Annotated in this window: 52 protein-coding genes and 2 pseudogenes (1 of these 54 running past the window's edge); 36 read left to right on the top strand and 18 right to left on the bottom strand. The window is 54.0% G+C overall.

The genetic code is table 11. The features are described from left to right. From TQ39_RS13865 to TQ39_RS13830, 8 genes are all read right to left on the bottom strand, one after another. Positions 1-1,058, bottom strand: the 5' portion of a protein-coding gene (locus tag TQ39_RS13865; protein ID WP_050005957.1) for an NAD(P)/FAD-dependent oxidoreductase. The gene continues 529 nt to the left of window position 1, outside the view; the window shows 1,058 of its 1,587 coding nt (coding positions 1-1,058); its start codon is at positions 1,056-1,058; the stop codon falls past the left edge of the window. A 2-nt stretch (positions 1,059-1,060) separates the two neighbouring features. Next, complete coding sequence (locus TQ39_RS13860) at positions 1,061-2,386, bottom strand: CdaR family protein (protein WP_050005956.1); 1,326 nt, start codon at positions 2,384-2,386, stop codon at positions 1,061-1,063. Then, positions 2,367-3,248 carry a diadenylate cyclase CdaA gene (cdaA, locus tag TQ39_RS13855; RefSeq protein ID WP_058724043.1) on the bottom strand — a complete coding sequence of 294 codons (882 nt, stop codon included), beginning with the start codon at positions 3,246-3,248 and terminating at the stop codon, positions 2,367-2,369. The genes TQ39_RS13860 and cdaA overlap by 20 nt, the downstream gene beginning before the upstream one ends. Positions 3,249-3,904: 656 nt before the next feature. After that, on the bottom strand, positions 3,905-5,041 hold the full coding sequence (gene ispF, locus TQ39_RS13850) for a 2-C-methyl-D-erythritol 2,4-cyclodiphosphate synthase (RefSeq protein ID WP_050005954.1): 1,137 nt from the start codon (positions 5,039-5,041) through the stop codon (positions 3,905-3,907). A 218-nt stretch (positions 5,042-5,259) separates the two neighbouring features. Continuing rightward, a complete protein-coding gene (locus TQ39_RS13845) occupies positions 5,260-5,640 on the bottom strand; it encodes a hypothetical protein (protein WP_050005953.1) in 381 nt (126 codons plus the stop codon). Between the two features lie 105 nt (positions 5,641-5,745). Next, positions 5,746-7,005: a tRNA nucleotidyltransferase/poly(A) polymerase-related protein gene (locus TQ39_RS13840; protein ID WP_050005952.1), complete on the bottom strand. Its 1,260-nt coding sequence runs from the start codon at positions 7,003-7,005 to the stop codon at positions 5,746-5,748. Between the two features lie 228 nt (positions 7,006-7,233). Continuing rightward, on the bottom strand, positions 7,234-7,695 hold the full coding sequence (locus TQ39_RS13835; protein ID WP_050005951.1) for a zinc-ribbon domain-containing protein: 462 nt from the start codon (positions 7,693-7,695) through the stop codon (positions 7,234-7,236). 85 nt (positions 7,696-7,780) lie between these two features. Then, the gene (locus tag TQ39_RS13830; RefSeq protein ID WP_156146327.1) at positions 7,781-8,635 is read right to left on the bottom strand and encodes a hypothetical protein; all 855 of its coding nucleotides are present in this window, start codon (positions 8,633-8,635) and stop codon (positions 7,781-7,783) included. Positions 8,636-8,745: 110 nt separating this feature from the next. On the opposite strand from TQ39_RS13830, the gene TQ39_RS13825 reads away from it, so the two are divergent. Then, positions 8,746-9,075 carry a helix-turn-helix domain-containing protein gene (locus TQ39_RS13825; protein WP_050005949.1) on the top strand — a complete coding sequence of 110 codons (330 nt, stop codon included), beginning with the start codon at positions 8,746-8,748 and terminating at the stop codon, positions 9,073-9,075. A 238-nt stretch (positions 9,076-9,313) separates the two neighbouring features. Here the strand turns inward: TQ39_RS13825 and spo0A are convergent, their stop codons facing one another. The 8 genes from spo0A to TQ39_RS13785 form a co-directional block, all read right to left on the bottom strand. Then, positions 9,314-10,066: a sporulation transcription factor Spo0A gene (gene spo0A, locus TQ39_RS13820; protein ID WP_009323556.1), complete on the bottom strand. Its 753-nt coding sequence runs from the start codon at positions 10,064-10,066 to the stop codon at positions 9,314-9,316. Between the two features lie 233 nt (positions 10,067-10,299). Then, positions 10,300-11,520 (bottom strand): SpoIVB peptidase, encoded by a 1,221-nt coding sequence (gene spoIVB / locus TQ39_RS13810; protein WP_050005948.1) that lies wholly within the window; start codon positions 11,518-11,520, stop codon positions 10,300-10,302. 175 nt (positions 11,521-11,695) lie between these two features. After that, the gene (locus TQ39_RS13805; protein WP_050005947.1) at positions 11,696-12,472 is read right to left on the bottom strand and encodes an HAD-IC family P-type ATPase; all 777 of its coding nucleotides are present in this window, start codon (positions 12,470-12,472) and stop codon (positions 11,696-11,698) included. A gap of 63 nt (positions 12,473-12,535) precedes the next feature. Next, positions 12,536-14,122: a recombinase family protein gene (locus TQ39_RS13800; RefSeq protein ID WP_050005946.1), complete on the bottom strand. Its 1,587-nt coding sequence runs from the start codon at positions 14,120-14,122 to the stop codon at positions 12,536-12,538. Positions 14,123-14,160: 38 nt separating this feature from the next. Further along, entirely contained in the window at positions 14,161-14,286 is a 126-nt protein-coding gene (locus TQ39_RS21845; RefSeq protein WP_009323552.1) for a hypothetical protein, read from the bottom strand. A 339-nt stretch (positions 14,287-14,625) separates the two neighbouring features. Beyond that, on the bottom strand, positions 14,626-15,966 hold the full coding sequence (locus TQ39_RS13795) for a replication-associated recombination protein A (protein ID WP_050005945.1): 1,341 nt from the start codon (positions 15,964-15,966) through the stop codon (positions 14,626-14,628). A 77-nt stretch (positions 15,967-16,043) separates the two neighbouring features. Continuing rightward, the gene (locus TQ39_RS13790; RefSeq protein ID WP_156146326.1) at positions 16,044-16,514 is read right to left on the bottom strand and encodes a S24 family peptidase; all 471 of its coding nucleotides are present in this window, start codon (positions 16,512-16,514) and stop codon (positions 16,044-16,046) included. Then, a complete protein-coding gene (locus TQ39_RS13785; protein ID WP_050005943.1) occupies positions 16,471-16,821 on the bottom strand; it encodes a helix-turn-helix domain-containing protein in 351 nt (116 codons plus the stop codon). Before TQ39_RS13785 ends, TQ39_RS13790 begins: the two co-directional genes overlap by 44 nt. A gap of 151 nt (positions 16,822-16,972) precedes the next feature. Between TQ39_RS13785 and TQ39_RS13780 the strand changes: the two genes are divergently transcribed. After that, the gene (locus tag TQ39_RS13780) at positions 16,973-17,227 is read left to right on the top strand and encodes a hypothetical protein (protein ID WP_133304131.1); all 255 of its coding nucleotides are present in this window, start codon (positions 16,973-16,975) and stop codon (positions 17,225-17,227) included. A gap of 331 nt (positions 17,228-17,558) precedes the next feature. Here TQ39_RS13780 and TQ39_RS13775 read toward each other — a convergent pair whose 3' ends face one another. Further along, positions 17,559-18,821, bottom strand: a complete 1,263-nt coding sequence (locus TQ39_RS13775) for a glycosyltransferase family 2 protein (RefSeq protein WP_050005942.1) — start codon at positions 18,819-18,821, stop codon at positions 17,559-17,561. Positions 18,822-19,029: 208 nt separating this feature from the next. Here TQ39_RS13775 and TQ39_RS13770 point away from each other — a divergent pair, with 208 nt between their 5' ends. The 24 genes from TQ39_RS13770 (at position 19,030) to TQ39_RS13660 (ending at position 42,428) form a co-directional block, all read left to right on the top strand. After that, a complete protein-coding gene (locus TQ39_RS13770; protein WP_050005941.1) occupies positions 19,030-20,994 on the top strand; it encodes a cation-translocating P-type ATPase in 1,965 nt (654 codons plus the stop codon). 365 nt (positions 20,995-21,359) lie between these two features. Beyond that, the gene (locus TQ39_RS13765; protein ID WP_002569249.1) at positions 21,360-22,181 is read left to right on the top strand and encodes a ParA family protein; all 822 of its coding nucleotides are present in this window, start codon (positions 21,360-21,362) and stop codon (positions 22,179-22,181) included. Then, positions 22,138-23,067, top strand: coding sequence for a ParB/RepB/Spo0J family partition protein (locus TQ39_RS13760; protein ID WP_006059569.1), 930 nt, complete (start codon positions 22,138-22,140; stop codon positions 23,065-23,067). Before TQ39_RS13765 ends, TQ39_RS13760 begins: the two co-directional genes overlap by 44 nt. A gap of 11 nt (positions 23,068-23,078) precedes the next feature. After that, positions 23,079-23,351: a DUF5720 family protein gene (locus tag TQ39_RS13755; RefSeq protein ID WP_007862445.1), complete on the top strand. Its 273-nt coding sequence runs from the start codon at positions 23,079-23,081 to the stop codon at positions 23,349-23,351. Between the two features lie 28 nt (positions 23,352-23,379). Next, positions 23,380-23,568, top strand: coding sequence for a hypothetical protein (locus TQ39_RS20395; protein WP_006059571.1), 189 nt, complete (start codon positions 23,380-23,382; stop codon positions 23,566-23,568). A 67-nt stretch (positions 23,569-23,635) separates the two neighbouring features. Then, positions 23,636-24,514, top strand: coding sequence for a DUF6017 domain-containing protein (locus TQ39_RS13750; protein WP_006059572.1), 879 nt, complete (start codon positions 23,636-23,638; stop codon positions 24,512-24,514). Between the two features lie 36 nt (positions 24,515-24,550). Continuing rightward, positions 24,551-25,318 (top strand): BRO family protein, encoded by a 768-nt coding sequence (locus TQ39_RS13745; protein WP_002589066.1) that lies wholly within the window; start codon positions 24,551-24,553, stop codon positions 25,316-25,318. Positions 25,319-25,341: 23 nt separating this feature from the next. Further along, on the top strand, positions 25,342-25,653 hold the full coding sequence (locus TQ39_RS13740; RefSeq protein WP_050005940.1) for a DUF5720 family protein: 312 nt from the start codon (positions 25,342-25,344) through the stop codon (positions 25,651-25,653). 100 nt (positions 25,654-25,753) lie between these two features. Continuing rightward, positions 25,754-26,254, top strand: a complete 501-nt coding sequence (locus TQ39_RS13735) for a PcfB family protein (protein ID WP_050005939.1) — start codon at positions 25,754-25,756, stop codon at positions 26,252-26,254. Then, entirely contained in the window at positions 26,251-28,080 is a 1,830-nt protein-coding gene (locus tag TQ39_RS13730; RefSeq protein ID WP_006059575.1) for a VirD4-like conjugal transfer protein, CD1115 family, read from the top strand. The genes TQ39_RS13735 and TQ39_RS13730 overlap by 4 nt, the downstream gene beginning before the upstream one ends. A gap of 219 nt (positions 28,081-28,299) precedes the next feature. After that, positions 28,300-28,518 (top strand): Maff2 family mobile element protein, encoded by a 219-nt coding sequence (locus TQ39_RS13725; protein WP_003525154.1) that lies wholly within the window; start codon positions 28,300-28,302, stop codon positions 28,516-28,518. Positions 28,519-28,587: 69 nt separating this feature from the next. Beyond that, positions 28,588-29,457: a VirB6/TrbL-like conjugal transfer protein, CD1112 family gene (locus TQ39_RS13720; protein WP_050005938.1), complete on the top strand. Its 870-nt coding sequence runs from the start codon at positions 28,588-28,590 to the stop codon at positions 29,455-29,457. A 13-nt stretch (positions 29,458-29,470) separates the two neighbouring features. Then, the gene (locus tag TQ39_RS13715; protein WP_002589060.1) at positions 29,471-30,016 is read left to right on the top strand and encodes an MT-A70 family methyltransferase; all 546 of its coding nucleotides are present in this window, start codon (positions 29,471-29,473) and stop codon (positions 30,014-30,016) included. Positions 30,017-30,030: 14 nt separating this feature from the next. Further along, on the top strand, positions 30,031-30,486 hold the full coding sequence (locus TQ39_RS13710; RefSeq protein WP_002589059.1) for a PrgI family protein: 456 nt from the start codon (positions 30,031-30,033) through the stop codon (positions 30,484-30,486). Beyond that, positions 30,443-32,842 carry a VirB4-like conjugal transfer ATPase, CD1110 family gene (locus TQ39_RS13705; RefSeq protein ID WP_050005959.1) on the top strand — a complete coding sequence of 800 codons (2,400 nt, stop codon included), beginning with the start codon at positions 30,443-30,445 and terminating at the stop codon, positions 32,840-32,842. The genes TQ39_RS13710 and TQ39_RS13705 overlap by 44 nt, the downstream gene beginning before the upstream one ends. Before the next feature lie 2 nt (positions 32,843-32,844). Then, a complete protein-coding gene (locus TQ39_RS13700) occupies positions 32,845-33,219 on the top strand; it encodes a DUF3851 family protein (RefSeq protein ID WP_050005937.1) in 375 nt (124 codons plus the stop codon). Further along, entirely contained in the window at positions 33,212-34,921 is a 1,710-nt protein-coding gene (locus TQ39_RS13695) for a C40 family peptidase (RefSeq protein ID WP_050005936.1), read from the top strand. Before TQ39_RS13700 ends, TQ39_RS13695 begins: the two co-directional genes overlap by 8 nt. Positions 34,922-34,950: 29 nt before the next feature. Continuing rightward, a complete protein-coding gene (locus TQ39_RS13690) occupies positions 34,951-35,202 on the top strand; it encodes a DUF4315 family protein (protein ID WP_050005935.1) in 252 nt (83 codons plus the stop codon). Beyond that, on the top strand, positions 35,192-35,944 hold the full coding sequence (locus TQ39_RS13685) for a DUF4366 domain-containing protein (RefSeq protein ID WP_050005934.1): 753 nt from the start codon (positions 35,192-35,194) through the stop codon (positions 35,942-35,944). Before TQ39_RS13690 ends, TQ39_RS13685 begins: the two co-directional genes overlap by 11 nt. Positions 35,945-36,091: 147 nt before the next feature. After that, on the top strand, positions 36,092-36,799 hold the full coding sequence (locus tag TQ39_RS13680; protein WP_050005933.1) for a hypothetical protein: 708 nt from the start codon (positions 36,092-36,094) through the stop codon (positions 36,797-36,799). Beyond that, on the top strand, positions 36,780-38,879 hold the full coding sequence (locus TQ39_RS13675; protein ID WP_050005932.1) for a type IA DNA topoisomerase: 2,100 nt from the start codon (positions 36,780-36,782) through the stop codon (positions 38,877-38,879). The genes TQ39_RS13680 and TQ39_RS13675 overlap by 20 nt, the downstream gene beginning before the upstream one ends. Then, positions 38,876-39,154: a hypothetical protein gene (locus tag TQ39_RS13670; RefSeq protein ID WP_050005931.1), complete on the top strand. Its 279-nt coding sequence runs from the start codon at positions 38,876-38,878 to the stop codon at positions 39,152-39,154. The genes TQ39_RS13675 and TQ39_RS13670 overlap by 4 nt, the downstream gene beginning before the upstream one ends. A 6-nt stretch (positions 39,155-39,160) precedes the next feature. Beyond that, positions 39,161-42,211 carry an LPD28 domain-containing protein gene (locus TQ39_RS13665; protein ID WP_050005930.1) on the top strand — a complete coding sequence of 1,017 codons (3,051 nt, stop codon included), beginning with the start codon at positions 39,161-39,163 and terminating at the stop codon, positions 42,209-42,211. A gap of 1 nt (position 42,212) precedes the next feature. Further along, a complete protein-coding gene (locus TQ39_RS13660) occupies positions 42,213-42,428 on the top strand; it encodes a transposon-transfer assisting family protein (protein ID WP_002588976.1) in 216 nt (71 codons plus the stop codon). Positions 42,429-42,524: 96 nt separating this feature from the next. Here TQ39_RS13660 and TQ39_RS21710 read toward each other — a convergent pair whose 3' ends face one another. Continuing rightward, positions 42,525-43,292, bottom strand: a complete 768-nt coding sequence (locus TQ39_RS21710) for a hypothetical protein (protein WP_242827539.1) — start codon at positions 43,290-43,292, stop codon at positions 42,525-42,527. Between TQ39_RS21710 and TQ39_RS21705 the strand changes: the two genes are divergently transcribed. The 10 genes and pseudogenes from TQ39_RS21705 (at position 43,279) to TQ39_RS13615 (ending at position 57,628) form a co-directional block, all read left to right on the top strand. Continuing rightward, positions 43,279-43,635 (top strand): TnpV protein, encoded by a 357-nt coding sequence (locus tag TQ39_RS21705; RefSeq protein ID WP_158361358.1) that lies wholly within the window; start codon positions 43,279-43,281, stop codon positions 43,633-43,635. The genes TQ39_RS21710 and TQ39_RS21705 overlap by 14 nt on opposite strands. Before the next feature lie 776 nt (positions 43,636-44,411). Next, positions 44,412-49,268, top strand: a pseudogene (locus tag TQ39_RS22080) (DEAD/DEAH box helicase family protein); the annotation flags it as partial. Between the two features lie 760 nt (positions 49,269-50,028). Beyond that, positions 50,029-51,924 (top strand): group II intron reverse transcriptase/maturase, encoded by a 1,896-nt coding sequence (gene ltrA / locus TQ39_RS13650; protein ID WP_050005929.1) that lies wholly within the window; start codon positions 50,029-50,031, stop codon positions 51,922-51,924. Between the two features lie 179 nt (positions 51,925-52,103). Continuing rightward, positions 52,104-54,128 (top strand): annotated as a pseudogene (locus TQ39_RS13645) (helicase-related protein); the annotation flags it as partial. A gap of 1 nt (position 54,129) precedes the next feature. After that, positions 54,130-54,948, top strand: a complete 819-nt coding sequence (locus TQ39_RS13640) for a DUF3848 domain-containing protein (RefSeq protein WP_050005928.1) — start codon at positions 54,130-54,132, stop codon at positions 54,946-54,948. Beyond that, complete coding sequence (locus TQ39_RS13635; RefSeq protein WP_425516119.1) at positions 54,945-55,289, top strand: plasmid mobilization protein; 345 nt, start codon at positions 54,945-54,947, stop codon at positions 55,287-55,289. Before TQ39_RS13640 ends, TQ39_RS13635 begins: the two co-directional genes overlap by 4 nt. Before the next feature lie 155 nt (positions 55,290-55,444). Beyond that, positions 55,445-55,741 (top strand): CD1845 family protein, encoded by a 297-nt coding sequence (locus TQ39_RS13630; protein WP_050005927.1) that lies wholly within the window; start codon positions 55,445-55,447, stop codon positions 55,739-55,741. Positions 55,742-55,839: 98 nt separating this feature from the next. After that, complete coding sequence (locus tag TQ39_RS13625; RefSeq protein ID WP_050005926.1) at positions 55,840-56,448, top strand: type IV toxin-antitoxin system AbiEi family antitoxin domain-containing protein; 609 nt, start codon at positions 55,840-55,842, stop codon at positions 56,446-56,448. Further along, complete coding sequence (locus TQ39_RS13620; RefSeq protein WP_050005925.1) at positions 56,445-57,299, top strand: nucleotidyl transferase AbiEii/AbiGii toxin family protein; 855 nt, start codon at positions 56,445-56,447, stop codon at positions 57,297-57,299. The genes TQ39_RS13625 and TQ39_RS13620 overlap by 4 nt, the downstream gene beginning before the upstream one ends. Continuing rightward, on the top strand, positions 57,296-57,628 hold the full coding sequence (locus TQ39_RS13615; protein WP_050005924.1) for a hypothetical protein: 333 nt from the start codon (positions 57,296-57,298) through the stop codon (positions 57,626-57,628). The genes TQ39_RS13620 and TQ39_RS13615 overlap by 4 nt, the downstream gene beginning before the upstream one ends. Positions 57,629-57,671 lie beyond the last annotated feature (43 nt).

Genomic DNA, 57,671 nt, shown 5'->3' with positions numbered 1-57,671 from the left:
GCGTGAAGGCTCATGCCGTTGGTCACTGCGCGGCCCGTTTCGCTGGCGGCCGCCACCACGCTGCCGCCCGGACACATACAGAAGGTGTAAACGCACCGTCCGCCCACATGCTGGGAAAGCTGGTACTCACCCCTCGGCAAAGCCGGATGGCCCGCCGCATCGTGGTAAAGGCTTTCTTCAATGCGGCGCTGCAGGTGCTCGGCCCGAAAGCCCACCGAAAAAGGCTTTGCCTGCAGAGTAAAACCCGCGCCGTCCAGCATTTCAAATGTATCCCGGGCCGAGTGCCCCGGCGCGAGCAGCAGCGCACCGCAGGGCAGCTCGCCCTGCGGCGTGCACACCGCCGCAAGCCGCCCGTCCCGCACGCGCAGGCCGGTGAGCGGCGTGTTGAAAAGCACCTTCCCGCCCAGCGCCTCGACCTCCCGCCGGATAGACACAATAACATCCCGCAGCGCATCGGTGCCGATGTGCGGCTTCTGCTTGTAGGCAATATCCCGGGGCGCGCCATGCGCCAGCAGCGTCCGGGTGACAAAAGCACACAGCGGGTCGTTGATGCGTGTGGTGAGCTTGCCGTCTGAAAACGTACCCGCGCCGCCTTCGCCGAACTGGATATTGGCGTTTTCGTCCAGCAGGCCCGCCGCGTTGAAGCGCTCCACCGCCTGTGCGCGCTGCTCCATGGCCGGCCCCCGCTCCAGCACGATGGGCCGGAACCCCTGCCGCGCCAACAGAAGCGCCGCAAACAGTCCCGCCGGGCCAAAGCCGCACACCACCGGCGAATGCGCCAGCGGCCGTGTGCCGTTATGCACAGTAAATGCGGCGGGCGCCGCTATTGAAACATAGGGCGCAAAGCGTTCGAACGAACGCTCCGCACCCTCGTCGGCAAGTTCCAGGGCAACGGTGTACACAAGGCTGGGCCTTCCATGCCGTGCGTCCACCGAAAGCTTCGCAATGCCCGTATTTTTTATGCCGTGACGCGGCAGCCCTGTTTTTTTCAGGGCCGCCGCCACAGCCTCCTGTTCGCCCGCCGCAAGCGGCAGGCGGATATCTCTCACCAGCAGCATCGTCACTTCACCGTGATGTCGCACAGCACGGAGTACGCCCCCGTGGCGAACACCGTCTTTGTGCCCGTAACGATGATCTGCGCGCTGAATTGCTGCTGTCCGCTTCCCTTTACCGTAATATTCTGCGCCGAGGCGTCCACCTGTGCGATGACGTCCGATGGCGAGATGGCCGCCAGCTCCTCGGCCTCGCCCACCAGCGTTACATTGTTGATGCTTTCGGTGATGACCTTCACATCCACACCGGAGGGCGCGTTCACCACGCGGATATCGCTCACCGTGATGGCGCGCGGCTCGCCGTAGCCGCTGGTATCAAAAGTAACTGTGGCCTCCTGCACGTCATCCACATTCACAAGTCCTTCGCTCAGCTGGATCTTCAGTGTCTCGGCCTTGCCCAACTGGACCCGCGCCAGGTTGATGAAGCCCGCGTTCACGCTTTCGATACCGTCCACCGTATCCGCCGCACCGGCGATGCGGATGGTCGCCGGGGAGATGCTGGCGTTCAGCTCGGCGGGGTCGTATCCTGCCGGCACATTGCTGAACTCAAACTTCAGCGGCACCTCCTTCAGCTTCAGTACAGGGATCGTCACCTCCACCTGTTCACCCTCCAGCACCGTGATGCTGCTGTCTGTGATGGCATGGCCGTCCGCGTCCAGAAATTCCAGCGCCGCACTGTCCAGCATCGTGCGGTCGCGCTTTTCATCGCTCTCCACGCGGGCCACCACCCGCGCCACGCGCGCCAGTTCGTCCACAGGCCCGCGCAGCGTCACCTCGGCGGGGGAGGCCTGCTTTTCGCCCAGATAATACCCCTCGGCCGGGTCCACGCTGGCTTCCACTTCCACGGTGAATTTCTGCGTGCCGATCTGCGCAAACGTCACGTCCACATATGCGGGCGAGATGGAGTCGATATCAAATTTTGTCAAAGACGTATCCGCGCGGCGCGCCTGCAGCCGCAGCGTGTATTCGCCGGGCATGCCTGAACGGGAAACCTCGGTATAATCGGGATACACGACGATGTCGGCGGGGTCTACCTCATTGATCGCGCTGCTGTCACCCGAAATCACCACGCTGACCTTAGTATCCTCGCGTTTCACAATGTCCAAAGACGCACCGGTATACAAAGCTGAATTGTAATCATAGGAAACACCGGACACAGTAATGGTGCGTGTCTGCGTCGGCTCCTGCGCTATGACAACAAGCCAAAGCAGCACGGCCAGCATTGCGGAAACCGCCATTGCAAACCACCGGTTGGAAAACAGTTTTTCAAACCGGCCCATGGGTTTTGCCTGGGAGGACGCGTTCGAGGGAGCGTTATTCGTGTTGTTTTTCATGCTTTCTCCTCCAGAACGGGCGTTTTTTCTCTTCGACGGCCGGCGGGACCATGTCACCCTCCAGCAGGTTGAACAGATTCTGCCTGTCCAGCCGGCGGATGAGCACGCCGTTTTTGGCCAGCGAGATGATGCCGGTCTCCTCGCTCACAACCACGACAACCGCGTCGGAATTCTCGCTCATGCCAAGGGCCGCGCGGTGGCGCGTACCCATGTCCTTGCCGATCTCCAGGTTGTTTGAAAGCGGCAAAAAGCAGCCCGCGGCCTCGATACGGCCGTCGCGCACAACAACGGCGCCGTCGTGCAGCGGCGTGCCTTCATAGAATATCGTGCCCAGCATCTCCGGCGTAATATCGGCGTTGAGCACGGTGCCTGTTTTGATGATCTCGGAAAGATTGGTGCGGCGCTCCAGCACCACCAGCGCGCCCGTGCGGGAATCGGCCAGCTGCTCGGCGGAATCGCACACCGCCACGATGGCGCTCTGCCATTTGGCGCGCAGATCCCCCGGGTCCGCCTTGCCTTTGAACAGCTGCATGCCGAACAGGCTTGTGCGTCCCACCTGTTCCAGCGCGCGGCGCAGTTCCGGCTGGAACACCACCACCAACGCAATGATGCCGAAGCTCATGATACTGTTGATGAGCCACGCCAGTGTGCGCATGCCCAGCAGATTTGCCACGGCATACGCCAGCAGCACGGCAATGATGCCCTTTGCAAGCTGCGCGGTGCGCGTCTGGCGCACCAGCGAGATGGCCTCGTAAATTAAAAACGTCACCACGAGGATGTCCAAAAGATCCACGATGGGGTTAAAATTCCCCTTGACGTTCAATATGAAATTATACCAGATGGACTGTAACTGCTCCGTCACCTTCCGGCCTCCGTTCCGCCGCCCCGGCATGCCGGGGAAATTAAAAATTCGCCGCGCTCCTCTGCCGCGCGCGGCTGCGCGGCCCGCCATCTGCACGCTGCGGAGAAACCCAAACAAGCCATTGATCCGTATACCCTGTTTCCAGGCTTCCGCTCCGCTTTCGGTCTGCATCTGCCAAACGGATATATTATACCATATTTCTAAGCTCGCACTTCGCGTACCGCTCGTGTTCACTAAGAAACATGGTATCTATGCCGCTAGGCTCATGCTTCGCCTGCGGCTCGCATTCACCAACCGGACATATTATACCATGACGCTGCAAAGCGGCCTCAACAAAACCGCACCTGCTGCGGTTTTGCATGGTTCAATGTTCTCAAAGCCCTGCGCACCGGCACAGGGGCGCGTGCAACGCACACGCGCAGCCGCGCAAACGGCGGCTTTGAGGTTATGGCTATACCATATTTCCAAGCTCACACTTCGCGCACCGCTCGTGTTCACTAAGAAACATGGTATCTACACCGCTAAGTTCATACTTCGCCTGCGGCTCGCATTCGCTAAACGGACATATTATACCATAAATATGGCCGCCGCAAAAGAGTTTTACCGCAGAAAAGCACGGCGCGCGCATATTTTTACGCTTCGTCCCGCATGCGCCCTCATATCCGGCGCAGCAGGCACACGCTGTGTGCGGCAATGCCCTCGCCGCTGCCTGTGAAGCCCAGCTTTTCCTCCGTGGTAGCCTTGACGGAAACATCCTCTGCGGAAATGCCCAGCGCCGCCGCCAGATTTTCCCGCATTGCGGGGATATGCGGCGCCAGCTTTGGCGCCTGGCACAAAAGCGTAGCGTCGATGTTGCCTGCCGCCCAGCCCGCGCGCGCCAGCACACGGCCAACCTCCTGCAGCAGCGCAATGCTGTCCGCGCCCTTGTAAGCGGGGTCGGTGTCGGGGAACAGCTTTCCGATATCACCCAGCGCGGCCGCGCCCAGCAGCGCGTCCATCACCGCATGCGTCAGCACATCCGCGTCCGAATGGCCAAGCAGCCCCTTTTCATACGGCACCGTCACACCGCCTAAAACCAGCGCGCGGCCTTCCACCAGCCTGTGTACGTCATATCCATGCCCGATGCGCATGCCGTTCCCTCCGTTTTTTTCCGGCGCGGGCAGATCCTCCCGCGTAGTGATCTTGTAGTTTGCGTAATCGCCCTGTGTCAGCCGCACAGGCAGGCCCGCCAGTTCAAAGGCCGAACAGTCGTCCGTCACTGCGTCACAGCACACCTGCGCCAGCACTTGCCGGTACAGCGCGGTGCGAAAACACTGCGGCGTCTGCACGGCGTACAGCTTTTCCCGCGCGGGCGTTTCCACCACGAGGCCGTCCGCCGCCACCTTTACGGTGTCCTTCACCGGGACGGCCGGCGCAGCTGCCCCTGTTTCATACGCGGCCTCCAGCGCATCCCATATCACCTGAGGCGTGACGAACGGGCGCGCCGCGTCGTGGATGGCCACATATTCCGCATTCACCGCATCCAGGCCCGCACGCACGCTCTGCACGCGCGTGGCACCTCCAGCTACGGTCTTTGCGGGCTTGGCACAGGCCGCGGCCAGCAGCGCTGCCTGCGGAGCGTTTTCTCCCGCCACCAATAGGATCTCGTCTATGGCCGGGTGCGTATCGAACGCGCGGACGCTCTTTTCCAAAACTGTGCCGCCGTCCAGCGGATAGGCCAGCTTGTCGAATCCCATCCGGCGGGACGCACCCGCCGCCACGATAACCGCCGCCACTGTATGCCCATGCACCATCGCGCTCATCTCCTTTTTTAATAATGGGAAGGCTGCTGTTTTGACGGCCGCCCTGAATCTCTGTGCCGCCGCCTATACCCAACGCCCATTCCGGACGCCGCAAAGGCCGGTGCCTGGGCGGCGGTCTCGACTCTCTGCGCCGCCTGAACCTCACGCATGTTTTGCCGCTTCAAAAGCCGCCTTCTCAAGCAGCTTCATCCGGCCTTGCTTCGCGGCGGTCAATGCGGTCTTTCATCTTTTTTGTGCTCGCGCCGTTCCTCCCACAGCATCGCCGCCGCAAGGAGCGGCCCCTGTGCAAGCTGCGGCAGAATGGCCCCCAGCGCGCCTTCCATGGAAAATGCCGCTGTCCCCGCAACAGCGGCCAACATCGCCGCCACCCGCAGAAGATACCAGCCCGTTACCGCTGTGCCGTCTGGCGCGGCGGCCCATGCTTTGCAAAAGCAGGCCAGCGCCGCGGCCGAAGCCGCCACACCAATACACCAGCCGGCCGCAAGCCAGCCCCGCGCGCCGGAGCGCGCGTATAATGCCGCCCCTGCCATCAGCGCCGATACAAGCGCGTTCCACAAAAACGCATTTCGGAACACCCGTCTGCGGTCCATCGCGCCGCCGCCTTTCCCCGTTTCTTCTGCTCTTTATTCCACATGGATATAACGCCGAACATGCCAAAACGTCTTCGCTGCATTTTTCAAAAGCAAAGGCTCGCGTCAGAACAGAGACTCCTGCTCACAGCTGTCCGCGCCCGTGCCGCCCATGGATGCAAGCTGCTCCAACAGCACGCCGCGGCTGTTTGGCAGCGTCCCCTCGATGACCTTTTCCAAAAGCTCCTCCAGCGCGGCGCCCACAGCCACGCCCTCGCGAATGCCCGCCGCCAGCGCGTCTGCGCCGTTCACGGCCAGCATCGATCGGTCGTAGCACGCGCCCGTAGCCAGCGTCCGGCCGAGCGCCGCGGCAAAATCCCGCAGGTCATCCTGCCGCACGCCGTCGCCGTGGGCTACGGCCCGGGCCGCCTGCAGCAGCGTCAGGCCCCGCAGCACTTCCGGACCCAGCGTGTGCAGCCACCGCCGAATGACGGGAGGCAGCGCCTGCAGCGGCGCGTCGGCGTACAGCGCAAGCTGCGCCGCAATTTCCGCTGTTTTTGCGTCCGGGCACAATATTGCGGCCTGCTCCGGTTCCACGGCACAGAACAGCAGGCCCATACGCACCGTCAGATCGTCCGGCGCGGCCTGAATAGCGCTTACCGCATTTTCCCACGCCGCGTCCGACACATGAGACAGACAGGGCAGCAGCGGCTCGAACAGCGCGCGGTAATTGCGCAGCACACGCGCCACATGACGGCCGCAGAGCATTTTGCAAAATTCCGCCCTGCTGCGTTCTATGGCGACCTCCGTCAGTGCGCCGCATTTCGCCAGTGCGGCAGCGGCCGTCTGCGGCTCCACAGAAAAGCCCATGGTGGCCGCAAAGCGCGCCATGCGCAGCACGCGCAGCACGTCCTCGGAGAAGCGGCGCGCCGGTTCTCCCACGCAGCGCAGGCGTTTTGCCGCAAGGTCTGCCGCGCCGCCGAAGGGATCGATCAGCCCGGCTGCGGGCGAATAGGCCATGGCGTTGACGGTAAAATCACGCCGGGCCAGGTCGTCGGTGACGCTGCGCACGAACCGCACGCTGTCCGGACGGCGGTGGTCGGAGTACGCGCCGTCGGTGCGGAAAGTCGTTACCTCATAGGGCGTGTGCTCCAGCAGCACTGTTACGGTGCCGTGGCGTATGCCCGGCGCCGAAAGACATTTCCCGGGAAACGCCGCTTTGATCTCCCCGGGGCGGGCGGAGGTGCACACGTCCCAGTCGTGGGGCGCGCGCCCCATCAGGCTGTCCCGCACGCAGCCGCCCACCGCAAAGGCGGAATGCCCCTGCTGCTGCAGCGTGCTTAAAATGCTGCGCACCGGTGCGGGCAGCAAAATATCCACTTCCACGCGCGCGCCTCCTTTCCGTGCCGATTTCTGCGGTAATAGTATAGCATAAAATACGCATAGAAAAAAGGACGCATAAAAGAATATCCATGTAAAAAAGCTTCACCTCTCCCCGCTTTGGGTTAAAGTGAAGCCTTATATTTTAAAGCTATTTTCCCTTTGCTAAAAATTTTTCACAAGTGCGGCCAAAAGTCAAAGGGTCGATTTGTGTCAAGTTTTTGACTTTTACCGCTATCCCTCAATGTTATCTCCATCCGGGTCGCAAGAACTACAATAAAAATCATATGCACTATAAGTCTTGTTCTGGCAAGTGTCCCCTTTCCCCATGCACCAATATTCCCCGCCTGATAATCCATCATCCGGAACATCGTATTCATAGTCTGGAATGTTGTATTCATATGTTGGCGTATAGCTTTTTGGTTTTGTAGAGGCAGAAGATGAATCAATCTCTCCCATAATTCCTATCGCAAAGAAAAGCAGTATTATCGCCGTAAAGCCTATCCAGATACATCCCGCCTTAGTTTTTTCCTCTTCAGCCTCCGATTTAGGCGTTTCTTTTTCTTTGTTTTCAATATTAGATTTCACTTTCTTTTGCACATCTGGATTCTTGCTTATCGGATAGCCACAATGAATACACGCCGTACTTGCATCTGATATTTCTTTTCCGCATTCCGGACATTTAATAAGTGCCATTTCTTTTCCTCCTTGAAATCAATCGTTTGAATTTTCCCACCTATTTTGTTAGAAAACTCTCAAAACACCCTAAACTCTGAAAACATCAATATTCTTCAATCATTATAAGCATATCCTCGAGTATATTTCTTATGTTTTCCGTCATGTCTTTTGCGTCCTCCAGCAATAATATTTGTCCTTGCAGATACTCTTTCACAGCACTTTTCCCCTGTTCCAACAATGCCGAATCACTGTCTTTGAACCCTTGAGCAAAAATCATATAGCTCTCAGCTGACTGCTTGTAAAAATCATACAGTTCTTGCATACGGTATCCTTCTAATCCCATCTCTTCAACTTTCTGTACTGTCTGCATACAGCTATCTGCACACGCATACAAAGCCTCTGCTATATAGCCTGTGTCCGCCAAACCGTTGTTATATAGTTTCACTGCCACTTCAAAATGTTTGTATGATTCAACAGTATCATCATTTTCTAATACTTCTCTGAATGATGCCGAGGGTACAAATTTTTCCAATTCCAGAGCCTTATCAATTAAAGGAGTCAGCTGCTGTACACCAACAGCAGACGCTAAACTTTTCAGTTCGTGTACTTTATCAAATGGAGTGGTCGACTTAACTTCTGATATCAAATCGCTTTGAGCAACAAACCAATTAAAGCCCTCCCGCATTAAGCTTTGTTCCACTTCACTTTGAACAAATTGCCGCGTTTTTTCGTTTAATGAGCAATATATCTCTTCTGCTTCGGCAAACTCTCCTTGTAAGATTTTCGACAAAAGAGTGGTCAACATCTCCTGGCGATGTTGCTCTTGCTGTCGAGTGAATACCACTCCTGCGACCACCCCCAAAACAACTAGAGCAGTTATAATAACCACGCACCCTATTCTCCATTTCCTCTTTGTACCTGCATGTTGTGGAACAATTGTTTTTTCGTTTGTCTCCATGATTATTCCTCCCACAATATTATTAATCATGAATCCTTTTAGGATTCTTATTCGATTATAACATTTCAAAATCGGATTTACAATTAAATAAAGGAAAATGGAGGTGTGAAATGGTCGATTATAAACGTCTTGGAGAGCGGATTGCCCAAACGCGAAAATCGCAAAAGCTATCGCAGGAAAAATTGGCAGAGCTTGCCGACATTACTGCTACCAACCTTTCCCATATTGAACGAGGTAAAATAAAAACCAGTATCGAAACGCTTGTTGCAATAGCAAACGCTCTTAACGTGACCTCTAATGACCTTTTGTGCGACAGCTTGAACCATTCCACCCAAGAGCTAAAAAACCAAATTGCAGCCTGTCTGGACGGTTGCACAATGCAGGAATTGCATCTTATAGCCGATGTTGCCGCCGCTGTAAAAAAGAGAATGAGAGAATAAAAAAGACGTGTCGCATCTGCGGCACGTCCTTTTTTCGCCTCAAATTCTCACCCTTTTGCAACGCAACAAAAAACTCCTCTCATTACAGGGCGGTCCACACCCAATAAATCAAGGAGTTTATAGGTTCTGTCAAAAACAGTTTATCGTTTTGAATGTTGGCTCACGACCGTAAATCTTGTATAACCGCATTTGCCGCCGTTTCTCGCTGTGCTTCAAAAACGGCTGTGTCAAACCGTTTTCACGCCGTGCGGTGGCTCTTTTTGTCCAGCCGCATCTTGTCCGCTATCATGGCGATGAATTCCGAATTCGTCGGCTTGCCCCGCAGGTTGTGGATCGTATAGCCGAAATAGCTGTTCAGCGTGTCCACATCGCCGCGGTCCCACGCCACCTCAATGGCGTGGCGGATGGCCCGCTCCACACGGCTGGCCGTGGTGCCGTTGCGCTTTGCGATCTCCGGATACAGGCGCTTTGTAACGCTGTTGATATAATCCTGGTTTTCCATTGTCATCAGGATGGCGTCCCGCAGGAACTGGTAGCCCTTGATGTGCGCAGGCACGCCGATCTGGTGCAGGATCTCCGTCACGGTGCACTCGTCGTCCACCACAGGCTGTGCAGCCGCATGGCGGCCCGCCGCCGTGCGGGCACGCGCCGCCAGCACCTCGGGGTCAAAGGGTTTTTGGAAGTAGAACGAAAAGCCTTTTTTCATCATTTCGCTTTCCAGCGCATCGTCCGTGAAACTGCCGGTGACGAAAAACACGGTCTTTCCGCCGCCTGCTTCGTCGTACCGCTGTTTTACCGTCAGCGCGTCCAGGCCAGGCATGAACGCATCCAGCAGCACGGCATCCGGCTTTTCCGCCGAAAGGGCCGCCAGCGCCTTCGCACCGTCCTTTTCACACACTGTCACCGCGATGTCCTGCGCCGCCAGCGTCTCGGCGCACAGCCTGGTAAGCTCCGGGGATAATTCCGTCATCAGCAGTTTAACTTGTTCCATTTTTTCGTTCCTCCATATGGTTATTTCTCTCAGGTTCGAGGGTTTCCCGCTCATTTCCTCAACGACCTAAATTCTACCATATATTCCCATATAATGCAACAGTTTCCATGAAAAAATTTCCATATTTGGTAAGAAAAATCTGTTTCGACACAAAATACAGTGGTTTGGCAAAAGCCGCTGTTTCCGGCCCAAAAACGCGCAGCACCGCACATCCCGGGCTTTTTCGCGCTTTTTTACGCCGCCTCGCGCTGGGCCGCCGCATCTGCAGACTGCACCATATTTTCCGCAAAAATGCCGTAGCCCCGGGTGGGGTCGTTTACCAGCACATGCGTCACCGCGCCCACCAACCGGCCGTCCTGCAGGATGGGGCTGCCGCTCATGCCCTGCACGATGCCGCCTGTGGCGGTGAGCAGGCGGGGGTCTGTCACGCGCACCACCATGTTGCGGTTGGGATTGTCAGACGAAAGAGCGATTTTTTCAATGACGGCGGTATAACGCTTCGGCTCCTGGCCTTCAATGGTCGTAATGATTTCCGCATCTCCGGTATTGACCTCCTGCGCCAGAGCGACCTCCGCTTCGATGCCTTTCATATAGCTTTTCACACTGCCGTAAACGCCAGTCTCGCCGTTCACGGTGATGGTCCCCGTCGGCACGCTGGTAAGGAAACGGCCTTTCAGCTCGCCGGGGCTGCCGGCGCTGCCCGCCACCGCGCCCGTGATCTCCACCGGCACGATCTCGCCCTTGAGCAGCGAGATCGTGGTGCCCGTATCCACATCGTGGATGGAATGACCCAGGCCCGCGAAAGTGCCCGTGGTGTTGTCCACAAAAGTGAGCGTGCCGATGCCTGCGGAGGAATCCCGCACCCACATGCCTGTGCGCCAGCTGTCGGTGGTGGAATCCTTCACAGCGGTAAGCAGCACGGATTTCTCCACGCCGTCCCGCACATAGACCACCTCGGCGGGCGCGCCCGCCAGTCCCTGCAGCGCCGCCGCCACATCCTCATTTGTTTTGGTGTCCCTCCCCGCGATGGAGGTAATAACGTCGCCCATGCGCAGGCCGGCCGTTTTGGCCGGATTCTGATACCCCGTGGACGTGTAAATATCGCTGAAGCCCACTACCATCGCGCCGTTGGCGAACATTTTGATGCCGAAGGGCGTACCGCACACCTGTACCACACGCCGCTCCACCACCTGCGCGCGCACGGTCTTTACCGGCACGATTCCCGCGATGGTAAGATCCGCGTTATAGGACGAGCCCCCCGAAAGGCCCGCCACCTCGCCTGTGGATGCGGCCGCGGCCGTGCGCACGAACGGCATGCCCGCAATGGCAATGTCCCCGCCCGCCGTCACAAGAAAGGTGTCGGGCAGAAGCGTGCCGATGTACAATGCGAAGATAAATACGATCACCACGCATCCGGACGTGATAAAGCAGCTCCATTTGATAAATTTTTCCAAAGTGGTTCCCTCCCTTGCGCCCGCGGCCCGGCAAACGCCCTCCCGCCACTGTATGCGCAATGTTCCGTTTTTGTTAGTATTCGCACGGAAACAGGGAAATAAACACGGGAAAAACACTCTGTACACGAAAAAGCGCGCCGGACGAAGAATTCGTCCGGCGCGCTCCGATGCTTTTTTACAGGAACAGCTTTTTGACGCGCCGCAGCACGGCCATGATGACCGGCCCCGCCAGCACCGCAATGGCAACAGGCACAAGGTCCGCGCCCAGCACGGCCGCCGTGCCGAAAAAGCCCTGAACCATGGGCAGATACACGCTGACTACCGTTGCGGCCACGGAGGTAAATGCCGCCGCCAGCAGCGCCGGGTTGCCACGGAAATCCAGCCCCTCTCCCCTGCATTCAAAAATATGCAGCATCTGGGAAAACACAATGGTCAAAAAGCACGCGCTGCGGGCAACGATCAGGTCTCCGCTGGTGGCCAGAACGGCCCAGTATGCCCCGCAGGAGGCCATGCCCAGCATCATGCCGCGTATGACGATGGTGCGCGCCAGCCCGTGGGCGAACAATCCCTCCGTTTTTGGGCGCGGCTTGCGCTTCATAATGTCGCGGGCCGGCGGCTCCATGCCCAGCGCGATGGCGGGCAGGCCGTCGGTGAACAGGTTCACCAACAGGATCTGGATGGGCAGCAGCGTCACGGGCAGATGCAGCAGCATGCCGAACAGCATTCCCAGCACCTCGCCCAAATTGGAAGTGAGCAGGAACCGGATGAACCGGCGGATATTCTGGTAGATGACGCGGCCCTCCTCCACGGCGGCCACAATGGTTGCGAAATTATCGTCCAGGATGACGACGCCCGAAGCCTCCTTCGTCACGTCCGTCCCCGTGATCCCCATGGCGACGCCGATATCCGCCTCTTTTACGGCCGGAGCGTCATTGACGCCGTCTGCCGTCATTGGGGAATGCCACCTGGCGGGACGGCATATGTACTCTCCCCCGCTGCGTCCGCGCTGCGCGGGTCAAAACCTCCAGCGTATCTCCAGCGGAACGGGCCTGCGCTGGCGCTCCGGCCTGCCCACCAGCACGGCCTCCACCATACATTCGGCCATCTCGTCCGTCAGCACATCGGCCCGGGCATATTTTTCCACAAGCTGCTCCGCCGTCACGCACTGCGCCGCCTGCTCCACCGCCGCACCGCGTTCCCGCTCCGCCGCCGCCAGCTCTTTTCCCAACCGGGCGATCTCCGCCTCAAACGCAGCGCTCAGCTCCGCGAACTGTGCAGCCGTGACAGCGCCGTCCACGCGGTCCTCATACAGCGTTTTGCGGCAGGCGCGCTGGCGTACCAGCGCCTGCTCCAGCCGGGCGGCGCGCAGCGCCAGCTGTTCCTGCCTGTGTGCCGCGGCCTCCGGCGGACGCAGATGCCGCGCCAGATATTCCCGGTCCAGATACCGCGCCATGCAGGCCTGCAGCGCCTCCAGCACACACTGCGCGGCCTCGTCCCGCCGGATGCTCACACCCGGGCAGCGCTCCGGGGCCACAGCGTGGGTGCGGCACCGCAGGTATTTTCCCGCACGGCCGTATTTGCTTTGCAGCTTTCCGCCGCACAGCGCGCAGCGGCATTTTCCCGCCAGCGCGTCCCGCCTGCCTTCCCTGCGCTGCTCCGCTCCCCCCTCCGCCAGCTTCCGCTGAACGGCCTCCCATGTTTCCGTGTCGATGACCGCCGCATGGGTTCCCTGCACCACGGCCCGGCGCTCGGGCGGCAGGCGGCGCAGGCGCTTGCTTTTGTAGCTGATTTTCTCGTTGACATGCTGCACGGTGGTTCCTGTGTACACCTGCTTTTTCAGGATGCCCAGCACCGTGGAATCGCTCCAGAGCTCTGCCAGCGCGGTGGAGCGGCCCCGGTTGAAAGCCGGGTTGTTCTGCTTTTTGTATGCGCTTGGATTCGGCACCTGTTCCCGGTTGAGCTGTGCCGCAATGCGTGAAGCGCCCCAGCCGGAAAGGTACAGCGCATAGATGCGCCGCACCACCGCCGCCGCCGGCTCGTCCACAAGCAGGCGGTGTTTGTCCTGCGGGTCCTTCCGGTATCCGTAAGAGGCAAAGCTGCCCACGAACTCCCCCTGCCGCCGCTTTGCGTCCAGCACGGTGCGGATATTCTGGGACATATCCTCCAGATACCATTCGTTCACCAGCCCATTGATCTGCCTGGCCTTTTTGTTGCCACGATTTGCGGTGTCGGCGTTGTCGGCATAGCCCACAAAGCGCACGTTCCATTCCACGAACAGGCCGTGGATGTATTTTTCCACCAGCTCCATCTCGCGGGTGAAGCGGCTCTGGCTTTTGCACAGCACGATGTCGAAGCAGCCCCTGCGCGCATCCTCCAGCAAACGGTTGAACTGGGGGCGTTCCCTGTCGCTGCCCGTATAATCGTCGTCGCTGTAAATATTGTATATCTGCCAGCCTTGCTCTACCGCGTACCGTACCAGCATGGACTTCTGGTTCTGGATGCTGCGGCTGTCCTGCCCGGGGTCTGCCTTGTCCGCGTCCTCCTCCGACAGGCGGCAGTAAATGGCGGCGCGCGGCGCATCGCCCGCGGCCCTGCTCTGCATATCCATCCCCCTCCCTCTGCCGGTGCGGGTCCGTCGCGTCAGGGAGCCTGCGCGGCGCGCTGTTCGGAACGCTCAATGACCTGCAGCCAAAGCTCATTGAAGCGCAGCCTGCGCGCTTCCTCCTCAGGCTCAGTCTCCCGCTTCGCTGTCTCCTGCGGTTCCATGCGGCACGTCCCCTTTTCCGGTGTTTTGTTAAACGGTATGCACCGACGCTGTGGGATATGCCCGGCGGTCCTGTGTGCGGAAAACGCCCCGCGCCGGTATACAAACGGCGCGGGGCGTTACAGCTTGGCGAAAAAGCTGCGTTTTCCGCCAAGCTGCCTACGAACAGGGCCTACGGCCCCGCTCGCCGCGCACGGCGCGGGGTTATTTCAAATGAAAAAGGGGTTCACCACCCCTTTTTCAAGCTTTTTCCCCGGGCGCTTCTTTTCCTTCTTTGCCTTTTTTGACAGCCTGAAACGCCCCGCGCCGGTATACAAACGGCGCGGGGCGTTACATTCTTCTTATTCTTTTTCCCGGGGCTTGCGGTGCGCGGCGCGCCAGGCTTCGATCTGTGCCAGCCGCTCGGCCACACGGGCTTCGCTGCCCTGCTCCGTGGGCACATAGTAGTGCCGGCCCTGCAAAGAATCCGGCAGACACTGCATATCTGTCAGCTTGTCCTGTGCGTCGTGGGCATACTGGTACCCCTCACCGTAGTGCAGCTCTTTCATCAAACGTGTGGGCGCGTTGCGGATGACCAGCGGCACCGGCTCGTCCAGCATTTCCAGAGCGTCCTTTTTTGCGGTCTCGTAAGCTTTGTACAGCGCATTGGATTTGGGTGCGGCGGAAAGGTACACCGCCGCATGCGTCAGATGTACCGTACACTCCGGCATACCCAAAAAGTGGCACGCCTGATATGCCGCCACGCAGATCTCCAGCGCACGGCTGTCGGCCAGGCCCACATCTTCGCTGGCAAAGCGCACCAGGCGGCGCGCCACATACAGCGGGTCCTCCCCCGACTCCAGCATCCGGGCCAACCAGTATACCGCAGCGTCCGGGTCGCTGTTGCGCATGGATTTGTGCAGCGCTGAGATAAGATTGTAGTGCTCCTCGCCGTGCTTATCATACAAAAGAGATTTTTTCGATATACACTGCTCCAGCGTTTCCATGGGCACAACGGTGCTTCCGTCGGGCAGGATGTCACCGTTGAGCACCACCATCTCCAACGTATTCAGCGCCGTGCGCGCGTCCCCGTTGGCAAAATTGGCGATCATCTCCAGCATGCCCTCTGCCAGCTCCACCCGCCTGCCGCCGAAGCCGCGCGGGTCTGTCAGCGCCCGGCGCAGCAGCTCCGTAAGCTCCCCGGCCGAAAGACCGTGCAGCACAAACACCTTGCACCGGGACAAAAGCGCCGAGTTGATCTCGAACGAAGGGTTTTCCGTGGTGGCGCCGATGAGGATGATGCTTCCCTTTTCCACAAAGGGCAGAAACGCATCCTGCTGCGCTTTGTTGAAGCGGTGGATCTCGTCCACGAACAGGATGGTCTGTTCGCCGAAGCGGCGGTTCGCCTCGGCCGTCTGCATCACTTCCTTGATCTCTTTGATACCGCTTGTCACGGCGCTGAAATCAATGAAATTTGCCTTCGTCCTGTTGGCGATGATGCGCGCAAGCGTCGTTTTGCCCACGCCAGGCGGCCCCCAGAACACCATGGAGGGCACACGGTCGCCGTCTATGAGCTGGCGCAGCACCTTGCCCTCGCCCAGAAGATGCCTCTGGCCCGCAAATTCCTCCAGGGTGCGCGGGCGCATCCTGCTGGCCAGCGGCCGCCCCGTGTCTGTTTCCCCAAACAATGTCTGTTGTATCATACGCCGTGCCTCCCCGCTCTTTCCCGTGTTTTGCCGGCCGCGCAGGCGGCCGGTGTGCGTTCATTTTATCATATCCGTCACGGAAGCTCTATGCCCGTATCCGCCTGGAGCACGCCGGTGACAACGCCGATACACCGCAGTACGTCTCCCGCGCGCACCGTAACGTTGGATACGCTGCGGTTGATCGTGTCCAGGCGGCACAGGCCCCGCGCCTGATACAGGCGGCGGACATAGCTCGCTTCTCCCAGCGCAAAAACACCGATCTCACCATGGAGCGCCCGCCCCCGCCGCACCCCCAGCACAGCGCCCTGGGGATACAGGGGTTCCAGCGCCGCGCTCCACATCGCCACGGCAAAATCGGCCTCACGGGCGGCCGGACAATCGCGCACCCGGATGCGCTGCGCCGTCATCGTCCCAATGGACACAGCGCTGTCCATCGGAAAAGACGGCAGATAGCAGAACAGCTCCCGCGTCGGGCCGCCTTCCCTATGCTCCGCGCGCATCTCATACATTGTCTCCAGTGTTTTTGTGAAAAAAATCGCGCTCATAGGTGCTAAGCTCCCGCAGCATCTCCAGCATGTCCCGCTCCCGGGCGCTGATGGCAAACATCCCCTGTTCCTCCACATATGCGCCCACCTCGAATTCAGTGCCCAAAACAGCCGCATCGGTAAAATAGCGCACAGGCACGCCGAACGCCCGCGCCACACGCTCCATCGTCTCCAGGGCGGGACGCCGGGTCGCCCCATTCAGCAGCTTATTCAACGTTCCCGTCGCTACGCCGGAACGCTGGGACAGCATTTCTGTCGTCAGGCCGTCTCGTTTTTTCAGGTAAGCCATGCGTTTGGCCAGGTTCATCTGCTGCACCTCCCCGTTCCACTTTAACCGCAAACGGTTAATTATGCAAGCGGATTCGTCAAATTTCGCCTTAATAATTGACAAAAAAAGGAAACTCCGTATGATGATACCTATATCAGAAGATATCAACACGGAGGAGGAACTCGGAACAATGAACCTGGAAGCCCCTGTATACGAGTGTTATTCTCATGGAGCGGCCTTTGGCGTTCGCCTGCCGTCCGGCGAACAGACGGCGGCGCTGTTTGCGGACATCCGCGCCGCCCAAGCCGTTGCGGACTATTTTACCGCGGTGGAACTTGCGCCGGAGCATTTGTCCTGCGTGATGGAAGACCTGTGCTATGCCGTCCGCACGCTGCCGCGCCCGTTCACCTACGCGGAGCTGTCCGGCCTTCATGCGCCGGACTGAACGCGCTCTGTTCAAAACAAAAAACGCGGGACACAGCCAAAGGCCGTGTCCCGCGTTTCAGCTTGGTGAAAAAGCTTCGCTTTTGCGCCAAGCTGCCTACGAACAGGGCCTGCGGCCCCGTTCGCCGCGCACGGCGCGGGGTTATTTTAAATGAAAAAGGGGTTCTCCACCCCTTTTTCAAACTTTTTCCCCGGACGCTTCTTTTCCTTCTTCGCATTTTTTGACGGTCTGAAACGCGGGACACAGCCAAAGGCCGTGTCCCGCGTTTTTCCATTGCTCCTGCTCCGCAATAAAAGCCCATCCCGATGGCCTGAGACGGCCGCCGCCCGTCTCAGGCGGTGCGCATGTCCTCCAGCCGCTTTGCGCTGGTATGCGCGATGGGTTCCCATTTTTCCTGCTTTTTCACAAAGCTCAGCAGCGTGAGCACCATCTGGCTCATCAGAAACACCCAATAAGCCAGAATGCCCTTGGCCATGCCGGAAAGCGATTCATTCTTCAGCGCCACGGTGAACGCGGCGAATACCGCCGAGCCCACCACGCTTGCCACAAAGCCTCCGGCCGTCATCAGCGCCGCCAGCATCATGCCGTGCAGCATGATGCCGCCGAAGGTGATGCCGCTGCCCAACAGCGTGAGCACCAGCCCCGCGATCCCCAGCACTACGCTGGCAAGCTGCACCATCGGCACGAGAAACGTGAGGTACATGTCCAGGCAGATCAAGCTGCCGTGCAGTACAAAGCTGCTGAACAGGCCGTGGCCGTAGTTCTGCAGCCCCTGCAGGCTGCCGGTCGTCCAGCGGCGGCGCTGCTTCCAGCTCTGGCGGAATGTAAGGGGCTGCTCGTCGTAGATGAGGGCCTCGGGCACAAAGTGCACACGTTCGCCCAGCATGGCGCACTGAGCGCTGAATTCATAATCCTCTGTCATGGTAACCGTGTGCCAGCCGCCCAAACGGCGCAGCAGCGCAGTGGTAACGGCAAAGCCGCTTCCGTTCACCAGCGCGGAGAGGTGCAGCGCGCTGCGCGCACCATTGTAGAAACGGTTCAGCATCCAGTAGCAGATAGAATAACAGCCGGAGATCGCGCTCTGTTCGGGATTCTTGCTGTCGCGGAAACCCTGCGCCACCTGTGCGCCGCTCACCAGCGCATCGTTCATACGCGCCAGGAACTGGCCGTCCACCAGATTGTCCGCATCAAAAACGCACATGGCGTCGAACTCCTCCGCCAGCACGATTTTATCCACCACCTGGGTGAGCACCTCGCCCTTGCTGCGGATGACACCCTCCGGACGGAAAATGCGCGCGCCGCGCCCGGCAGCCACTGCCTCGGTGTCGTCGGTGCAGTTGTTGGGCGCGACGATCACCTCATACAGCTCGCGGGGATAATCCTGCCCATACAGGCTGTCCACCAGATGGCCGATCACCGCCGCCTCGTTGCGTGCCGCCACCACAAGTGCAAAGCGTTTTTCAGGCTTCGCCTGGGGCGCCGCAGGCAGTTTTTTGCGCAGGCCGAACAGTGCGACCACACCGAAATAAACGGCGTACAGGCAAAGCGGGATGCTCAGCACAAAAACGATCCGTGTCAGAATCAAAGTCACCATTTGGGGTTCATCTCCTTTAAAGGGCCGAAGCCCGGTAAATTCCGTGTTTTTTTCATTCCATGCCTATAATACGAGACAGCGGCCGATTTGTCTGCAAAATCGGGAGAAATTTTCAGAAAAAATTTCTCCCGGCATAGCGCGGCGCATTTTTTCATAAGTTTTAGCAATCATGGGCCTCTTTGCCCAAATCAAAAAAGGGGAGAAACGCATGCTGCAAAACACATCTGCGGGCTTGTCCGAAGCCGAGGCAAAAGCCCGCCTTGCGAAAGTGGGCGAAAACCGCCTGCGCGGGAAAAAGGGAGCCAGCGTGGCCGCCATGTTCTTCTCGCAGTTCAAGGACCTGATGATCCTGATCCTGGCGGCGGCCACGCTCATCTCTGTGCTGATGGGCGAGGGCACGGAAGCCATTACCATTATAATCATCGTGCTGATGAACGCCACCATGGGCTTTCTGCAGGAATACCGCACGGAAAAAACGCTGGAAGCACTGAAAGAGCTTTCGGCGCCCACGGCGCGCGTGCGCCGCAGCGGCAGGGAACTGGAGGTCGGCGCGCGCACCGTGGTGCCCGGCGACGTGCTGCTGTTCGAGGCCGGCGATAAGGTAGCGGCGGACTGCACGCTGCAAACCGGTGTGCAGGTATCGTGCAACGAGGCCATGCTCACGGGCGAGAGCCTTCCCGCCGCAAAGCAGCCCGGAGACAGACTGTACATGGGCTGCATCGTGATGACGGGCCGGGGCGAAGGCGTGGTGACGGCCACCGGCATGGAGACCGAGATGGGAAAGATCGCCGGGATGATGGAAACCGCCGGCGAGGAGCCCACCCCCCTGCAGCTCAAGCTCAAACAGCTGGGACGGTTCGTGGCCGTGGCCTGCGTCACCATCTGTCTGGCCGTCGGCTTCCTGGGCTTTTTGCAGGGCAACGATTTTCTGGAGATGCTTCTCACAGGCATCTCCCTCGCCGTAGCCGCCATCCCCGAGGGCCTGCCCGCCATCGTAACCATCACGCTGGCGCTCAGCGTCAACCGCATCCTGCGGCGCGGCGCCGTCATCCGCAAGCTGCACGCTGTGGAAACACTGGGCTGCGCAGGCGTTATCTGCACAGACAAAACCGGCACCATCACGCAGAACAAAATGACGGTACAGCGCATCTGGGTGCCCGGGCGCACACTGAACGTCTCGGGCAGCGGTTACAGGGCGCAGGGCGCCGTGGAGGAAAACGGCCGTCCCGTACAGGCCGCGCGGGACGCGGCACTGGGGAGGCTGTGCGAGGCCGCCTCCCTGTGCACCACCGCGCACATCACCCGCGCCAAAGACGTCTACGACGTGATGGGCGACCCGACCGAGGTTGCCGTGCTGGTGGCCGCCGCCAAGGCCGGCGTAACAAAAGAGGCGCTGCTGCAGCAATATACCGTCATAGGCGAAAACCCATTCGACGCCGCACGCAAACGCATGAGCGTGACCGTGAGCGGTCCCGGCGGTGCACGCCTGCTGTGCAAGGGCGCGCCCGATATGCTGCTGGCCCGCTGTACGCATATCGAAACCCCCGCAGGTCCGCGGCTGCTGGCCCCGCGGGACCGCGCCGATATCAACGCCGCCTGTGCCCGCATGGCGGGCGAAGCGCTGCGCGTGCTGGGCTTCGCGGAAAGCAGCACTCCCGCCGCCGGGGAGGAAAAGCTGTGCTTCTTGGGCCTGATGGGCATGCTGGACCCGCCCCGGCCCGAGGTGCGTCCCGCCGTACAGCGGTGCCGCGAGGCCGGCATCAAGCCTGTGATGATCACCGGAGATTACAAGGAAACAGCGCTGGCCATTGCCCGGGACGTAGGCATCGCCCGCGCGGGGGACGGCGTGCTCTCGGGCACGGAGTTGGACGCGCTGTCCGATTCGGAGCTTGCCGCGCGGTGCATGCGCGTCTCTGTTTACGCCCGCGTTTCCCCCGCCCACAAGCTTCGCATCGTGCGCGCATACAAGGCGGCGGGCCAGGTTGTCGCAATGACAGGAGACGGCGTCATCGGGCAATGCCACCTTGCCCCCCGCCGCCGGGCGATGTACAGGATGCATGCCTCCAAAGGATACAGCAAAGCCGGAGGCCGCATTCAAAGCACCCTCCGGCTTTCCGCACGGACAACCGTATCCGGCATGGTGTCCCCGACTGGAATCGAACCAGCGGCCTAACGCTTAGGAGATGGACCCAGTGCATATATTCCCTATCAACAGGGATAAAGAAAATGCAGTTATATCAAGGCTTTTCTCCATGTTCTCTATAAACCTTGTACAAGCAAAATCAAGCAAAAACAAAGGATTTTAGCCCCCTATTGTTTGCACTCTGTTTGCAAAGGCGCGAAATTTGGCGTTAGCCAAAAGTTCAATTCCCGTCGAGACTTAATTATATTCATGGTATCGTGGACATAGTTTACCATACATAGAGGTTCATTACAAGAGGTATTGAGCCAGTGAAAGTGCCTGTTTTATCTTTCTCAGGAAAGGTAAAGCAGGCACTTTTTTTCATATCTAAACTTAGAAAGAAATGAGGTGAAATCATGAATACACAGATTATTGCCATAGCCAACCAAAAAGGTGGTGTCGGCAAAACAACCACTTGTGCCAATCTTGGAATTGGTCTGGCGCAGTCCGGGAAGAAAGTCCTTCTGATTGACGGAGACCCACAGGGAAGCCTGACCATCAGCTTGGGCAATCCCCAGCCTGATAAGCTGCCCTTTACACTGTCAGACGCTATGGGCCGTATTTTGATGGATGAACCAATTCGTCCCGGCGAGGGTATCCTGCACCACCCTGAGGGCGTAGACCTGATGCCTGCGGACATCCAGCTATCTGGTATGGAGGTATCTCTGGTAAACGCTATGAGCCGAGAAACCATTCTGCGACAATATCTGGACACGCTGAAGGGGCAATACTCCCATATCCTTATTGATTGCCAGCCCTCCCTGGGTATGCTTACGGTCAATGCACTGGCTGCCGCTAATAGGGTTATAATCCCCGTCCAGGCAGAGTATCTTCCAGCTAAAGGTTTGGAGCAGCTTTTGCAAACTATCAATAAGGTTCGCAGACAAATCAATCCCAAGCTGCAAATTGATGGGATTCTGCTGACGATGGTAGACAGCCGAACCAATTTTGCCAAAGAAATCTCCGCTCTTCTGCGCGAAACCTATGGCAGTAAGATCAAGGTGTTTACATCAGAAATTCCTCATTCTGTCAGGGCTAAAGAAATCAGTGCTGAAGGAAAAAGCATTTATGCCCATGATCCTAATGGCAAAGTGGCTGAGGGCTACAAAAATCTGACGAAGGAGGTATTGAAACTTGAAAAGCAGCGCGAAAAAAATAGAGCTGGCCTCAGTAGATGACCTGTTTTCTACAGAAGAAAGTCGGCAAGACGAGCAACTGGAAAAAATTCAGGAAATTCCCCTATCTGAACTGCATCCGTTCAAGGATCACCCCTTCAAGGTCAAGGATGATGATGCAATGATAGAAACCGCAGACAGCATCAAAAAGTATGGTGTGTTGGTTCCTGCGATTGCCAGACCACTGCCTGATGGCGGTTATGAGCTGGTAGCCGGTCACAGACGCCGCAGAGCCAGCGAATTGGCCGGAAAAGAAACCATGCCTGTCATTGTGCGCGACTTGGATGACGATGCTGCCACAATTATTATGGTTGACAGCAATTTGCAGCGAGAAAATCTGCTCCCCAGTGAAAGGGCTTTTGCCTACAAAATGAAGCTGGAAGCCATTAAACATCAAGGAGCAAGAACAGACCTGACTTCTGTTCAAGTTGAACAGAAGTTGAGCGCCAGAGACCAGGTGGCAAAAGAAGCCGGTGAACGAAGCGGTATCCAGGTAATGCGATATGTTCGTTTGACTGAACTGATTCCAGAGCTTTTGGATATGGTGGATGAAAAGAAAATTGCATTTAACCCAGCCTATGAACTCTCTTTTTTGAAACCGGACGAACAGCAAATGCTGGTGGAAACAATGGACTATGAGCAGGCTACCCCTTCTCTCTCTCAGGCTCAGCGAATGAAAAAGTTCAGCCAGGAAGGGAAATTGTCAGAAGATGTGATGCTTGCCATCATGTCAGAGGAAAAAAAGGGTGATCTGGATAAAGTGACCTTGAGCAGCGATACCTTGCGAAAGTATTTCCCCAAAAGCTATACACCGGCCAAAATGCAGGAAACCATTATTAAACTGCTGGAACAATGGCAGAAAAAACGCCAACGAGATCAGGAACGATGAAGGGAGAGCCTATGAAAGATATTGCAGCAAGGGAACTGAAAGGCCACAACATTCTTGCAGTGGAGCGATTTTGGGACAGCACTTTCTGGATGATTGAGTTTACTGTCTTGCGCCCTACTGCTTATGGAGAACCTGGTGACGAAATGAGGCTTTTTCTCACAGAGGACGGGTATCAGTCAGCTCTGCAAAGCCAGCAGCGTCGAGAAATCAAAATTAAGAGATATGCCCATGTTATTGAGGGGCATATCCTCGACTTCAAGCCTAAAAAACACCGTCGTTCATAACCGATACAACGAAAGGAAAGGAATGAATATGTGTACTGTAAGAGAAATCCGAGAAGCTATTCAAGAAGATTGCCGCTCACAGCGTGATATGGAATCCACCGAGATTGACCGTGTTTTTCAAACCTTACCATTTTCTCAGGAAAGGGATCTGTTTGATAAACCACCAATGCCAAAACGCCCCTACCGACGCAAGAAAAAAGATACAGACAGACCCTAACCGCTGCCACAATTCTTTTATGAATTGCGGCTTTTTTCATACCTGAGAAATGAAAGGAGTGAAGTAAATGGCTGTTTTTCGTGTAGAACGCACTGGCGATTACACGGTTATGAGCAATTTTCATCTAAAAGACAAACGACTTTCTTTGAAGGCAAAGGGTCTCTTGTCGCAAATGTTATCTCTGCCTGATGACTGGGATTATACGCTGTCAGGACTCAGCTATATCAATCGAGAAAGCAAAGATGCAATCCGCTCTGCTGTCAATGAGCTTGAAACAGCCGGATACATTCGGCGCAGACAGACAACTGATGCTTCTGGTAAATTCGCAGCCAATGAGTATACCATTTTTGAGCGTCCCATCGAGGGAGAACCGATGTTGGATAAGCCGTTGTCGGAAAACCCGATAACGGTAAACCCGTCAGCGGTAAATCCGTTACCGGAAAATCCAACACAATTAAATACTAAGAAATCAAATACCCAAAAACAAAATACTCATGGATCAAATACCGATTCCATTCCCTTCCGGGAAACAGCGGCGGTAATACCGCCGGAACGGAAAGGAAGGGATGCGATGTCTGTCACAGAGATAGAAAATTATCGGGAATTGATTTTGGAGAATATCGAGTATGATTGTCTGAAGCAGCGTTATCCTCTCTACCTGGATGACCTGAATGAGATCGTAGAGCTGTTGGTAGAAACGGTCTGTGCCAAACGAAAGACCACCCGGATCTCTGGTGCGGACTTTCCTCATGAAATTGTACGCTCCCGCTTTTTGAAGCTGGACAGCTCTCACATCGAGTTTGTCATGGACTGTCTGCAAAAGAACACCACCCAGGTACACAACATCAAGCAGTACCTGCTTGCAGTGCTGTTCAACGCTCCTACCACCATGAATAACCACTACACTTCACTGGTAAATCACGATATGCACGCAGGCGGCTGGTAATCAGCCGCTTTTGTATTACACCAAAGGAGGCACAGCATGAATCAGATTGAAATTTTCAATAGTCCAGAGTTCGGAAGCATTCGCACTTTGGAACAGAATGGCAAAGTATTATTTTGCGGTACAGATGTGGCAACAGCGCTGGGATATACCAATCCACGCAAAGCCGTCCGCGACCATACCAGGGGTGGAACGAAATGTTCCATAGGGGTCCAGACTGGGAAAAAGGCAGATGGAAGCCCCGCGGTACAAATGGTCGAAATGCTCTTTATCCCCGAAGGTGATCTATATCGTCTGATCGCCCATAGTAAACTGCCGTCAGCGGAACGGTTTGAACAATGGGTGTTTGATGAAGTTCTACCTGCCATTCGCAAGCACGGAGCCTATCTCACAAAAGAAAAGTTGTGGGAGATAGCCACTTCTCCGGAAGCTCTGATAAAGCTCTGCTCCGAGCTGCTTGCTGAGCGGGAAGAAAATGCGTCGCTACGAGAGGAAAATGCCCTGCTGGAGAGTAAGGCAGCCTTTTATGATTTGTTCATCGACCTCAATCACAGTACCAACCTCCGCACCACCGCCAAAGAGTTGCTTGTCCCGGAGCGTCGGTTTGTCCGTTTCCTTCTGGAAAAGCGTTTTGTGTACCGCACCGCATCCGGTAATGTACTGCCCTATGCAAAGCCAGCCAATGAAGGACTGTTTTGTGTCAAAGACTACTGCAATCACGGGCATATCGGCTCCTATACGCTGATAACCCCGCAAGGCAAACTCTACTTTGCTCAGCTGAGAGACATGATTTTGATGGTTGTATGAGAGTGGGAAAGGAAGTGAGTTTTATGCCAGAAGGCAAAACAATCGGTCAGCTGATGGAAGAAATGCGCCTCAAAGCCGGGGCGCAGAACTACCACGGCCATGAGTACATGGATTTGGAGCGGTTTGCCGAGGACACCCGGCACATGATTATCTTCGATGTGCTGACCGACGATTCCCCGGTGGGCTGGAAAGGTGAACGAACCCGCCTGTTTCTGACGGAGGCCGGATACCAGAAAAGCCTGGAGAACCAGGAAAAGGGTCACATCAAGATTCTCAGCCATGCCAAAGTGCGCCAGGGCCATCTGTACTATGAACGCTCCGATCAGCTGCGCTGAAAGGAGCCTGCCATGCTGAAATACCTGCTGCGGCGGCTGGTGGTCCCGCCTTAGTATCAAGCGCCACCCCTGCAAAATCCGTGGAAAGAGGCGATGACCTATGCAGGAGGAAGTGGAAAACAGGACTTTGACGCTGGTAGTCAGCGGAACAAAGTTTACCGGGCGGTTGATGAAAGCCGCCATCACCAAGTACCTTGCCCACCGCAAGGAAAAGAAGCTGCAAAAGCAGAGAAGCCGTGACGCGCCTGTGAAGCCCCAGGGCAAGCAGACGGTGAAACAGCTGATTGGTCAGAACCAAGGGGTTTCCAACATCGAGATCACCGACCCCTCCATCAAGGAGTTTGAGAAGATCGCCCGGAAATACGGCGTGGACTATGCGGTGAAGAAGGACCGCAGCAGCTCCCCACCCAAGTACCTGATCTTTTTCAAGGGTCGGGACGCGGATGCCCTGACCGCTGCTTTTACCGAGTACACCGGGAAAAAGGTCAGAAAGGCGGAGAAATCCGAGCGCCCGTCCGTGCTGGCAAAGCTGAGCCAGTTCAAAGAACTGGTAAAACACGCCGTCGTGGACCGGAACAAGCGGAAGGAGCTGGAACGATGAAAAAGCAGCTGAACATCAAAAAGCTCATTTTGCTGAATCTGCCGTATATCCTGATGGGGCTTTTCTCCACCAACTTCGGTGAAGCGTGGCGGATGGCCGTGGGTGCGGACGCTTCGGCAAAAATGCTCTCGTTCTTCTCCACGCTGCCGGTGGCGCTGGCCAGCTGGTGGCCCAGCCTGCACCCGCTGGACCTGCTGGTGGGCCTGTGCTGCTGCGGCGGCCTGCGGCTGGCTGTGTACCTGAAAAGCAAGAACGCCAAGAAGTACAGGCACGGCATGGAATACGGTTCCGCCCGGTGGGGAACCCATGAGGACATTACACCCTACATCGACCCGGTATTCCAGAACAATGTGATTCTGACGAAAACGGAGAGCCTGACAATGAACAGCCGCCCCAAGGACCCAAAGACCGCCAGAAACAAAAATGTGCTGGTGATTGGCGGCTCCGGTTCCGGTAAGACCCGCTTCTGGCTCAAACCGAATCTGATGCAGATGCACAGTTCCTATGTGGTCACAGACCCGAAGGGAACCATTTTGGTGGAGTGCGGAAAAATGCTCCAAAGGGGCGCACCCAAGCTGGGGAAAGACGGAAAGCCTATGAAGGATAAGCACGGCAAGGTCATTTATGAGCCGTACCGAATCAAGGTCCTAAATACCATTAACTTCAAGAAGTCCATGCACTATAACCCTTTCGCCTATATCCATAGCGAAAAGGACATTTTGAAGCTGGTAACAACGCTGATCGCCAATACCAAAGGCGAAGGCAAGGCCGGAGACGATTTCTGGGTAAAAGCAGAAACCTTGTTGTACTGCGCGCTTATTGGCTATATCCATTATGAGGCTCCGGTGGAGGAACAAAACTTCTCCACCCTCATTGAGTTCATCAACGCCATGGAAGTCCGTGAGGATGACGAGGAGTTCAAAAACCCCGTAGACCTGATGTTTGATGCACTGGAAGCCGAGAAGCCAAACCACTTTGCGGTGCGCCAGTATAAGAAATATAAGCTGGCCGCCGGAAAAACAGCCAAGTCGATTTTGATTTCCTGCGGCGCTCGCCTTGCCGTGTTCGACATTGCAGAGTTGCGTGAGGTCACGGCTTATGATGAGCTGGAGCTGGATACTCTGGGAGACAGGAAAACTGCCCTGTTCCTCATCATGAGTGACACTGATGACAGCTTTAATTTCCTTATATCCATGTGTTATACCCAGCTGTTTAACCTGCTCTGCGAAAAGGCCGACGATGTGTACGACGGCAGACTGCCGGTTCATGTGCGCTGTCTGATCGACGAGTGCGCCAACATTGGCCAGATACCCAAGTTGGAAAAGCTGGTGGCCACCATCCGAAGCCGTGAGATCTCCGCCTGTCTGGTGTTGCAGGCGCAGAGTCAGCTCAAGGCGATTTATAAGGATAACGCAGATACCATTATCGGAAACATGGATACTTCCATCTTTCTGGGCGGTAAGGAGCCGACCACTCTCAAGGAGCTGGCCGCCGTGCTGGGTAAGGAAACCATCGACACCTACAACACCGGAGAGAGCCGTGGGAGGGAAACATCCCATTCACTCAACTATCAAAAATTGGGGAAAGAGCTGATGAGCCAGGATGAGCTTGCTGTTATGGATGGCGGCAAGTGTATCCTCCAGCTGCGCGGTGTGCGTCCTTTCCTTTCGGATAAGTACGACATCACCAAGCACCCCAATTTCAAGTACACTGCCGACGCGGATGACAAGAACGCTTTTGATATTGAAGCATTCTTGTCCGCAAGGCTGAAACTCAAGCCCAATGAGGTCTGCGATGTATATGAAGTAGACACAAAGGGCGCTTAATTTCGTTCCGCTTTAGAAGGGAGTGATCTTATCTATTCGCCGCATCTGCCCTCTATGGGCCATTGGCGTACAAAGCGGACAATCGCGAGAAAAAATAATGAAAAAGGAGGACAGCCGGAATCATGCCCCCGGAAACCGGGCGGCAGATTGTTCCGGCTTTTGTATGCCTATGAAACATGACAAACCTATTTTTTAATCAGATTCCGGCTAACAAACTATATGGCATTTTTTGAACAGGCAATCACCGTTCTTCAGACCCTCGTTATCGCGCTCGGTGCCGGTCTCGGTATCTGGGGCGTTATCAACCTGCTGGAAGGTTACGGCAACGACAACCCCGGCGCCAAGTCTCAGGGCATGAAGCAGCTCATGGCCGGTGCTGGTGTAGCCGTGGTAGGCATGGTCCTTGTACCTCTGCTCTCCGGGCTTTTCTCTGTCTAAGCGTCTCCGTATGAAATCCTTGCCGCTCCCGCAGTTTTGCGGGGGCGGCGGAAAGGAGGTTGACACCGTATGGATTTCTTACTTGAAGCCCTGACAAATTGGCTGAAAGAAATGCTGGTGGGCGGCATTATGAGCAACCTTTCGGGGATGTTTGACAGTGTAAACAAGCAGGTCGCGGATATATCCGTACAGGTAGGCCAGACCCCACAGGGATGGAATGGCAGTATTTTCAGCATGATTGAGAATCTGTCCAACTCCATCATGGTGCCGATTGCAGGCGTGATCCTGGCTATCGTGATGACCGTAGACCTGATCCAGATGATCGCAGACAAGAACAACCTGCATGATGTGGACACCTGGATGATTTTCAAGTGGGTGTTCAAATCAGCCGCTGCCATCCTCATTGTCACAAATACATGGAATATCGTGATGGGCGTCTTTGATATGGCGCAGAGCGTAGTGGCGCAGGCGGCAGGGGTTATCAATTCGGATGCGTCCATTGACATTTCCTCAGTTATGACCGATCTGGAACCGAGGCTGATGGAAATGGATCTGGGACCGCTGTTCGGACTGTGGTTCCAATCCCTCTTTATTGGCATTACTATGTGGGCGTTATATATCTGTATCTTTATCGTTATTTATGGCCGTATGATCGAAATCTACCTTGTGACTTCGGTGGCTCCCGTTCCAATGGCTGCAATGATGGGTAAAGAATGGGGCGGTATGGGACAGAATTACCTCCGATCCCTGCTGGCGCTGGGCTTTCAGGCGTTTCTCATTATCGTCTGCGTGGCAATTTATGCTGTGCTGGTGCAGAACATCGCTCTGGAAGATGACATCATCATGGCAATCTGGAGCTGCGTGGGCTACACCGTACTGCTGTGCTTTACGCTGTTCAAAACCGGCAGTCTCGCAAAATCAGTCTTTCAGGCGCACTAAAGGAGGGTTCTGTATGAAAAAATATCAAATCATTTACGCAGACCCGCCATGGAACTACAAAGTATATTCCAAGAAAGGATTGGGACGCAGTGCAGAAAGTCACTATCCGACCATGAGTATCGAGGATATTTGTGCGCTGCCAGTAGGCAACTTGGCGGATAAAGACTGTGCCTTGTTTTTATGGGTCACGATTCCATGTTTACTGGAAGGTCTCTCAGTTCTGAAGGCATGGGGATTTACCTATAAAACCGTCGGCTTTGTTTGGGTAAAGCAAAATCGAAAGGCAGATAGCTTGTTCTGGGGAATGGGATATTGGACGCGCTCCAATGTGGAACTTTGTATCCTCGCAACGAAAGGACATCCCAAGCGTATAAACGCAGCTGTTCATCAGGTCATTGTCTCTCACATTGAAGAACATTCAAAAAAACCGCAGGAAGCCAGAGAACGCATTGTCTCATTGATGGGTGATCTCCCGCGCATAGAACTGTTTGCTCGTCAATCCACACCCGGTTGGGATGTGTGGGGAAATGAAGTGGACAGCTCTATTTCATTCCCATAAAGGAGGTGGATAATATGGCTTATGTACCCGTACCCAAAGATTTAACCAAAGTCAAAACCAAGGTCATGTTCAATCTGACACGAAGGCAGCTGGTCTGCTTTACCGCCGGGGCGCTTGTAGGTGTACCGCTGTTCTTGTGGCTCCGTGAGCCTGCGGGAAACAGCATGGCTGCCATGTGTATGATGCTGGTCATGATGCCCTTCTTCCTGCTGGCAATGTATGAAAAGCATGGACAGCCCCTGGAAAAGATCGTCGGCAACATCCTCAAAGTAGCTGTGATCCGTCCCAAGCAGCGTCCCTACCAGACCAATAACTTTTATGCCGTATTAAAGCGGCAGGAAATGCTCGATAAGGAGGTGTATGACATTGTTCACCGCAATGAAAAGCTGGCTGCGCCGTCTGCTGGGAAAACCGGAAGAAAAGACCGTGCATCCGGTAAAGACAAAGAAAAAGCTGTCCCGCGCCGATAAGAAGCAGATCGAAGCGGCCATTGCCCGCGCCAACCGCACGGACAAAAAAGGAAAATCGGCACAGGACAGTATCCCCTATGAACGAATGTGGCCGGACGGGATCTGCCGCGTATCGGACAGCCACTACACAAAGACCATTCAGTTTCAGGACATCAACTATCAGCTCTCCCAAAATGAAGATAAGACCGCGATCTTTGAGGGCTGGTGTGATTTCCTCAATTATTTCGACAGCTCGATTCACTTCCAGCTGTCTTTTTTGAACCTTGCGGCATCGGAGGAGACCTTTGCCAACTCCATTTCCATTCCGCCCCAGGGGGATGCCTTTGACAGTATCCGTGAGGAATATACCACGATGCTGCAAAATCAGCTGGTCAGAGGCAACAACGGTCTCATCAAGACCAAATACCTGACCTTTGGTATTGACGCTGACAGCATCAAAGCCGCCAAACCCCGTCTGGAGCGTATTGAGACCGATATACTCAACAACTTCAAGCGTCTTGGCGTAGCTGCCAGGACACTGGACGGTAAGGAAAGGCTTTCCCAGCTTCATGCGGTATTCCACATGGATGAACAGCTCCCATTTCAGTTTGAATGGGACTGGCTGGCTCCTTCCGGTCTGTCCACAAAAGATTTTATTGCACCAAGCTCCTTTGAGTTCCGCACCGGCAAGCAGTTCCGTATGGGCAAGAAATACGGGGCTGTTTCTTTTTTGCAGATTTTAGCCCCAGAGCTGAATGACCGTCTGCTGGCTGATTTTCTGGATATGGAAAGCTCGCTCATTGTGAGTATGCACATTCAGTCGGTGGATCAGGTGAAAGCCATCAAAACGGTAAAGCGTAAGATTACCGATCTGGACCGCAGTAAGATTGAGGAACAGAAAAAAGCAGTCCGCGCCGGATACGACATGGACATCATTCCTTCTGACCTTGCCACCTACGGCAGTGAGGCGAAAAAGCTGTTGCAGGATTTGCAGAGCCGAAACGAGAGAATGTTCCTGGTCTCCTTTTTGGTGCTGAACACAGCGGACACCCCCCGTCAGCTTGGCAACAACATCTTTCAGGCAGGCTCTATTGCCCAGAAGTATAACTGCCAGCTGACCAGACTGGACTTCCAGCAGGAAGAAGGGCTGATGAGCTGTCTGCCCCTGGGACTCAATCAGATCGAGATTCAGCGAGGGCTGACCACCAGTTCTACGGCTATCTTTGTACCATTCACCACACAGGAATTATTCCAGAACGGCAAAGAAGCCCTGTACTACGGCATCAATGCCCTGTCCAACAACCTCATCATGGTGGATAGAAAGCTGCTGAAAAACCCCAACGGCTTGATTTTGGGTACGCCGGGTTCCGGTAAGTCTTTCAGCGCCAAGCGTGAGATTGCCAACTGCTTTTTGCTTACCAATGATGATGTCATCATCTGTGACCCGGAAGCGGAGTACGCACCTCTGGTGGAGCGTCTGCATGGGCAGGTCATCAAGATCTCGCCTACCTCAACCAACTACATCAATCCGATGGATCTGAACCTGGACTATTCGGATGATGAAAGCCCGCTGTCCCTCAAGTCTGACTTTATCCTCAGCTTGTGTGAGCTGATCGTGGGCGATAAGGACGGATTGCAGCCGGTGCAGAAAACCATCATCGACCGTTGTGTGCGTCTGGTCTATCAGACCTACCTCAATGACCCGCGCCCGGAGAATATGCCCATACTGGAGGATCTATATAACCTGCTCCGTTCACAGGAGGAAAAGGAAGCCCAGTATATCGCCACGGCCCTTGAAATCTATGTAACCGGCTCCCTCAATGTGTTCAATCACCAGAGCAATGTGGACATCAATAACCGCATTGTCTGCTATGACATTAAGGAGCTGGGCAAGCAACTCAAGAAAATCGGTATGTTGGTGGTCCAGGATCAGGTGTGGAACCGCGTTACCATTAACCGCGCTGCCCACAAGTCCACCCGTTATTACATCGACGAGATGCACCTGCTTTTGAAGGAGGAGCAGACCGCCGCTTATACGGTGGAAATCTGGAAGCGATTCCGCAAATGGGGCGGTATTCCGACAGGTATCACCCAGAATGTCAAAGACCTTTTGAGCAGCCGCGAGGTGGAGAACATCTTTGAAAACTCCGACTTCGTGTATATGCTCAACCAGGCAGGCGGAGACCGTCAGATTCTCGCCAAGCAGCTGGGCATTTCCACGCACCAGCTTAGCTATGTGACCCACTCCGGTGAGGGCGAGGGCCTGCTGTTCTATGGCTCCACCATCCTGCCCTTCGTTGACCACTTCCCGAAGAATACTGAGCTTTACCGCATTATGTCCACCAAACCCCAGGAACTGAAAAAGGAGGATGAATAACTATGAAACAGAATATTTGCGAACTTGATACCATGATTTTTTTCCGTGAGGCATTGGAGGCTCACGAATTCATGTTGCTTCCGGTAATGGCCTCCGCTGTTGTTGAGTGTCGTACCGCTGACAAAGAACTCAAAACCTTGAATGAGGATGGCGAAATTGGTCTTGCCCGTCTCTTTTCGATTTGGGCGAATATGATGTGTGCCCCTGGTGCAGGAACCATTGTAGGGTGCAGACCTATCACAATGCTCTCTGAGATTCTGGCGCAAGTCCATGCGTATCTCACCGTGCATCCGCTATATGATCCGGAAGGTTTGGCCCTCTATGTGGAGCTGCACCACATGATGGATGCTATCCTAATGGGTGATTGGTTTGAATAAAGAGCCGCGCCTGCGCTTTACTGATGAGGAACGGGCTGACCCTGCACTGGAAAAGCCGATCCGCAAAACGGAGAAAGCTACGGCCAGAGCAGATAAGGCGCAGGCCAATATTCCAAAGAAAAAAGTCAGACAGACGGTCATTGACCCGGACACCGGGAAAAAGACCTCGAAGCTGACCTTTGAGGACAAGAAAAAACCACCTTCCAAACTTTCTCAAGGGGTTAAGGAAGCTCCCGTCCATCTGGTCGCGGGCAAGTTTCACAAAGAGATCCGGGAAACAGAACAGGACAATGTGGGCGTGGAAAGCGCCCACAAGTCCGAGGAGGCGGTGGAGACCAGCGCTTATCTGGTGCGGGAGGGCTATCGCAGCCACAAGCTGAAGCCGTACCGCAAAGCAGCACAGGCAGAGCGCCAACTGGAAAAGGCAAATGTAAATGCCCTGTACCAGAAGTCCCTACGGGAAAATCCTCAGTTTACCAGCAACCCTCTCTCCCGCTGGCAGCAAAAACAGAGTATCAAAAAGCAGTATGCCGTCGCCAAGCGCACCGGTCAGACTGCCGGAAATACCGCCCAGGCTGCGTCCAAAACCGGAAAAGCCGCAAGGACGGTAAAAGAAAAGGCACAGCAGGCAGGGGCATTCGTCATGCGCCACAAGAAGGGCTTCCTGATGGCAGGGGTTTTGTTCCTCATCGCCTGTATGCTGATGAATACCATGTCCTCCTGCTCTATGATGGCACAGAGTATTGGTTCTGTAATTTCCGGCACTACCTATCCATCGGATGACCCGGAAATGCTGGCGGTGGAGGCAGATTATGCAGACAGAGAAGCTCGGTTGCAGGAGAAAATCGACAACATCGAAAGCAGCCACCCAGGGTATGACGAGTATCGCTATAACCTGGATATGATTGGCCATGACCCCCATGAGCTGGCGGCAGTTCTCTCTGCTGTCTTGCAAGGCTATACACGCCACAGCGCACAGGCAGAGCTGGATCGTGTGTTTGATGCACAGTATCAGCTTACGCTGAGAGAAGAAATTCAGATTCGCACTTACACTGACGAAGATGGGGATGAGCATGAATATGAATATCGTATTCTCCATGTAACTTTAACAAGCCGTTCCATTGCCTCTCTTGCGCCAGAACTACTGACTCCGGAGCAGATGGAGATGTACCAGGTCTACCGACAGACTATGGGCAATAAGCCGCTGTTATTTGGTGGCGGTTCTCCCGATACAGGTGTTTCTGAAGATTTGACTGGTGTTGAATTTATCAATGGCTCCCGCCCCGGCAATCCGCAGCTGGTGGAACTGGCGAAAAGTCAGGTGGGCAATGTGGGAGGACAACCTTATTGGAGCTGGTACGGCTTTGACTCCCGTGTGGAATGGTGTGCCTGCTTTGTATCATGGTGCTATGGTCAATCCGGTCGAACGGAACCACGCTTTGCTGGTTGTCAGTCTCAGGGTGTTCCGTGGTTCCAGTCTCATGGACAGTGGGGCGCACGAGGATATGAAAACATCGCCCCCGGTGATGCCATTTTCTTCGATTGGGATCTGGATGGTTCCGCAGACCATGTGGGAATTGTTGTCGGCACCGATGGCAGCCGTGTTTATACCGTGGAGGGAAATTCCGGCGATGCCTGCAAGATCAAAAGTTATGACCTGAATTATCAGAGTATCAAGGGCTACGGCCTGATGAACTGGTAACAGAGATTTTTTAGAAGGAGTGATAGACGATGGCAAAGAACAAAATTGAACGCATTGACCAGGAGATTGCTAAGGTCCGCGAGAAGATCGCAGAGTATCAGGAAAAGCTCAAGGCGCTGGAAGCACAGAAAACCGAGGCAGAAAATCTGGAGATCGTCCAGATGGTGCGCGCCCTGCGTATGACCCCGGCTCAGCTGAGCGCCATGCTGTCCGGTGGCACAGTTCCCGGCAGTTTGGCTGATGACAACAACGAACAGGAGGAAAACAGCTATGAGGAATAAACGATTGCTCCGAACACTTTCCGCCCTTTGCCTGACGCTGGTGCTGGCATCGGGCTTTACTGTTCCCGCTTTTGCCCAGGGCGCAGCGCCGCCCCCGGCAGAGGATACCACCAATGACAGCAATGTGGTGGTGGAAGAAACGGAAAAAGCACCTCCGCTGACCCCGGATGGCAACGCCGCTCTGGTGGATGATTTTGGTGGCAACAAGCAGCTCATTACCGTTACCACCAAGGCAGGCAACTATTTTTATATCCTGATCGACAGGGCCAATGAGGATAAAAAGACTGCTGTTCACTTTCTGAACCAGGTGGATGAAGCGGACCTGATGGCGCTGATGGAGGATGGAAAACCCAAAGAGGAGCCGCCTGCGGTGTGCAGTTGCACGAAGAAATGTGAAGCAGGGGCAGTCAATACGGCCTGTCCGGTCTGTGTAACTGATAAGAGTAAATGTACGGGAAAAGCACCGGAACCTCCGGCAGAAACATCGGAGCCGGAAAAAGAGAAGCCTGCCGGACTGAACCCGGCTGCGCTGATCCTTCTGCTGGCTCTGCTGGGCGGCGGTGGCGTATTTGCCTACTTGAAGCTCGTTAAGAATAAGCCTAAGACCAAGGGCAATGACAGTCTGGACGATTATGATTATGGTGAGGAAGATTCCGAGGAATGGGAAACCGAAGATGAGGAAGTCCTTGAGGATGGTTTTGAGGGTTCTGACCCTAATGAGGAACGCGATAGAGCAGATTGAACCATTTGAGCGTAGCGTATTTCAAATCATTGCGGGATAAGGGACAGAGGACAGGGAGAAATTCCTGTCCTCTGCTGCTCTACTCACTCTCTTACTGTAAATCCACACCCAAAATCAGCACATGGTCAAAGAAAGGAGGACCTCACAATGAACACCTGGAACTGGTTATTACACTTTCTGATTATTTTTGATCTGGTCGCCTTCGGAATTTACTTTGGAGGAGACATTCTTTTCACTGCTATAAGCAAAGTTCAAAAAAAGTCAAAGAAGAACGATGACTTGGATCTTTATGATTTTGAAATTGAGACCGCACCCCAAAAACGCTCTTTATGTGTGGACTCAATCCGAATGCTTTATTCTGGTGAGATAGATGAATTTGTGGAAAAGGAACTGTTGCCTGATGCAGCGGAGACCATGAACGCTTTATCTGAAGCTGAAAAAACAGCAGTTAGCCTGTTACTAAAAGCTTATATCGGTTTTTTGAGCGAAGAAGCAACGGTAGATGAACAAAGTTTTCCCATGGTTAAGGAACTGTTGTCTTATACACAGGGCAGCAAAGAAGATGGTGAAAAAGATGCCATAGATTGTCTGATGGAAGATACGGTCAGCAGAACCCACAGACATCGAGAATATTACAACAATTATCAACGCTATCAACTGATGCAGGTGGATAAAGAGCGTGTGATTATGGCCTGCAATATCATAATCAATGATTTGATTGGCAGGTTGTACCGATATGATTATCGCTTTGGCTATGACATTACACTTGCCTCAGAACACAGCATTGCAAAAAAACTGTCTGATAATTGGCAGAATGAATGGGAGGTTGAAGATTATGAAGCTGGTGATTGCTGAAAAACCATCGGTTGCACAAAGTCTGGCTGCGGTAATCGGTGCAACTGCTCGTAAGGACGGGTATTTGGAGGGTAACGGTTGGCGTGTCAGCTGGTGCGTAGGCCATCTGGCCGGTCTTGCGGATGCAGACAGCTATGACCCCAAGTATGCCAAGTGGCGATATGATGACCTGCCTATCCTGCCGGAGCATTGGCAGATGGTGGTGGGAAAGGACAAGAAAAAGCAGTTTGATATTCTCAAAAAGCTGATGAACGCCCCGGATGTGACGGAGGTAGTAAATGCCTGTGATGCCGGACGCGAGGGCGAGCTGATCTTCCGCAGCGTCTATGAGCTGGCAGGCTGCCAAAAGCCGATGAAAAGGCTCTGGATTTCTTCGATGGAGGACTCCGCCATAAGGGAGGGCTTTGCAAACCTGCGCCCAGGTGTAGATTATGATGGACTTCGGGATGCTGCTCTCTGCCGTGCCAAGGCCGACTGGCTGGTGGGGATCAATGCCACAAGGCTTTTTTCCGTGCTGTATCACCGCACCCTCAACATCGGGCGCGTGATGTCCCCAACGCTGGCGCTTATTGTCCAGCGAGAAGCTGAGATCGACACCTTTAAGCAGGTTCCCTTTTATACCGTGGTGCTGGAGCTGCCCGGTCTTACCGTATCCGGGGAGCGCATGAGTGACCGAGCAAGCGCAGAGCAGCTGAAAGAAGCCTGCCAGGGTGCAGCTGTCACAATCAAAAAGGTGGAGCGCAAGGAAAAGTCCGAAAAGCCGCCTGCTCTCTATGACCTAACTACCCTGCAAAGAGATGCCAACCGTCTGCTTGGATTTACGGCCCAGCAGACCCTGGACTATCTGCAAAGCCTGTATGAAAAGAAGCTCTGCACCTATCCCCGTACTGACAGCCGCTATCTGACCGGTGATATGGCAGACAGCCTGCCGGTGCTGGTGAATCTGGTTGCCAATGCTATGCCATTTCGCAAAGGGATCGCCATTACCTGTGATCCGCAGACGGTCATCAACGACAAGAAAGTAACCGACCACCACGCAGTAATCCCTACCAGAAATCTCAAGGATGCAGACCTTTCTGCCCTTCCTGCGGGAGAAAAAGCGGTGCTGGAGCTGGTGGCCCTGCGTCTGCTGTGTGCCGTGGCCCAGCCCCATATCTATTCGGAAACCGTTGTGATTGCAGCGTGTGCCGGTGGGGAGTTTACTACCAAAGGAAAAACGGTGAAGCACCCCGGATGGAAAGCACTGGAGGACGCCTACCGTGCCAAAATGAAGGATGCGGAGCCGAAAAAAGAGGGCGCAGAGAAAGCCCTGCCGGAGCTGACTGAAGGACAGACCCTTTCGGTTGCTGCGGCAATCGTCAAAGAAGGCAAAAGCAGTCCGCCTCAGCACTTTACGGAGGACACCCTATTGTCCGCGATGGAGACTGCCGGAAAAGAGGATATGCCGGAGGATGCCGAGCGAAAAGGTCTGGGGACACCGGCCACCCGTGCCGGTATTTTGGAAAAGCTGGTATCTGCCGGTTTTCTGGAACGAAAAAAGAGCAGGAAAACGGTGCAGCTTCTCCCTTCCCACGATGCAGTTTCCCTGATTACCGTTCTGCCGGAACAGCTGCAATCTCCGCTTTTGACTGCCGAGTGGGAGTACCGCCTGGGCGAGATCGAGCGCGGGCAGCTTGCCCCAGAGGAGTTTCTGGACGGGATCAGCACCATGCTGAAAGATCTGGTGGGAACTTATCAGGTCATTAAGGGAACTGAGTACCTGTTCACTCCGCCCCGTGAGGTGGTGGGCAAATGCCCTCGCTGCGGCGGGGAAGTTGCAGAACTGCAAAAAGGTTTCTTCTGTCAGAATGATTCTTGCAGATTTGCAATCTGGAAAAACAACAAATGGTGGGCCGCCAAGAAAAAACAGCCGACCAAGGCTGTGGTGTCTGCACTGCTTAACGATGGCCGTGTCCGTGTGACGGGCCTATATTCGGAGAAAACCGGAAAGACCTACGATGCCGCTGTGGTTTTGGAGGATGATGGACAGTACGCCAACTTCAAGCTGGAATTTGACCAGCGGAAAGGAGGCAGCCGATGAAGCTCTCTTTAGTGGAACGGGAAACCATTCTCCTCTATAACCAGGCAGAACCAATGGCTGAGATCTATACTCATGATCCCCGTCTGATGGAGAAGCTGGATCTGCTGGCAAAAAAGCACCCCGACCAGATCATCCGAAAGGACGCCCATAACTTTACCGTCCCCAAGCGGTGTGTATCAGTCCGGGAGCCATATAGCGCAGAACGCCGCAAAGCCGCCAGTGAGCGTGCGAAAGCCGCCGGATACCAGCCTCCTATGCGAAAGTCCGGCAGTTAAAGGCACATGACAGAGAATGTATTTGAAGCAGTCAAGCAGTCGGTCAGCACCAGAGATGCGGCAGCGTTTTATGGGATCGAGGTCAAACGAAATGGCATGGCCTGCTGTCCCTTTCACGATGATAAGAACCCAAGCATGAAGGTAGACCAGCGGTTCCACTGCTTTGGCTGCGGTGAAGATGGGGATGTGATCGACTTTACCGCAAAGCTCTTTGACCTCTCCTCAAAAGAAGCGGCGGAGAAACTGGCACAGGACTTTGGCCTGATCTATGACAGTCAGGCCCCTCCCCGCAGGAGATATGTCCGGCAGAAAACCGAGGCACAGCAGTTTCGTGAGGATCGGCAGCGGTGTTATCGCGTACTGTCCGATTACTACCATCTGCTGAAAAAATGGGGGATTGACCATTCTCCCCGGACACCGGAGGAAGAACCGCACCCCCGCTTTGTGGAAGCAATCCAGAAGAAAACCTATGTAGAGTACCTGCTGGACCTTTTTCTTTATGAAAGTGAAGAAGAACAAAAGGCATGGATTGCAGAACACACAGCAGAAATCACACACTTGGAAAGGAGATTGAAAATCATGGCTGAGAATAAACCCACCAACCGAGAACGGCTAAGGGAAATCACAGATGGCATCGAGCAGGGGATCAAGGAACTGTTTGAGAGTGAAAAGTATATGCGCTATCTGTCCGTCATGTCCCGCTTCCACCGCTATTCGGTAAACAACACCATGCTCATCTATATGCAGAAGCCGGACGCTACATTGGTAGCCGGATACAATAAGTGGAAAGACCAGTTTGAGCGTCATGTAAAAAAGGGCGAGCATGGCATTACCATCATCGCCCCCACACCGTATAAGAAGAAAATCGAGGAGCAGAAGCTGGACCCGGATACCAAGGCTCCGATTCTGGATAAAGACGGAAAGATCGTCACAGAGGAAAAAGAAATCGAGATCCCTATGTTCCGTCCGGTCAAGGTTTTTGATGTGAGCCAGACCGACGGGAAACCTTTGCCGGAGCTTGCTTCCTCCCTTTCCGGCAATGTGCCAAATTATGAGGTATTCATGGAGGCTCTGCGCCGCAGTGCGCCGGTGCCGATCACTTTTGAAGCAATGGCCGCCGATACGGACGGCTATTTTTCTGCCGATCATCAGAAAATCGCCATTCGTCAGGGCATGAGTGAGGTGCAGACGGTTTCGGCCACGGTTCATGAGATTGCCCACAGCAAGCTCCACAATCAGAAAAAGATTCAGATTGCCAATGACGAGCAATATCAGGAGATCGAGCTGTTTGATAAACCCGGTCTGTTCTCCAATGGGCGGATTGTCCGTGATAATCTGCCGGAGGGCGTTTATTGCTATGACCTGCGCGGTTCTGACTACGACCCCGGAGAGCCGGTCTGTGTAGAAGAACAAGTGGTTGTAAACCATGCAGGTTCCGTTCTGCTGACAGAGCCGCTGGAGCTGGCGGAAAATGGACGCCTGATGCTGACCGAGGAAGAAGGACTGAATTTTGTTGGCGGCTTTTCTACTCTCGCCCAGTTTTTGCAGGAACAGAAGAAAGACCGTCACACGGAAGAAGTAGAGGCTGAAAGCATCTCCTATGCAGTCTGCAAATATTTTGGCATTGAAACCGGAGAAAACAGCTTCGGCTATATTGCCAGCTGGAGTCAGGGCAAGGAACTGAAAGAGCTGAGAGCCAGTTTGGAGACCATCAATAAGACCTCCGGCACTTTGATCTCTGACATTGAGCGCCACTATAAGGAAATCTGCAAAGAGCGTGGAATTGACCCCAATGCAAAAAAAGAGCCGGAAATGGCGGTTCTTGATGCGGAGGCAAACCAGCAGGAGGCTTTGTTTCTAATTGACGATGCCACCTATCTTCATATTCAGCCCTGTGACAGCGGCTGGGACTACACTCTTTACGATGCTGCGTCCATGAAAGAGCTGGATGGTGGTCAGCTGGATATGCCGGAGCTTTCCTGCATGAAGGCAGTTCTCCAGATTTGTGATGATAACGATCTGGACAGCACTTCGCTCAGACGCGCTCCCTTGTCTATGGTTGAGACCTTGCAGGAAGCTGCTTATGAGCAGATGCAGGCAGAGGCAAGTCAGGTGACCGCTTCTGCCCAGCTGCCGGAAGCGCAGGAGCAGGCACTGGATGAATACCCCATGCCGGATGAGCAGGTATCCACACCGGATATGCAGGAATATGGCTACTCCTATGATGGGATGTTCCCTGTTACCAGAGAACGGGCGCTGGAACTGGATGCCGCCGGTTTGACCGTCTATGTGCTGCATGAGGACAATACGGAGAGCATGGTGTTTGATCCGCAGGAAATCATGGATCATGGCGGTCTTTTCGGTGTGGACCATGAGGAATGGGAGAAAAGCCCTCAGTTCCACGAAAAGATCATGGAGCGTCAGGAACATCAGCAGGAACGCGAACAGGCATTTCTCTCTCAGAACAGAGATTGCTTTGCCATCTATCAGGTAAGTAGTGACGATCCGCAGAATGTGCGCTTTATGAATCTGGATTGGTTAAAGTCCCACGACATTTCCATAGACCGCAGCAATTATGACCTCATTTACACAGCTCCTCTGAGGGAGTCTGGCACTGTGCCGGAGCAGCTGGAAAAACTCTATCAGCAATTCAATCTGGAAAAGCCCGTGGACTTTCACAGTCCCTCCATGAGCGTCAGCGACATCGTTGCGATCAGACAGGACGGTAAGGTATCCTGTCATTACTGTGACAGTGTTGGTTTTACCCAGATCCCCGGATTCCTGCCAGAAAACCCGCTGAAAAATGCGGAAATGATGCTGGAGGACGATTACGGCATGATCGACGGTATCATCAACAATGGCGCAAAAGAACCTACGGTGGCAGAGCTGGAACAGCAGGCCCGAAGCGGTCAGCCCATTTCCCTGATGGATCTGGCTGCCGCTGCCCATCGGGAGGAACGGGAAAAGAAAAAGTCCGTCATGGAGCAGCTGAAAAGCCAGCCCAAGGCAGAACACAAAAAGACAGCACCCAAAAAGAGTGCGGAAAGGGAGATTTGATATGGGAAACTTTACTTTTGAGGAAATGAACCTGATGTGCATTTACAATACCGGCAGCCGCACCGGGCTGATTGACAGTTTGCGTGAGATGCGCGGCGAGCTTTCGCCGGAGGAAACCGAGCTGCGGGAGTTGACAGACAGCGCACTGGGCAAGCTCCAGGCCATGAGTGATGCCGAGTTTGCCGAACTGGAGCTGTACCCGGATTTTGACCAGTAAACAACATAACCGCAGGGATGGGGTGGCGATCTGCCACCCCGCCTTTTTACCCCAAAACTGAAAGGAGGACAGAACACTATGCCAACCAAAGCTGAACTATATGCACAGATGGCGGACAAGGTGGCAACACAGCTCACGGGGAGCTGGCAGGAATGGGCAGGGTTTCTCACTACTGCTTCCCGCCTTTACAAGTACCCATTCCATGAGCAGCTGATGATCTATGCCCAGCGACCGGACGCCACCGCCTGTGCGGAGTACGATTTGTGGAATGAAAAGATGGGCCGTTATGTAAGGCGCGGTTCCAAGGGAATCGCTCTGGTGGATGATTCCGGGGACAGACCTCGCCTGCGTTATGTCTTTGACATTTCCGACACCGGAACCCGTGAACATTCCCGCACTCCCTGGCTGTGGCAGTTGGAGGAGCGCCATCTGGATTCGGTGCAGGCCATGTTTGAGCGCACCTATGATGTTTCCGGTGATGATCTTGCCGGACAGCTCACGGAGGTAGCTGGAAAACTGGCCGAGGAATATTGGACGGAGCATCAGCAGGACTTCTTCTATATCGTTGACGGTTCCTTTTTGGAGGAATATGATGAGTATAACATCGGAGTGCAGTTCAAGGCAGCCGCCACCGTCAGCATCACTTACGCTTTGATGTCCCGCTGTGGACTGGAGCCGGAACGCTACTTCGACCACGAAGATTTCATGGCGATCTTTGATTTCAACACCCCGTCCACCATCGGGGCGCTGGGAACAGCGGTCAGCCAGATCAACCAGCAGGTGCTGCGGCAGATCGGCGTTACCGTCCGAAATGCAGAGCGCGAAGCCAACCAAGAAAGGAGCAAGCAAGATGAACAATCCCATGACCTATATCCAGAACGGAGACTATCTGATTCCCGACCTGAAGCTGAGCCAGCAGCCGGAGAAACCCCTGGGCAAGTACGGCAGGATGAGGAAAACCTACCTGAAAGAACACCGTCCCATCCTCTACAACCAGATGTTGCTGAGCGAGAAGCTGTACCCGCACCTCATCGAGATCGACGAGACCGCCCAGAGCAGACTGGAACAGATGATGCCCCAGCTGGCGAAGGAAGCGGGAGCCACCGAGGAACTGAAAGCCAGCGATCCCATGAAGTGGGTGGGCCTGATGAACACCTGCAAAGCCCAGGCAGAGGAGATCCTGATGGCGGAGCTTATCAACAGCTGACCCTAAACCTGTTCCTCTCCGAAGCGGAGCAGATCCAATCCATAGATGAAGCAGAGAATGTAGCGCATACATCCTCTGCTTTTTCTTTTGCCCAAAATGATATTGACCATGTGCTGCGTTTGGGCGGCAATACAGACCGCCAGAGAGAGCGTGTGGTTGCTGCCTTTGAAAAGCAAAAAACCACCGCTGAGATTGCCGAGATACTGAAAGCGCTGTACCACGGCGGCAACGGCCTTGGCAGTGTGAGCGCATGGTATGCCGAGGATGGTATCCATCTTTCCCACGGGAAGTCTGTCCGTTATGACAGGTCTGCCCAGGTCATTTCCTGGGAGAGCGCCGCAGAGCGTATCGGGGAGCTTTTGGAGAGCGGCCAGTTTGCCTCCAATGTGGAGCTTGCAGAAGCGGCAGGCTATGAACGCTCCCTCCTTGCAGAAAAGCTCTGGTATCTGTACCACGATTTCAGCGAGGAAGCCAGAGAAGCAGGATATTTGTCTTGCCTGTCAGAAATCAGAGGCAATGGGTTCCCGGAGGAGACCCGCCGCCTGACGGAGCAGTTGAATGACCCGGCTTTCCGCCAGACACTCAAGGAAGAATACGCCGCCTTCTGGACTGCCTATCAGCAGGACCGTGACCTGCTGCGCTTTCATTACCATAGGCCAAGGGAAATCTGGGAGAACCTGAAAGACCTTGACCTGCCCCGCAGGACTTTTTCTTCGGACCTTTCCCAAGTGCCAACCGTCCAGCATTTCATTACAGAGGATGAGATCGACACCGCCATGACCGGCGGCAGCAGTTTTGCCGGAGGAAAAGGCCGTATCTATGCGTTCTTCATGGAAAACCATACGGATAAGGAAAAAGTGAGATTCCTTAAAGACGAGTATGGCATTGGCGGACGCTCTCATGCCCTGTCCGGCGCAACACACAGCGGCGAAGATCACGATGGGAAAGGACTGCACTATAAAAAGCAGGACTGCCCGGATGTTCACTTGAACTGGGAAAAGGTTGCCAAGCGCATTACCTCACTTGTCCAGAAAGGCCGCTATCTTACCGAACAGGAACAAGCGCAGTATGACAAGATCCAGGCTGAAAAGGATCTGGCAGAAGAAGATGCCATTCAAGCCCAGCAGCCGGAGATAGAGGAAGAAACGCCAAAGCCTACCCTTCGGGAGCAGTTTGAGCAGTATAAGCCTGTGGTGACTGCCGCTATTTCCGAGGATACCGCATACCGCAATGCCTGCGGTCATTTTGACCGTGAAAATGCTGTCATCGAGGGTAATGCCGCTGTGCGCCGTGCGGTTCTTGGCTCTAAGGATATGGAGCTGATCCGCCTTTATTCGGATGTGCCGGAGTTCCGCCAGCGTCTGCACCGGGAAGTGATCGACGAAACCTATCCAAAGCTCCATGAGCTTCTGCGCCCTCTTTCTCAGGAAGATATTGATACTGCCCTTTGTGCATGGAACGGCAATATTGAGAGTAAACACGCTGTCGTCCGCTATATGAAAGATCATGCAAGAGAGAAAGATACCGCTGCATGGCTGGCTCAGGAATACGGCGGCAGCAACAGCCTGTTCGTTGTCCGTGCCGGAAGCCCGGAGGAAACGCAGCTGCCCTGGCCGAAGGTACAGCGCCGAATCGCCCAGCTCATTCAGGAGGACCGGTTCTATACCGAAGAAGAACAGGACCGTTTTGACAATATCGACCCCATCGCCATCCGGGAAGCCCTGGAGGAAAGGGGCATCGTCAACGGCCAGGTGGCAGACTCGGAAAAACTGGACAATGACCCATTTATCCAACAGGTGATGTCAGATGCAGAGCAGATCGCAGCTGCCGAGGCAGAGCAGACTTCCGAGATTTCCATTTCCGATGAGGAATATGATGCCGTTCGCAGTCCAATTCCGCAAAGGACTTCCTATGACCCTGCCGCCCCGGTTTATGCTGTGGGCGATACCGTGTATATCGAGGATGACGCCTATCAGATCACCGAGCTGCGGGAGGACACCGTACAGCTTCTGCCCACCGGCATGGTATATCCCATCTATCGGGCAGAGCGCAAAGAACAGTTCGAGCAGTTGCTTCGGGCAGACCGCCGCAATGCTTACTATACCGAGCTTCTTCCCATTGACCCGGACAAGGCAGATCAGGACTTGCGGGATGTATTGTCCCATGGACTGATGGATGAAGCAGATAAAAAACAGGTTTCCACGCTGCTGCAATCCGGCAGGAGCAACAGTGAGATTGCCTACTGGCTGAGCAGAGCCTACCCTCATGAGATTGAGACCCTGAATCTGGAGACCGGCGATATTGCCGATTACCGTACCACGGCACAGGGCATGGAGCTGGAAGTCCTGGACGCAGAGGAAAAGCGTTTGGCTGTGCTGTATTTCCGCTGGGATGAAGTTGCGCCTTTGCTGCGCGGGATGTATGCCCGTCAGATGGATGGCTTTGGACAGGAACAGCCCCAACCGTCTGCCGAATCCCCGACCTTCCATTCCGAGACCGTGGCCGTCTATCCGGGCGATAAGAACAATCTGCCTTATGATGTGGTGGTGGAACGGCTGCATATCGAGGAGCCGGAGCCACCAGCCCCTGTGACTGAGTCGGAGAAACCCTTTGAGGAAGTGCTGGACGAACACCCGGTTTCCATTCAGGTCAATGGCCAGTGGCAGACCTTCCCCAATGCCAAAGCTGCCGAGGAAGCCTCCTATGAGGAATACAAGGCCAACCTGCGCCGCAATGCACAAAACTTCCGTATTACCGATGAGCATTTGGGCGAAGGCGGTCCGAAAGCCAAGTTCCAGGCAAATATCAATGCCATTCGTTTGCTGAAAGAGTTGGAAGCTGCCGGACAGCAGGCAAGCCCGGAACAACAGGAAGTCCTATCCCGCTATGTGGGCTGGGGCGGTCTTTCTGATGCCTTTGACCCGGAGAAACCGGCATGGGCTTCCGAGTATGCCCAGCTGAAAGAGCTGCTGACCCCGGAGGAATATGCCGCCGCCAGAAGCTCCACCCTCAACGCCCATTACACCAGCCCTACGGTCATTCAGGCCATCTATGAAGCGGTGGGCCGTATGGGATTTGAGACCGGAAATATTCTGGAGCCATCTATGGGTGTGGGCAATTTCTTCGGTATGCTGCCGGAGGAAATGCGAAACAGTCGTCTGTACGGTGTGGAGCTGGACCCGGTTTCCGGGCGCATTGCAAAGCAGCTCTATCCCAAGGCGGACATCACAGTAGGCGGCTTTGAGACCACCGACAGGCGTGACTTCTTTGACCTTGCCATCGGCAATGTGCCTTTCGGTCAGTATCAGGTCAATGACAAAGCCTACAACAAGCTGAATTTTAGTATTCACAACTACTTTTTCGCCAAATCACTGGACCAGGTGCGTCCCGGTGGTGTGGTGGCTTTTGTAACCTCCCGCTATACCATGGACGCCAAGGATTCCACCGTGCGCCGCTATCTTGCCCAGCGTGCCGAGCTGCTGGGAGCTATCCGTCTGCCCAATGACGCGTTCAAAAAGAATGCCGGTGCCGAGGTGGTATCGGACATCATCTTCCTCCAAAAGCGGGACCGCCCGCTGGACATCGTGCCGGAATGGACTCAAACCGGACAGACGGAGGACGGATTTGCCATCAACCGGTATTTTATCGACCACCCGGAAATGGTGCTGGGCAGACAGGAGCCGGTAAGCACTGCTCATGGTATGGACTACACCGTGAACCCTATCGAGGGACTGGAGCTTTCCGACCAGCTGCATGATGCGGTGAAGTATATTCATGGCACTTATCAGGAGGCAGAGCTGCCGGAGTTGGGCGAAGGCGAAGCCATTGGCACCTCCATTCCTGCCGATCCTAATGTGAAGAACTATTCTTATGTCATTGTAGACGGGCAGGTGTACTACCGGGAAAACAGCCGCATGGTGCGCCCTGATCTCAACGCCACCGCAGAAGCCCGCGTAAAAGGTCTTGTGGGACTGCGCGATTGTGTGCAGGAACTGATCGACCTTCAGATGGATGCAGCGGTTCCAGACAGCACCATTACCCAAAAACAGGCGGAACTAAACCGGCTCTATGACAGCTTTTCTGCCAAATACGGTCTCATCAATGACCGTGCAAACCGCCTGGCCTATGCAGACGATTCTTCCTATTACCTGCTCTGTGCGCTGGAAGTTATTGACGAGGACGGAAAGCTGGAGCGCAAGGCGGATATGTTCACCAAACGGACCATCAAGCCCCATCAGGCAGTGGCTGTGGTGGATACGGCAAGTGAAGCACTGGCGGTGTCCATCTCGGAAAAAGCCCGCGTGGATATGGACTATATGAGCCAGCTTACCGGAAAAACAAAAGAAGAACTGGCGGGAGAACTGCAAAGTGTGATCTTCCGTGTGCCGGGACAGCTGGAACAGGACGGCACACCCCATTATGTGACTGCTGATGAATACCTTTCCGGCAATGTACGCCGCAAACTGCGTCAGGCTCAGCGGGCGGCACAGCAGGACCCTTCTTTTGCAGTCAATGTGGAAGCTCTTACCGCCGCCCAGCCCAAAGACCTGGATGCGTCGGAGATCGAGGTGCGTCTGGGCGCTACCTGGATTGACAAGGAATATATCCAGCAGTTTATGTATGAGACCTTTAATACCCCGTTTTATCTCCAACGCAGTATCGAGGTCAACTATTCGTCCTTTACCGCTGAATGGCAGATCAAGGGAAAATCTTCTGTATCCTACAACGATGTGGCAGCTTATACCACCTATGGGACCAGCCGCGCCAACGCCTACAAGATTCTGGAGGATTCCTTAAACCTGCGGGATGTCCGCATCTATGACACCATAGAGGACGCAGACGGAAAAGAGCGCCGCGTGCTGAATGCCAAGGAGACCACCCTGGCGGCTCAAAAACAGCAGGCGATCCGGGAAGCCTTTAGGGACTGGATCTGGAGAGACCCGGAGCGCCGCCAGACTTTGGTGAGCCAGTACAACGAGGAAATGAACTCTACCCGTCCCCGTGAATATGATGGCAGTCACATCACTTTTGGAGGCATGAACCCGGCCATTACCCTGCGGGAACACCAGAAAAGCGCCATTGCCCATGTGCTGTATGGAGGAAATACCCTGTTGGCACATGAAGTAGGCGCAGGCAAAACTTTTGAAATGGTAGCTGCTTCGATGGAAGCCAAACGCCTGGGACTGTGCCAGAAATCTCTCTTTGTGGTTCCAAACCATCTGACAGAGCAGTGGGCGTCGGAGTTTCTGCGTCTCTATCCTTCTGCCAACATCTTAGTCACCACCAAAAAGGACTTTGAGACCCATAACCGCAAGAAGTTCTGCGCCCGTATTGCGACCGGTGACTACGACGCCATCATCATGGGACACAGCCAGTTTGAGCGTATCCCCATCAGCCGGGAGCGTCAGGAACGGCTTCTCTATGAGCAGATCGACGAGATCACCGAGGGCATCGCAGAGGTACAGGCCAGCGGCGGCGAGCGTTTTACCGTCAAGCAGCTGGAGCGTACCAGAAAGTCTCTGGAAGCCAGACTGGAAAAGCTGCAAGCCGAGGGGCGAAAAGACGATGTGGTAACTTTTGAGCAGCTGGGGGTGGACCGTTTATTTGTGGACGAGGCCCACAACTACAAAAACCGTGCGAAACGTTGTGCATAAGTCGTAGCAGACAGCTATGACGAAAAGCACCATGCGATAGCACTTGATATATCAAGAAAATATCGTAGAGAACTCAAATCTCAAATTCAGAGGCGAAATTCCTCTGCCGTACAGAATCAATGCCGGAAAGGAGAAATCCCACAGCGGTCTGTCAAACCGCAGGCAGTACGAGAGCTAATACTCCACTGTGCGTTGTCTATCTGTAAATAGACAGGGTACAAAGCGTGGTGAAGTCGTAACCTGAAAACCTAAACCGAAAGGCATGGATAATAATGGTGCGGGCTTCCGAAACCTATGGCTATCCAGTAGTGAAAGCTATGCAGCATCGTAAGAGTGCTTGGCATCCGAAAGGATGAAGATTGGAGAAAGCAGATACGGCTGGTTTTTCCGTATATGCCCCATGAAATGAAATATTCATGCGGAACCACACAACAACTGTGATTCAAAGTGTGGTTAGGTTCTCCCGGTGTAAGGTAGCGGCCTAAGGGTTTCAACGGTCTATTGACCACAAGGATAGAGATTTGGGAACGTTTGAGAGCCTGTATTTGGAGTGTTACAGCACAATGAAGAATACAGGAAGTCAGCCGTGCCATAGTAGTCTGCAATTGGGTAATGCCAATTACACGGGGCTGAAATGCCCCACGGCGAAGGGCACGAGTCAGATTGATTTGTAAATTTCACGAAAGAAAATCCAATAACTCCCTGAAAGACGGGTGACGAACTGCGAGGTGAAAACCTTGTGCATTTAAGCGTCAGATTTTCAACAGAAAAAGAATTGAAACAGTTTCAAGACCTGCTCTATGAAAAATCGGGGCAAGGCGTTTCATTCACGGGACTGTTGGAAGCAATGGTCAGCGAAGTGACTATTGTAACCGCTGTTCATAACATCAAGTCCAACAAGGGCAGCAAAACTGCCGGTGTGGACAGGATGAAAATGGACAAGTATCTGCAAATGCCAAAAGAAGAACTATTTCAGTTGATTCAATCAAATATCTCCAATTACAAGCCGAAGCCAGCCAAACGGAAGTATATCGAAAAGGCAAACGGCAAAAAGCGACCTCTGGGTATTCCCACTGTATTGGATAGGATTATACAGGAATGTATGCGACTGATTCTGGAACCGATATGCGAAGCGAGATTCTATCCGCACAGCTATGGTTTCCGTCCTTACCGGGCGCAGAAGCACGCTATCCGGGATATTGTCAATGTCATCAATGCAAGTGTGAAATCCAAAGACCAGCCGGTATGGGCAGTCGAGGGAGATATAAAGGGCTGTTTTGACAACATCAATCATAGATTGTTGCTGAAAAAGCTATGGCGAATCGGAATCCACGATAAGAGGGTTCTGAAAATCATCAGCCAAATGCTAAAAGCCGGATATATCGATCAGGACTTATACCATGCAACAGAAATGGGAACACCACAGGGCGGTATATTATCTCCGTTGCTGTCCAATGTGTATCTCAATGACTTTGACTGGTATGTGGGGCGCTGCTATATGGAGCCGCACCGTCAATGCAAGCACAAATGCAACGATACCCGAAGGCTGAAATGGTCTGGAATCACCCCGAAATACAATTTTCGCTATGCGGATGATTGGGTGATCCTGACCTCTACGGAACAGGAAGCGTTCCGTATGAAGCATGAACTGACAAAGTATTTTAAGCATCGCATGAAGTTGGAACTGTCACAGGAAAAGACCTATGTAACCGATTTGAGAAAGAATGGTATTCATTTCCTCGGTTACATAGTCAAGGCAGAACGAAAGAGGAAAACACCAGACCCAGCCACATGGTCAGATAATCTGGTAGGAAAGCCATTCCCTGATATGGAACGATTGACGAAGAAAATCCATACCTTGCAAAAAGAAGTTAGGAAAATTGGATTATACACGCAATCCAACACGCAGGCGGCTCAAATCCAGTATGTGAACTCCGTGATTATGGGACTGGCCCAGTATTTGCAACCCTCTATCTGTTCTCATGCCTACCATGCCATTGACCGTAGAGTGAATAATACGGCGTTGGCAGTATGGAAAAACCTGTTTCCCAAGCAGTACAACCAAATGCAGGTGCCGTTAAAGGAATTAAGTAATCTGCCACATCGGCACGAAGGTTATGACAGTAAAACCTTCGCAATTCAAATTGATGGGAAATGGTTCGGAATAACCTATGCGTTTATTACACACAGTCGTTATGAAAGCAAACCATTTGACCAGAAAATGACCCCTTATACGGAGGATGGACGCAGGCGGTATGTAAATTATCGTACCAAGCATAAACCGTTGCCCTGTGACCGCCCCTCCATCAATACACCCGAAGATATAGCCTTATCCATCTACGCTAGCGGCAAGGGATGGAGAGCCAATTTCGAGTATTTTATGAATCGGGAATATGCCTACAACCGAGATAAGGGAAAATGCAAATGCTGTGGTAGATATTTCTCTGAACTGATTCCGAAACATTGTCATCATGTAAATCCACGACTTCCGATTGAAAGAATCAACAAAGTTCCAAATTTAGCATGGCTATGTATACCGTGTCACCGCATGGTACACAACAGTCCTATACCGCCAGAGTTGGATGCCAAGGCGGTACGCAAAATCAAGAAATATCGTGAAAAACTCAAAAAGTGAAATTTACAAGTGCGCTGTATTCGTGAGGGTACAGATGCAATGAAATCAGTAGAAAGTAAGTCAATCTGATGGTAGGCCGGGTGCGCTGAAAGGTGCACGCCCGGCGTGAGACGGGGGAAAATCCGGAGGAAACGAATGTGCGGCTTCGCCGCACATCACGTTCAAAGGATTACCTATCGTCATTGTTTTTATACACAAAAATGCGAAATGTGGCTGGTCTTTCCACATCGGACGCGCAGAAATCCTCCGATATGTTTGCCAAGTGCCGCTATATGGACGAGATCACCGGAAATCGTGGTGTGATCTTTGCCACCGGCACCCCGGTCAGCAACTCCATGACCGAGCTTTACACCATGCAGCGTTATCTTCAGTATGAACGCCTGCAAGAGCTGAACATGACCCACTTCGACTGTTGGGCTTCCCGATTTGGGGAGACCGTCACAGCATTGGAGCTGGCACCGGAAGGCACCGGCTACCGGGCAAGAACGAGATTCAGCAAGTTCTTTAACCTGCCGGAGCTGATGAACCTGTTCAAAGAAGTGGCTGACATTAAGACTGCCGACCAGCTGAATCTGCCTACCCCGGAAGTGGAATACCACAACATCGTGGCGCAGCCTACCGAACATCAGCAGGAAATGGTCAAAGCTCTTTCGGAGCGTGCATCGCTGGTACACAGCGGAACTGTTGACCCGTCCCAGGATAACATGCTCAAGATTACCTCGGATGGCCGTAAGTTGGGGCTTGACCAGAGGATCGTCAACCAGATGCTGCCGGACGAACCTGGCACAAAGGTCAATCAGTGTGTGGACAACATCATGCAGATCTGGCGGGACGGCAAAGCTGACAAGCTGACCCAGCTGGTGTTCTGCGACATTTCTACACCACAGGCCAAAGCTCCTGCAAGCAAGGCGGCGAAAACGCTGGATAATCCACTGCTTCACGCATTGGAAGGCGCTGTGCCTCTGCCGGAACAGGAACCGACCTTTACGGTATATGACGATATTCGTCAGAAACTCATTGCTCAGGGGATGCCTGCCGACCAGATCGCTTTTATCCATGAAGCCAATACCGAAGTGCGGAAAAAGGAGCTGTTCTCTAAAGTCCGTACCGGTCAGGTTCGTGTCCTTTTGGGCAGCACCGCCAAGATGGGCGCAGGCACCAATGTGCAGGACCGTCTGGTGGCACTTCATGACCTGGACTGTCCGTGGAGACCGGGAGACCTTGCCCAGCGCAAGGGCCGTATCGAGCGCCAGGGTAACCAGAATCCTCTTGTCCATGTGTACCGCTATGTGACCGAAGGAACCTTTGACGCATACCTCTGGCAGACGGTGGAGAATAAGCAAAAATTCATTAGTCAGATCATGACTTCTAAATCGCCGGTACGCTCCTGCGATGATGTGGATGAAACCGCCCTCAGTTTTGCAGAGATCAAGGCTCTGTGTGCCGGAGATCCCCGCATCAAGGAGCGCATGGATTTGGATGTGGAGGTATCCCGCCTGAAGCTGATGAAAGCCGACCACCAGAGCAAGCAATATCGTCTGGAGGACCAGCTGCTCAAATACTTCCCGGAGGAGATTGAAAAGCACAAGGGCTTTATCAAGGGCTTTGAATCCGATCTGGAGGTTTTGGCAGCGCACCCGCACCCGGAGGACGGTTTTGCTGGTATGGAAATCCGTGGCGATCTGCTGACCGATAAGGAGAACGCCGGCGCAGCCCTTTTGGATGCCTGCAAGGAGGTTAAAACCTCCGATCCGGTGCAGATCGGCAACTACCGGGGGTATGCCATGTCCGTGGAATTTTCCGCTTGGAAACAGGAGTATACGCTCCTGCTGAAAGGACAGATGACCCACCGGGCAACCCTTGGTACAGACCCTCGCGGAAATCTTACCCGTATCGACAATGCCCTTGCTCAGATGCCCCAGCGTCTGGAGTCGGCAAAGGCACAGCTGGATAACCTCTGTCAGCAGCAAGCTGCGGCAAAGGAGGAAGTCGGAAAGCCATTCCTTTATGAAGAAGAACTGAGATGCAAAAACGCCCGTCTGGTGGAGCTGGATACCCTGCTCAACATCGACGGAAAGGGACAGGCACACACCGAGTCTGTTGTTGCCAAAAGTACACGGCCTTCGGTGCTGGATAACCTAAAACGCCCGGTGCAACCCCGCAGTACAGACAAGAAACCAAAACAGCTTGAGGAGGTGCGATAACATGAATACTAACGATCTGAATACAGCCCTTTATGAAAAGATGGCTGCCGAACAGGACAAGTTCCGGGACTGGCTGAAAAGACAGCCCCCGGAAGAAATCCTGCACCACACCTATGAGTACACGGTTCGTGAGGACATTGTGATGGCGATGGAGGAACTGGAGCTGACTGATGCCCAGGCTCAGGCACTTTTGGAATCTCCCTCTCCGCTGGCGGATGTGTACCGCTATTTTGAAAAGTTGGAGACCGGTTATATGGATGTGATCCGGGACAGCATTGAGAACCGTGCCGATGATGTGTGCAGAGCCAAAGAGGAACTGCGAACAACACCGGTCTATCCCCATTCTGCCGCCTATGCGAGAGAACATGGGGAGTTGGAGCAGTACCGGGCTTCCAACAATGCAAATCTCCAATGCAAGGAGTCCATTGAAGCGGCGGTGCGGGAACACTTCGACGGAATGTATCTCAGTCACGATGCGGCAAAGGGTGTGATCGAGATCTATGGCATGGAGCGTGTGGCTATGGTTCTGGCTAACACCGTCCAGCTTCAGGACTGGGATGGGCGCTACTCCCGACGCAACAAAGAATGGGCTAAGACCATTCCCAACGATAATCCCGAAACTGTCCGTTGTGGTTATGCCTTAAACAGCCACCCTGCTGTGCTGGATGGCTTTATTGATCTGGTGCGTGTAGAACAGCAGCGCAGCCGTACTCAGGGAGAAAAACTGCAACCGTCCCGCCCCTCAGTACGGGATAAGCTCAAACAGGAGCTGCCTGCCCATAAGCCTGCCGCCCCGAAGAAACGGGAGCCGGAGCGATAACTATGGCAAAGCGTAAGCGGGATATGCAATTAAACTTTAGAGTTTCAGCGGAGGAGCTTGCTGTGATTGAGCAAAAAATGTCTCAGTTTGGAACCTCCAACCGTGAAGCCTATCTAAGAAAAATGGCGCTGGATGGGTATGTAGTCAAGCTGGAGCTGCCGGAGTTGAAGGAGCTTGTTTCCCTGATGCGCCGAAGCAGCAACAACTTAAACCAGCTGACCCGTAAAGTGCATGAGACTGGACGGGTTTATGATGCTGACTTGGAGGATATATCCCAGCGGCAGGAACAGTTATGGGAGGGCGTAGAGGAAATTCTTACCCAGCTTTCCAAACTTTTATAACAGGGATAGATACTCCATTTGCGGAGGGAGGAACGGCATTACTTCGCTGCTCCTCTCTCCGCTTTTTCTTTTTATCGGTATCCTTGTCTTTTGCCTGCCCATGCCGGATAATATGATTAGAAAAGATACCAAGAACGCTGCAAGGAGGAAATAACATGAAGATTTTGAAAGGGCTTTTGATGATTATAACTGCACCGGTCACTTTGGTGCTGACGCTTTTTGTCTGGCTCTGCACGGGGCTGATCTACATATCCGGTCTGGTGCTTGGTCTGCTCAGCACTGTAATTGCTCTGCTTGGCGTGGCTGTGCTTATTACCTATTCCCCGCAGAATGGTGTGATTTTGCTGGTTATGGCATTTTTGATTAGCCCGATGGGGCTGCCACTGGCTGCAATCTGGCTACTGGGCAAGGTGCAGGACTTGAAGTTTGCCATTCAAGATTTGGTTTATTGATAAAATGCGCGGTCACAAAAATGCCAGACAGTGTCTGTTAAATTACTATATTTACTTTTGTGCTACATTCGTGTATAATGGTAGCACGAAAGGAAGTGATGAATGTGACCAAATCAGAACGGTTTGAGCAGTTAGACAGACTTCTGACCGAGCATGATGGGATGCTGCAAACCGCACAGGTAATCGCCAGCGGAATTGTAAAACCCATTTTTTATGAATATGTCAAAGAGAAAAATCTTCAGCAGGTTGCTCACGGAATTTATGTCTCCGAGGATACCTGGATTGATGCGATGTTTCTGTTACATCTGCGGTGTGGTCAGGCAGTATTTTCCCATGAATCGGCGCTATTTTTCCATGACCTGACAGACCGGGAACCATCTCCATACGCTATCACGGTGCGCAGAGGGTACAGCACCACTCGCTTAAAGGCAGAGGGCCTTTCTATTTACACCATCAAACCAGAACTATATGAGGTAGGGCTGACAACTGGCCAAACACCTTTTGGGCATACGGTTCCTGTCTATGATATGGAGCGCACCATCTGCGATCTGCTCCGCAGCCGGAACAGCATGGAAATACAGACGTTTCAAGGTGCGCTGAAGATGTATGCCAGAAGGAAGGACAAGGATCTGCGGACTTTGATGCAGTATGCCGGTATGTTCCGGGTTGAAAAAATTTTACGGCAGTATTTGGAGGTGCTTTTATGATAAAAACAGCAAGGCAGCTAAAAGATTTAATTCGCAATCTTTCCAGAGAAAAATCTGCGGATGCACAGCTTTTAATGCGAAACTATATGATGGAGCGTTTTCTGGAGAGAATTTCCCTTTCTGAATATCGTGACAAATTTATTCTGAAAGGCGGGATGCTGGTAGCGGCAATGGTTGGACTGGATGCCCGTTCCACCATGGACTTGGACGCTACTGTAAAAGGAGCCAATGTTAATGTAGAGGACATCGAGAACCTGATTTCTGCTATTGTGAGTGTGACGATTGATGATGGCGTCAAATTTCAGCTGAAAAGCATTTCAGAGATTATGGATGAAGCGGAGTATCCTGGGATTCGGGTCAGCATGACTACAACCTTTGACGGTGTGGTGACACCTTTGAAGATTGACATTTCCACAGGGGATGCTATTACCCCCAGGGAGGTACGCTACTCTTTTAAGCTGATGCTGGAAGATCGCTCCATTGACATTTGGGCATACAATCTGGAAACCGTTCTGGCTGAAAAGCTGGAAACAATCATCACCAGAACCACCACCAACACCCGCATGAGAGATTTCTATGACATTTATATTCTGGAACAGCTGCATGGGAACACATTGAACCCACAGATTCTCCATGATGCGCTGTGGGCCACTGCTCACAAACGCGGGACAGAACGACATCTTGCAGAAGCTGCCGAAGTTTTTGAGGAAGTGGAGAACAGCTCGGTTATGCAGAAACTTTGGGAATCTTACCGCAGGAAGTTTTCCTATGCGGCAGATCTGGAGTGGAGCATCATCATGGGGGCGGTTCGCAGTTTATACGCTCTATGTGAAAAGGGATCGAGCCTATGAAAAAACACGGTCATTATTGCAAAGTCTGCGGAGAATACAAAGCCAACGAAAAATTTTCCGGCAAAGGCCATGCGGCTCATATCTGTAAATCCTGTGCTTCTTTGCCGCCGGAGAAGCAAGCGGAGCAAATGACAATAAACCGCTTGCTAAATCTCCCCTGGCGATTATCAAAGGAACAAATTTCCTGGCTGAAAAACCGAATGAAAGATAAGTGCCCGGAAGTCTGTGCGCTGGCGAAAGAACAATACGAGATGAGGTTTCCTCCAAAACAGTTAGAGGACACCGATGACGATTTTGATTTTCTTGATGAGAATGATTTTATAGAATAACGAAAGCGGTCTGCACCATGCAGGCCGTTTCTTTTTTGGAAAG

The sequence above is a fragment of the Ruthenibacterium lactatiformans genome (assembly GCF_000949455.1).
GTDB classification, from domain to species: Bacteria; Bacillota; Clostridia; order Oscillospirales; family Ruminococcaceae; genus Ruthenibacterium; species Ruthenibacterium lactatiformans.
The sequence above is the reverse complement of the archived record's forward strand: the minus strand, read 5'-3'. Positions and strand labels throughout refer to the sequence as shown.

Coding starts and splice junctions, on each gene's coding strand:
- TQ39_RS13755 (WP_007862445.1), top strand. CDS start 23,079: ATGAAAGATATTGCAGCAAGGGAACTGAAAGGCCACAACATTCTTGCA.
- TQ39_RS13775 (WP_050005942.1), bottom strand. CDS start 18,821: ATGGTGACTTTGATTCTGACACGGATCGTTTTTGTGCTGAGCATCCCG.
- TQ39_RS13800 (WP_050005946.1), bottom strand. CDS start 14,122: ATGCAGAGCAGGGCCGCGGGCGATGCGCCGCGCGCCGCCATTTACTGC.
- TQ39_RS13740 (WP_050005940.1), top strand. CDS start 25,342: ATGCCAGAAGGCAAAACAATCGGTCAGCTGATGGAAGAAATGCGCCTC.
- TQ39_RS13795 (WP_050005945.1), bottom strand. CDS start 15,966: ATGATACAACAGACATTGTTTGGGGAAACAGACACGGGGCGGCCGCTG.
- TQ39_RS13700 (WP_050005937.1), top strand. CDS start 32,845: ATGAAACAGAATATTTGCGAACTTGATACCATGATTTTTTTCCGTGAG.
- TQ39_RS13770 (WP_050005941.1), top strand. CDS start 19,030: ATGCTGCAAAACACATCTGCGGGCTTGTCCGAAGCCGAGGCAAAAGCC.
- TQ39_RS13735 (WP_050005939.1), top strand. CDS start 25,754: ATGCAGGAGGAAGTGGAAAACAGGACTTTGACGCTGGTAGTCAGCGGA.
- TQ39_RS21710 (WP_242827539.1), bottom strand. CDS start 43,292: ATGGGATTGTTCATCTTGCTTGCTCCTTTCTTGGTTGGCTTCGCGCTC.
- TQ39_RS13835 (WP_050005951.1), bottom strand. CDS start 7,695: ATGGCACTTATTAAATGTCCGGAATGCGGAAAAGAAATATCAGATGCA.
- spo0A (WP_009323556.1), bottom strand. CDS start 10,066: ATGGAACAAGTTAAACTGCTGATGACGGAATTATCCCCGGAGCTTACC.
- TQ39_RS13765 (WP_002569249.1), top strand. CDS start 21,360: ATGAATACACAGATTATTGCCATAGCCAACCAAAAAGGTGGTGTCGGC.
- TQ39_RS13750 (WP_006059572.1), top strand. CDS start 23,636: ATGGCTGTTTTTCGTGTAGAACGCACTGGCGATTACACGGTTATGAGC.
- TQ39_RS13625 (WP_050005926.1), top strand. CDS start 55,840: ATGAATGTGACCAAATCAGAACGGTTTGAGCAGTTAGACAGACTTCTG.
- TQ39_RS13665 (WP_050005930.1), top strand. CDS start 39,161: ATGACAGAGAATGTATTTGAAGCAGTCAAGCAGTCGGTCAGCACCAGA.
- TQ39_RS20395 (WP_006059571.1), top strand. CDS start 23,380: ATGTGTACTGTAAGAGAAATCCGAGAAGCTATTCAAGAAGATTGCCGC.
- TQ39_RS21845 (WP_009323552.1), bottom strand. CDS start 14,286: ATGGAACCGCAGGAGACAGCGAAGCGGGAGACTGAGCCTGAGGAGGAA.
- TQ39_RS13615 (WP_050005924.1), top strand. CDS start 57,296: ATGAAAAAACACGGTCATTATTGCAAAGTCTGCGGAGAATACAAAGCC.
- TQ39_RS13690 (WP_050005935.1), top strand. CDS start 34,951: ATGGCAAAGAACAAAATTGAACGCATTGACCAGGAGATTGCTAAGGTC.
- TQ39_RS13685 (WP_050005934.1), top strand. CDS start 35,192: ATGAGGAATAAACGATTGCTCCGAACACTTTCCGCCCTTTGCCTGACG.
- TQ39_RS13790 (WP_156146326.1), bottom strand. CDS start 16,514: ATGAGCGCGATTTTTTTCACAAAAACACTGGAGACAATGTATGAGATG.
- TQ39_RS13860 (WP_050005956.1), bottom strand. CDS start 2,386: ATGAAAAACAACACGAATAACGCTCCCTCGAACGCGTCCTCCCAGGCA.
- TQ39_RS13715 (WP_002589060.1), top strand. CDS start 29,471: ATGAAAAAATATCAAATCATTTACGCAGACCCGCCATGGAACTACAAA.
- TQ39_RS13675 (WP_050005932.1), top strand. CDS start 36,780: ATGAAGCTGGTGATTGCTGAAAAACCATCGGTTGCACAAAGTCTGGCT.
- TQ39_RS13730 (WP_006059575.1), top strand. CDS start 26,251: ATGAAAAAGCAGCTGAACATCAAAAAGCTCATTTTGCTGAATCTGCCG.
- TQ39_RS13630 (WP_050005927.1), top strand. CDS start 55,445: ATGAAGATTTTGAAAGGGCTTTTGATGATTATAACTGCACCGGTCACT.
- TQ39_RS13660 (WP_002588976.1), top strand. CDS start 42,213: ATGGGAAACTTTACTTTTGAGGAAATGAACCTGATGTGCATTTACAAT.
- TQ39_RS13725 (WP_003525154.1), top strand. CDS start 28,300: ATGGCATTTTTTGAACAGGCAATCACCGTTCTTCAGACCCTCGTTATC.
- TQ39_RS13720 (WP_050005938.1), top strand. CDS start 28,588: ATGGATTTCTTACTTGAAGCCCTGACAAATTGGCTGAAAGAAATGCTG.
- TQ39_RS13680 (WP_050005933.1), top strand. CDS start 36,092: ATGAACACCTGGAACTGGTTATTACACTTTCTGATTATTTTTGATCTG.
- TQ39_RS13620 (WP_050005925.1), top strand. CDS start 56,445: ATGATAAAAACAGCAAGGCAGCTAAAAGATTTAATTCGCAATCTTTCC.
- TQ39_RS13830 (WP_156146327.1), bottom strand. CDS start 8,635: ATGGAGACAAACGAAAAAACAATTGTTCCACAACATGCAGGTACAAAG.
- TQ39_RS13640 (WP_050005928.1), top strand. CDS start 54,130: ATGAATACTAACGATCTGAATACAGCCCTTTATGAAAAGATGGCTGCC.
- TQ39_RS13825 (WP_050005949.1), top strand. CDS start 8,746: ATGGTCGATTATAAACGTCTTGGAGAGCGGATTGCCCAAACGCGAAAA.
- TQ39_RS13785 (WP_050005943.1), bottom strand. CDS start 16,821: ATGAACCTGGCCAAACGCATGGCTTACCTGAAAAAACGAGACGGCCTG.
- TQ39_RS13780 (WP_133304131.1), top strand. CDS start 16,973: ATGAACCTGGAAGCCCCTGTATACGAGTGTTATTCTCATGGAGCGGCC.
- TQ39_RS13710 (WP_002589059.1), top strand. CDS start 30,031: ATGGCTTATGTACCCGTACCCAAAGATTTAACCAAAGTCAAAACCAAG.
- ispF (WP_050005954.1), bottom strand. CDS start 5,041: ATGGTGCATGGGCATACAGTGGCGGCGGTTATCGTGGCGGCGGGTGCG.
- TQ39_RS13670 (WP_050005931.1), top strand. CDS start 38,876: ATGAAGCTCTCTTTAGTGGAACGGGAAACCATTCTCCTCTATAACCAG.
- TQ39_RS21705 (WP_158361358.1), top strand. CDS start 43,279: ATGAACAATCCCATGACCTATATCCAGAACGGAGACTATCTGATTCCC.
- TQ39_RS13805 (WP_050005947.1), bottom strand. CDS start 12,472: ATGACGGCAGACGGCGTCAATGACGCTCCGGCCGTAAAAGAGGCGGAT.
- TQ39_RS13845 (WP_050005953.1), bottom strand. CDS start 5,640: ATGGACCGCAGACGGGTGTTCCGAAATGCGTTTTTGTGGAACGCGCTT.
- TQ39_RS13745 (WP_002589066.1), top strand. CDS start 24,551: ATGAATCAGATTGAAATTTTCAATAGTCCAGAGTTCGGAAGCATTCGC.